50 protein-coding genes (1 of these 50 running past the window's edge) are annotated in these 57,671 nt (G+C 59.8%); 30 read left to right on the top strand and 20 right to left on the bottom strand.

Features of this window, described 5'->3' with window-relative positions; genetic code table 11:
* Positions 1-1,464, top strand: the 3' portion of a protein-coding gene (gene xylG / locus EJ576_RS22550; RefSeq protein ID WP_178083563.1) for a D-xylose ABC transporter ATP-binding protein. 84 nt of this gene lie to the left of the window's left edge; the window shows 1,464 of its 1,548 coding nt (coding positions 85-1,548); its start codon lies off the left edge, out of view; the stop codon is at positions 1,462-1,464.
* Positions 1,465-2,601 (top strand): sugar ABC transporter permease, encoded by a 1,137-nt coding sequence (locus tag EJ576_RS22545; protein ID WP_126571159.1) that lies wholly within the window; start codon positions 1,465-1,467, stop codon positions 2,599-2,601.
* Positions 2,602-2,606: 5 nt separating this feature from the next.
* On the opposite strand, the gene soxR is transcribed toward EJ576_RS22545, so the two are convergent.
* The gene (gene soxR / locus EJ576_RS22540) at positions 2,607-3,059 is read right to left on the bottom strand and encodes a redox-sensitive transcriptional activator SoxR (RefSeq protein WP_126571158.1); all 453 of its coding nucleotides are present in this window, start codon (positions 3,057-3,059) and stop codon (positions 2,607-2,609) included.
* Positions 3,060-3,147: 88 nt separating this feature from the next.
* Here soxR and EJ576_RS22535 point away from each other — a divergent pair, with 88 nt between their 5' ends.
* Positions 3,148-4,563 carry an MFS transporter gene (locus tag EJ576_RS22535; protein ID WP_126571157.1) on the top strand — a complete coding sequence of 472 codons (1,416 nt, stop codon included), beginning with the start codon at positions 3,148-3,150 and terminating at the stop codon, positions 4,561-4,563.
* Positions 4,564-4,587: 24 nt separating this feature from the next.
* On the opposite strand, the gene EJ576_RS22530 is transcribed toward EJ576_RS22535, so the two are convergent.
* The 3 genes from EJ576_RS22530 to EJ576_RS22515 all read right to left on the bottom strand — a co-directional run bounded on the left by EJ576_RS22530 (position 4,588) and on the right by EJ576_RS22515 (position 7,446).
* A complete protein-coding gene (locus EJ576_RS22530) occupies positions 4,588-4,920 on the bottom strand; it encodes a hypothetical protein (protein WP_256656637.1) in 333 nt (110 codons plus the stop codon).
* 52 nt (positions 4,921-4,972) lie between these two features.
* Positions 4,973-5,710, bottom strand: coding sequence for a hypothetical protein (locus EJ576_RS22525; RefSeq protein WP_158628957.1), 738 nt, complete (start codon positions 5,708-5,710; stop codon positions 4,973-4,975).
* Between the two features lie 236 nt (positions 5,711-5,946).
* The gene (locus tag EJ576_RS22515) at positions 5,947-7,446 is read right to left on the bottom strand and encodes a CoA-acylating methylmalonate-semialdehyde dehydrogenase (protein ID WP_122724419.1); all 1,500 of its coding nucleotides are present in this window, start codon (positions 7,444-7,446) and stop codon (positions 5,947-5,949) included.
* Positions 7,447-7,555: 109 nt separating this feature from the next.
* Between EJ576_RS22515 and EJ576_RS22510 the strand changes: the two genes are divergently transcribed.
* On the top strand, positions 7,556-8,494 hold the full coding sequence (locus tag EJ576_RS22510; RefSeq protein ID WP_126571153.1) for a LysR family transcriptional regulator: 939 nt from the start codon (positions 7,556-7,558) through the stop codon (positions 8,492-8,494).
* Position 8,495: 1 nt separating this feature from the next.
* On the opposite strand, the gene EJ576_RS22505 is transcribed toward EJ576_RS22510, so the two are convergent.
* Positions 8,496-9,161 carry a hypothetical protein gene (locus EJ576_RS22505; protein WP_122724415.1) on the bottom strand — a complete coding sequence of 222 codons (666 nt, stop codon included), beginning with the start codon at positions 9,159-9,161 and terminating at the stop codon, positions 8,496-8,498.
* Between the two features lie 187 nt (positions 9,162-9,348).
* Here EJ576_RS22505 and EJ576_RS22500 point away from each other — a divergent pair, with 187 nt between their 5' ends.
* Genes EJ576_RS22500 through EJ576_RS22490 form a run of 3 tightly spaced genes read left to right on the top strand, consistent with a single transcriptional unit; the run spans position 9,349 to position 12,049 of the window.
* Positions 9,349-10,293, top strand: coding sequence for an ornithine cyclodeaminase family protein (locus EJ576_RS22500; RefSeq protein ID WP_122724413.1), 945 nt, complete (start codon positions 9,349-9,351; stop codon positions 10,291-10,293).
* Positions 10,290-11,423 carry an FAD-binding oxidoreductase gene (locus EJ576_RS22495; RefSeq protein WP_126571152.1) on the top strand — a complete coding sequence of 378 codons (1,134 nt, stop codon included), beginning with the start codon at positions 10,290-10,292 and terminating at the stop codon, positions 11,421-11,423. Before EJ576_RS22500 ends, EJ576_RS22495 begins: the two co-directional genes overlap by 4 nt.
* On the top strand, positions 11,423-12,049 hold the full coding sequence (locus EJ576_RS22490) for a transcriptional regulator (RefSeq protein WP_010211240.1): 627 nt from the start codon (positions 11,423-11,425) through the stop codon (positions 12,047-12,049). Before EJ576_RS22495 ends, EJ576_RS22490 begins: the two co-directional genes overlap by 1 nt.
* A gap of 32 nt (positions 12,050-12,081) precedes the next feature.
* On the opposite strand, the gene EJ576_RS22485 is transcribed toward EJ576_RS22490, so the two are convergent.
* The gene (locus tag EJ576_RS22485; protein WP_126571151.1) at positions 12,082-12,858 is read right to left on the bottom strand and encodes an ABC transporter substrate-binding protein; all 777 of its coding nucleotides are present in this window, start codon (positions 12,856-12,858) and stop codon (positions 12,082-12,084) included.
* On the opposite strand from EJ576_RS22485, the gene EJ576_RS22480 reads away from it, so the two are divergent.
* The 5 genes from EJ576_RS22480 to EJ576_RS22460 all read left to right on the top strand — a co-directional run bounded on the left by EJ576_RS22480 (position 12,857) and on the right by EJ576_RS22460 (position 19,004).
* Positions 12,857-13,039, top strand: coding sequence for a hypothetical protein (locus EJ576_RS22480; protein WP_126571150.1), 183 nt, complete (start codon positions 12,857-12,859; stop codon positions 13,037-13,039). The two genes, EJ576_RS22485 and EJ576_RS22480, sit on opposite strands and share 2 nt — an antisense overlap.
* 79 nt (positions 13,040-13,118) lie before the next feature.
* On the top strand, positions 13,119-14,819 hold the full coding sequence (locus EJ576_RS22475; protein ID WP_126571149.1) for an AMP-binding protein: 1,701 nt from the start codon (positions 13,119-13,121) through the stop codon (positions 14,817-14,819).
* Between the two features lie 150 nt (positions 14,820-14,969).
* The gene (locus EJ576_RS22470) at positions 14,970-15,425 is read left to right on the top strand and encodes a (2Fe-2S)-binding protein (protein ID WP_122724401.1); all 456 of its coding nucleotides are present in this window, start codon (positions 14,970-14,972) and stop codon (positions 15,423-15,425) included.
* Positions 15,425-17,644 (top strand): xanthine dehydrogenase family protein molybdopterin-binding subunit, encoded by a 2,220-nt coding sequence (locus tag EJ576_RS22465; protein WP_123474136.1) that lies wholly within the window; start codon positions 15,425-15,427, stop codon positions 17,642-17,644. Before EJ576_RS22470 ends, EJ576_RS22465 begins: the two co-directional genes overlap by 1 nt.
* 16 nt (positions 17,645-17,660) lie before the next feature.
* The gene (locus EJ576_RS22460) at positions 17,661-19,004 is read left to right on the top strand and encodes a cytochrome c (protein WP_126571148.1); all 1,344 of its coding nucleotides are present in this window, start codon (positions 17,661-17,663) and stop codon (positions 19,002-19,004) included.
* Between the two features lie 2 nt (positions 19,005-19,006).
* Here the strand turns inward: EJ576_RS22460 and EJ576_RS22455 are convergent, their stop codons facing one another.
* Both EJ576_RS22455 and gabP read right to left on the bottom strand, forming a co-directional pair.
* Entirely contained in the window at positions 19,007-20,083 is a 1,077-nt protein-coding gene (locus EJ576_RS22455; RefSeq protein WP_126571147.1) for a GlxA family transcriptional regulator, read from the bottom strand.
* A complete protein-coding gene (gene gabP / locus EJ576_RS22450) occupies positions 20,080-21,489 on the bottom strand; it encodes a GABA permease (protein ID WP_122724392.1) in 1,410 nt (469 codons plus the stop codon). Before gabP ends, EJ576_RS22455 begins: the two co-directional genes overlap by 4 nt.
* Before the next feature lie 352 nt (positions 21,490-21,841).
* On the opposite strand from gabP, the gene EJ576_RS22445 reads away from it, so the two are divergent.
* From EJ576_RS22445 to EJ576_RS22405, 8 genes are all read left to right on the top strand, one after another.
* Positions 21,842-22,123: a BrnT family toxin gene (locus EJ576_RS22445; protein ID WP_126571146.1), complete on the top strand. Its 282-nt coding sequence runs from the start codon at positions 21,842-21,844 to the stop codon at positions 22,121-22,123.
* Between the two features lie 3 nt (positions 22,124-22,126).
* Positions 22,127-22,495, top strand: coding sequence for a BrnA antitoxin family protein (locus EJ576_RS22440; protein ID WP_122724390.1), 369 nt, complete (start codon positions 22,127-22,129; stop codon positions 22,493-22,495).
* A 10-nt stretch (positions 22,496-22,505) separates the two neighbouring features.
* Positions 22,506-22,952, top strand: a complete 447-nt coding sequence (locus EJ576_RS22435; protein ID WP_126571145.1) for a GNAT family N-acetyltransferase — start codon at positions 22,506-22,508, stop codon at positions 22,950-22,952.
* A gap of 110 nt (positions 22,953-23,062) precedes the next feature.
* Positions 23,063-24,220 carry a serine hydrolase gene (locus EJ576_RS22430; protein ID WP_126571144.1) on the top strand — a complete coding sequence of 386 codons (1,158 nt, stop codon included), beginning with the start codon at positions 23,063-23,065 and terminating at the stop codon, positions 24,218-24,220.
* Between the two features lie 70 nt (positions 24,221-24,290).
* Positions 24,291-25,076 carry a flagellar basal-body rod protein FlgG gene (flgG, locus tag EJ576_RS22425; RefSeq protein ID WP_126571143.1) on the top strand — a complete coding sequence of 262 codons (786 nt, stop codon included), beginning with the start codon at positions 24,291-24,293 and terminating at the stop codon, positions 25,074-25,076.
* Positions 25,077-25,140: 64 nt separating this feature from the next.
* The gene (locus EJ576_RS22420; protein ID WP_122724382.1) at positions 25,141-25,890 is read left to right on the top strand and encodes a response regulator; all 750 of its coding nucleotides are present in this window, start codon (positions 25,141-25,143) and stop codon (positions 25,888-25,890) included.
* A complete protein-coding gene (locus EJ576_RS22415; RefSeq protein WP_126571142.1) occupies positions 25,887-26,948 on the top strand; it encodes an ATP-binding protein in 1,062 nt (353 codons plus the stop codon). The genes EJ576_RS22420 and EJ576_RS22415 overlap by 4 nt, the downstream gene beginning before the upstream one ends.
* 220 nt (positions 26,949-27,168) lie before the next feature.
* On the top strand, positions 27,169-27,477 hold the full coding sequence (locus tag EJ576_RS22405) for a hypothetical protein (protein WP_126571140.1): 309 nt from the start codon (positions 27,169-27,171) through the stop codon (positions 27,475-27,477).
* 84 nt (positions 27,478-27,561) lie between these two features.
* Here EJ576_RS22405 and EJ576_RS22400 read toward each other — a convergent pair whose 3' ends face one another.
* Positions 27,562-28,455: a glycine betaine ABC transporter substrate-binding protein gene (locus EJ576_RS22400; RefSeq protein WP_123474142.1), complete on the bottom strand. Its 894-nt coding sequence runs from the start codon at positions 28,453-28,455 to the stop codon at positions 27,562-27,564.
* A gap of 156 nt (positions 28,456-28,611) precedes the next feature.
* Between EJ576_RS22400 and EJ576_RS22395 the strand changes: the two genes are divergently transcribed.
* Complete coding sequence (locus EJ576_RS22395; RefSeq protein WP_126571139.1) at positions 28,612-30,648, top strand: NADH:flavin oxidoreductase; 2,037 nt, start codon at positions 28,612-28,614, stop codon at positions 30,646-30,648.
* On the opposite strand, the gene EJ576_RS22390 is transcribed toward EJ576_RS22395, so the two are convergent.
* From EJ576_RS22390 to vasI, 11 genes are all read right to left on the bottom strand, one after another.
* Positions 30,645-31,316: a TetR/AcrR family transcriptional regulator gene (locus tag EJ576_RS22390; protein ID WP_068933995.1), complete on the bottom strand. Its 672-nt coding sequence runs from the start codon at positions 31,314-31,316 to the stop codon at positions 30,645-30,647. The genes EJ576_RS22395 and EJ576_RS22390 overlap by 4 nt on opposite strands.
* Positions 31,317-31,402: 86 nt before the next feature.
* Positions 31,403-32,452: a S9 family peptidase gene (locus EJ576_RS22385; protein ID WP_256656636.1), complete on the bottom strand. Its 1,050-nt coding sequence runs from the start codon at positions 32,450-32,452 to the stop codon at positions 31,403-31,405.
* 80 nt (positions 32,453-32,532) lie between these two features.
* Complete coding sequence (locus EJ576_RS22380; protein WP_126571138.1) at positions 32,533-33,303, bottom strand: APH(3') family aminoglycoside O-phosphotransferase; 771 nt, start codon at positions 33,301-33,303, stop codon at positions 32,533-32,535.
* Positions 33,304-33,683: 380 nt separating this feature from the next.
* Positions 33,684-34,094, bottom strand: a complete 411-nt coding sequence (locus EJ576_RS22375) for a cation:dicarboxylate symporter family transporter (RefSeq protein ID WP_371923952.1) — start codon at positions 34,092-34,094, stop codon at positions 33,684-33,686.
* Positions 34,095-34,246: 152 nt separating this feature from the next.
* Entirely contained in the window at positions 34,247-34,510 is a 264-nt protein-coding gene (locus EJ576_RS22370; protein ID WP_240037309.1) for a LysR substrate-binding domain-containing protein, read from the bottom strand.
* Between the two features lie 673 nt (positions 34,511-35,183).
* Entirely contained in the window at positions 35,184-40,001 is a 4,818-nt protein-coding gene (locus EJ576_RS22365) for a dermonecrotic toxin domain-containing protein (RefSeq protein ID WP_126571137.1), read from the bottom strand.
* Positions 40,002-40,237: 236 nt separating this feature from the next.
* Positions 40,238-40,537: a hypothetical protein gene (locus EJ576_RS22360; RefSeq protein ID WP_126571136.1), complete on the bottom strand. Its 300-nt coding sequence runs from the start codon at positions 40,535-40,537 to the stop codon at positions 40,238-40,240.
* Between the two features lie 67 nt (positions 40,538-40,604).
* Entirely contained in the window at positions 40,605-41,954 is a 1,350-nt protein-coding gene (locus EJ576_RS22355) for a hypothetical protein (protein WP_126571135.1), read from the bottom strand.
* A gap of 84 nt (positions 41,955-42,038) precedes the next feature.
* The gene (gene tssM / locus EJ576_RS22350) at positions 42,039-45,662 is read right to left on the bottom strand and encodes a type VI secretion system membrane subunit TssM (protein WP_126571134.1); all 3,624 of its coding nucleotides are present in this window, start codon (positions 45,660-45,662) and stop codon (positions 42,039-42,041) included.
* A 9-nt stretch (positions 45,663-45,671) separates the two neighbouring features.
* Entirely contained in the window at positions 45,672-47,108 is a 1,437-nt protein-coding gene (tssA, locus tag EJ576_RS22345; protein ID WP_126571133.1) for a type VI secretion system protein TssA, read from the bottom strand.
* Positions 47,096-47,758, bottom strand: coding sequence for a type VI secretion system-associated protein VasI (gene vasI, locus EJ576_RS22340; protein WP_256656635.1), 663 nt, complete (start codon positions 47,756-47,758; stop codon positions 47,096-47,098). Before vasI ends, tssA begins: the two co-directional genes overlap by 13 nt.
* Before the next feature lie 335 nt (positions 47,759-48,093).
* Here vasI and tssB point away from each other — a divergent pair, with 335 nt between their 5' ends.
* The 9 genes from tssB to EJ576_RS22295 all read left to right on the top strand — a co-directional run bounded on the left by tssB (position 48,094) and on the right by EJ576_RS22295 (position 57,470).
* The gene (gene tssB, locus EJ576_RS22335; protein ID WP_126571132.1) at positions 48,094-48,597 is read left to right on the top strand and encodes a type VI secretion system contractile sheath small subunit; all 504 of its coding nucleotides are present in this window, start codon (positions 48,094-48,096) and stop codon (positions 48,595-48,597) included.
* Positions 48,598-48,634: 37 nt separating this feature from the next.
* Positions 48,635-50,107 (top strand): type VI secretion system contractile sheath large subunit, encoded by a 1,473-nt coding sequence (gene tssC, locus EJ576_RS22330; RefSeq protein WP_126571204.1) that lies wholly within the window; start codon positions 48,635-48,637, stop codon positions 50,105-50,107.
* Positions 50,108-50,521 (top strand): type VI secretion system baseplate subunit TssE, encoded by a 414-nt coding sequence (gene tssE, locus EJ576_RS22325; RefSeq protein WP_126571131.1) that lies wholly within the window; start codon positions 50,108-50,110, stop codon positions 50,519-50,521. It abuts the gene before it with no gap.
* A gap of 7 nt (positions 50,522-50,528) precedes the next feature.
* Positions 50,529-52,295 carry a type VI secretion system baseplate subunit TssF gene (tssF, locus tag EJ576_RS22320; protein WP_126571130.1) on the top strand — a complete coding sequence of 589 codons (1,767 nt, stop codon included), beginning with the start codon at positions 50,529-50,531 and terminating at the stop codon, positions 52,293-52,295.
* A complete protein-coding gene (tssG, locus tag EJ576_RS22315; RefSeq protein ID WP_126571129.1) occupies positions 52,259-53,281 on the top strand; it encodes a type VI secretion system baseplate subunit TssG in 1,023 nt (340 codons plus the stop codon). Before tssF ends, tssG begins: the two co-directional genes overlap by 37 nt.
* On the top strand, positions 53,278-54,630 hold the full coding sequence (tssJ, locus tag EJ576_RS22310; protein ID WP_126571128.1) for a type VI secretion system lipoprotein TssJ: 1,353 nt from the start codon (positions 53,278-53,280) through the stop codon (positions 54,628-54,630). The genes tssG and tssJ overlap by 4 nt, the downstream gene beginning before the upstream one ends.
* 37 nt (positions 54,631-54,667) lie before the next feature.
* Positions 54,668-56,014, top strand: coding sequence for a type VI secretion system baseplate subunit TssK (tssK, locus tag EJ576_RS22305; protein WP_126571127.1), 1,347 nt, complete (start codon positions 54,668-54,670; stop codon positions 56,012-56,014).
* Entirely contained in the window at positions 56,007-56,852 is an 846-nt protein-coding gene (gene icmH / locus EJ576_RS22300; RefSeq protein WP_126571126.1) for a type IVB secretion system protein IcmH/DotU, read from the top strand. Before tssK ends, icmH begins: the two co-directional genes overlap by 8 nt.
* Before the next feature lie 105 nt (positions 56,853-56,957).
* On the top strand, positions 56,958-57,470 hold the full coding sequence (locus EJ576_RS22295) for an Hcp family type VI secretion system effector (protein WP_126571125.1): 513 nt from the start codon (positions 56,958-56,960) through the stop codon (positions 57,468-57,470).
* The last annotated feature ends 201 nt before the right edge of the window (positions 57,471-57,671 follow it).

Below are 57,671 nucleotides of genomic sequence, written 5' to 3'. Positions count from 1 at the left end.
CGACCGGGGGAATGTGTCGGCCTGTGCGGCGAAAACGGTGCCGGCAAGTCCACCTTGATGAAGGTGCTGTCGGCGGTTTACCCGCACGGCACCTGGGAGGGCGAAATCCTCTGGGACGGGCAGGCGCTCAAGGCCCACTCCATCAGCGAAACCGAGGCCGCCGGCATCGTGATCATCCACCAGGAGCTGACCCTGGTGCCCGACCTGTCGGTGGCCGAAAACATCTTCATGGGTCACGAACTGACCTTGCCGGGTGGGCGCATGAACTATCCAGCCATGCTCCACCGCGCCGAAGCGCTGATGCGTGAGCTCAAGGTGCCGGACATGAACGTGGCGCTGCCGGTGTCGCAGTACGGCGGCGGCTACCAGCAACTGGTGGAAATCGCCAAGGCCCTGAACAAGAAGGCGCGGCTGCTGATCCTTGACGAGCCCTCTTCGGCCCTGACCCGCTCGGAAATCGAGGTGCTGCTGGACATCATCCGTGGCCTCAAGGCCAAGGGCGTGGCCTGCGTGTACATCTCCCACAAGCTCGATGAAGTGGCGGCAGTGTGCGACACCATCGCAGTGATCCGCGATGGCAAGCACATCGCAACCACCGCCATGGCCGACATGGACATCGCGAAGATCATCACCCAGATGGTCGGCCGCGAGATGAGCAACCTCTACCCCACCGAACCGCACGAGGTGGGCGAGGTGATTTTCGAAGCGCGCAACGTCACCTGTCATGACGTGGACAACCCCAAGCGCAAGCGCGTGGACGACGTGTCGTTTGTGCTCAAGCGCGGGGAGATCCTCGGCATCGCCGGGCTGGTCGGCGCCGGGCGTACGGAACTGGTGTCGGCGCTGTTCGGCGCCTACCCTGGCCGCTACAACGCCGAGGTGTGGCTGGACGGCCAGGTGATCGACACGCGCACGCCGCTCAAATCGATCCGCGCCGGGCTGTGCATGGTGCCCGAGGATCGCAAGCGTCAGGGCATCATCCCCGACCTGGGCGTGGGCCAGAATATCACCCTGGCGGTGCTCGACACCTACGCGCACCTGACCCGCATCGACGCCGAGGCCGAACTGGGCAGCATCGACCAGCAGATCGCGCGCATGCACCTCAAGACCGCCAGCCCGTTCCTGCCGATCACCAGCCTGTCCGGCGGCAACCAGCAAAAGGCCGTGCTGGCGAAAATGCTGATGGCCAAGCCCAAGGTACTGATCCTCGACGAACCCACACGCGGCGTCGACGTGGGCGCCAAATACGAGATCTACAAGTTGATGGGCGCGCTGGCGGCCGAAGGCGTGGCGATCATCATGGTTTCATCGGAGCTGGCCGAAGTCCTCGGCGTTTCCGACCGCGTGCTGGTGATCGGCGACGGCCAGTTGCGCGGTGACTTCGTCAACAAGGGGCTCACCCAGGAACAGGTGCTCGCCGCCGCGCTCAGCCAACACAACAATAATGATCGGAAGACCGCGTAGATGAATCAGGTCAAACACCTTTTCACCCGCTACAAAATGCTCGCCCTGGTCATCGCCGTGGCGGTGATCTGGGTGTTTTTCAGCTGGCAGACCGAGGGTGGCTTCCTTACACCGCGCAACCTGTCCAACCTGCTCCGGCAGATGTCGATCACCGGGATTCTGGCGTGCGGCATGGTGCTGGTGATTATCAGCGGCGAGATCGACTTGTCGGTGGGGTCATTGCTGGGCTTGCTCGGCGGGTTGGCGGCGATTCTGGATGTGGTTTATCACATTCCATTGCTCGCCAACTTGAGCCTGGTGGCGCTGTGCGGCTTGATGATCGGGCTGGCCAACGGCTACATGACGGCGTACCTGCGGATCCCGTCGTTCATTGTCGGCTTGGGGGGGATGCTGGCGTTTCGCGGGATTCTGCTGGGGATTACCGGCGGCACCACCATTGCGCCGGTTTCACCGTCGCTGGTGTATGTGGGCCAGGGATATTTGCCGCATTCGGTAGGTATCGGCCTGGGTGCTCTATTGTTCGCGCTCACGCTTTTTTTGACCTGGAAGCAGCGGCGTAATCGAGCGCTGCATGGTCTGACTGCGCACTCGCTGACGCGTGACCTGGTGCGCGTGGCGGTGATCGGCGCCGTACTGGCTGGCTTCGTCACGACCCTCAACAGCTACGACGGGATTCCCGTGCCCGTCTTGCTGCTGCTGGTGTTATTGGGCGTGTTCAGCTACGTCACCAGCCAGACCGTATTTGGCCGTCGCGTGTACGCGGTGGGCAGCAATATGGAAGCTACACGTTTGTCCGGGATCAACGTGCAGGCGGTGAAGTTGTGGATCTTCGGCATCATGGGCGTGATGTGTGCCCTGGCCGGGTTGGTCAACACGGCTCGCCTGGCGGCCGGCTCGCCGTCGGCGGGGAGCATGGGCGAGCTGGATGCCATCGCCGCGTGTTTTATTGGCGGCACCTCCATGCGCGGCGGCTCGGGCACGGTGTACGGCGCGTTGCTCGGGGCATTGGTGATCACCAGTCTGGATAATGGGATGTCGATGCTGGATGTGGACAGTTACTGGCAGATGATTGTGAAGGGCAGCATTTTGGTGTTGGCGGTTTGGGTGGATGTGAGCACACGTACCGTCAGACGCTGACCGTCTCACTTGCCGAGCAACACCGCCCCGTCCCCCACCTGCCCCAACCGATCCGCCGGATTGCGCAGCGGGCAGTCATCCAGGGAGAGACACCCGCAGCCAATGCATCCGTCGAGTTGGTCGCGCAGTTGCGTGAGGCTGTTGATTCGCTCATTCAACATGTCTCGCCAATGTGTGGAAAGCTGCGTCCAATCCTTGGCCGTCAGCGGTCTCCCCGACGGCAGTTGCTCAAGCGCAGCCTTGATGGTTGCCAATGGAATTCCCGCGCGCTGCGCCACCTTGATCACAGCAATGCGACGAAGGACATCACGATGATAGCGGCGCTGATTGCCCGGGCTGCGTTGCCCGTGGATCAAGCCCTTGGCTTCGTAAAAATGCACAGTCGCCACGGTCACCCCGCTACGCCGCGCCAACTCGCCTACCCCGAGGGGGATGTGCACATCGATTTTCGGTTCCATCGGCGGCTTGACCTCATCTATACATGAGGTCTTATAAAGAGTGTCGGCCTGTCCTGGCAAGCCTTCATTCCTTTGACATGGAGTCTCCATGAATACCACACAAACCTCTCCCTCCAACTGGTCCGCCTTGCTGTCGGGTGCAAACGGCGTAAGGTCACTGGCCCTGGCAGGCGGCGTGGTGCTGCATGCGATCAACGTCTACATCGCCACCACGATTCTGCCGTCAGTGGTCCAAGACATCGGCGGCATCGACTATTACGCTTGGAATACCACGCTGTTTGTCGCCGCCTCGATCCTCGGTTCGGCGTTGTCTGCGCGCTTGCTTGGCCGCCTGGGGCCGCGCGGGGCTTACCTGTTTGCCAGCCTGGTGTTCGCCGGCGGGGCATTGGCCTGCGCATTTGCACCTTCCATGCCCGTGATGCTGGTCGGACGGCTGGTACAGGGCCTGGGCGGTGGGTTCTTGTTCGCTCTGTCTTACGCGATGATTCGAATGGTGTTCGATGAACACTTGTGGCCACGCGCAATGGCGTTGGTCTCGGGGATGTGGGGGGTCGCGACGCTGGTTGGGCCAGCGGTGGGCGGCGTGTTTGCCGAGCTGGGCATCTGGCGGGCGGCATTCTGGTCGTTGATTCCCGTGGCCGGGTTGTTCGCAATGCTGGCCGCGGCAGTGCTGCCTAGGCGCAGCCCTGATAGCGCTGAACCCACACCGTTGCCGCTCGCTCAGTTGTGGTTACTGACGGCAGCGGTACTGGCGGTGTCGGCCGGCAGTGTCTCTTCCACCCTGCCCCTGAACCTTCTGGGGCTCGCCGCGGCAGCGATGCTCACTGTGCTGCTGATCATCACAGAAAGCCGGGCCCGCCATCGACTGTTGCCCGCTGGAGCCTTTCGACTCACCACTGCGCTTGGCGCGCTGTACGCCACGATGTCGTTGTTGGCGGTCGCCGTGACCAGTGGCGAAATCTTTGTGCCGTTGTTTCTTCAAGTTCTGCACCACCAAACGCCGCTGGTAGCCGGTTATCTTGCAGCACTGATGGCGGCCGGTTGGACGCTGGGGTCAATCGCCAGCGCGGGAATGACGGGCAGGAATGTTCGCCTGGCGATCCTGGCTGGGCCGATCCTGGGTGTTGTGGGCATGCTGGCGCTGGCGCTTTTAATGCCTCGCGAAAGCGATGGCGGTGCGCAGACGCTTACGCCAATTTGCCTGGCCCTTGCCCTGATCGGCCTGGGGGTAGGTCTGGCGTGGCCGCACTTGCTGACCCGAGTGTTCCAGGTGGCACCCGCAGGCGAACAGGACCTGGCTTCTGCGTCGATTACCACGGTGCAACTGTTCGCCACTGCGTTTGGCGCAGCACTGGCGGGCATGGTAGCGAACATCGCGGGCCTCACTGAACCCGGCGGCATTGAAGGCACAGCAAGCGCCGCGGTTTGGTTGTTTGGGGTGTTTGCGCTGGCGCCGGTGATGGGTATTCTGATTGCCAGGCGGGTCGTTCAACCGATCGGTTAGCGGCCGCTGATTCTTGACAGCCGACTAAAAAACGTAACAGCTGCTACGGTCTTCATTCTCATAGCGCCACGACTGGATAATGCCCTCACCCGAGACGAGCACGGAGTATCGACAGTCGCGGATCCAGGTCACGAAGTAGCGCTGGCTGTCGCCCTCCTTCACAACCTGGTCATAGACTTTTTTCTTGTTGACCGGGGACCAATAGGAATCGCCACAGCCGCGACTGCAATCGTCATAGAGGTGGGCATCGAAGCGCGTGCCGACAAACGCATTCATGCCGTCCGTCCATACCGAATAAGACGGCGCACAACCGGCCAGCAACGTGCCCAACAAGGCGATACCCATGGTTGCTTTCAAAGCGTTCTCCAATGGACGGTGGCAGGGAGCCATTCCATGCCTGAAAAGTCATTTATCGTGACGCAGGGCTGGTTTCATCTTCTTTGTAAGCCGAAATCAGCATGTAGATGGCGACCAGCAACAAGTAAACCAGCGTCAGGACAGCCAACCAGAAAACGCCGTATCGGGCCATATACGCGTCAAGGCCAATGACATCCTCAGATACTCGAACCTGTGCCACGCCATCGCTGTAGCCGATGTGTACGTCTTTCTCCCTGAGCGTTTCCAGATCACCTTGAAAATAAACCCAGATCCTGTAGACGCCGTTTTGCACAATCGCCGGAATCTCCACGCTGCTCATCAAATCCGGTTTGAGGGTATCTATGCGTGAATCGTCCCTGATCTGAACGACGCCTTTCGCTGGCAGTTTGACGTGGACCTCCTTGATCACCTTGCTGCCGGTATTCCTGAGCGTGATCACCAGCCTGACAGGGTAATGGTCGGGCCCGCGTTCGAACGGCGCCTCGAATAAAGCCAGATAGGGTGCCTGGCTGAGGTCAACGATCTTATTGATCTGTTCGTGGCTGAGCGCACCGTTGCCGGCATTCTTGATGTCGTCATACAGACGTGTGTACTTGAGGTGTTCAGAAATCGTACCCAAGCGCTCGGTGAATAGACGTGGCGCACTGTCGTATTGGTAGGAAAGATCGGCCTCGAGTTTGTTGTCGTCCTTGAAAACCATATACATGCTCAGGATTGACAGCAGTGCCCCCGGCAAGGCCAGCAGTGTTCCGAATTTTACCCAGCTCAACGTAGCATTTCCCTATTGATTGACTTGACTGTGTCGCTCGCTGGGTGAGCGTGCCAAGTTCCTCTGAGTAGAGCAAGCACCCCGCTCCTGGCGCTGGAGCATCTGCTGGAGACGGGTTAAAAAAATGTGGGAGCGGGCTTGCCCGCGATAGCGGTGTATCAGTACCCGATGTGCTGACTGATACCACGCTATCGCGGGCAAGCCCGCTCCCACAGTTGACCGCGTACTGGCTTTAGTTATTTGGAGACTGGCATGGCGAATTCCGCGCCCTGCTCAATACTTTCCGACCAGCGTTGCATGATCGACTTCTGCTTGGTGTAGAACCGCACACCCTCCGTACCGTATGCATGCATGTCGCCAAACAAGCTCTTCTTCCAACCACCGAAGCCATGCCACGCCATCGGCACCGGGATCGGCACGTTGATGCCGACCATGCCCACTTCGATGCGCCGCGCAAATTCACGGGCGATGTTGCCGTCGCGGGTGAAGCAGCTCACGCCGTTGCCGAACTCGTGATCATTGACCAGTTTGATGGCCTCGGCGAAGTCATTCACACGCACGCAGGCCAGCACCGGGCCGAAGATTTCTTCGCGGTAGATGCTCATTTCTTTGGTCACATGGTCGAACAGCGTCGCGCCCAGCCAGAAGCCGTTTTCCAGGCCTGCTTCAGTGGGCACATAGTCACGCCCATCCAACAGCAATTGTGCGCCAGCCTGCACGCCTTGTTCGATATAGCCGCTGATGCGTTCCAGCGCCGCACGGGACACGATCGGACCCATCTCGGCTTTCAAATCGCGACCGTCGGTGATGCGCAGTTGCTTGGCGCGTTCGGTCAGGGCGGCGATGACTTTGTCGCCCACATCGCCTACCAGCACCGCTACGGAGATGGCCATGCAGCGCTCGCCGGCACTGCCGTAGGCGGCGCCCATCAGGGCATCGACAGTTTTTTCGATATCGGCGTCAGGCATCACCACCATGTGGTTTTTCGCACCACCCAGGCCTTGTACGCGCTTGCCGTTACGGGCGCCGGTTTCGTAGATGTATTGGGCGATCGGGGTAGAGCCAACGAAACTCAGGGCCTTGACGTCCGGGTGTTCGATCAGCGCGTCCACTGACTCCTTATCGCCTTGAACCACGTTGAACACACCTTTTGGCAAGCCGGCTTCACGCAGCAGTTCGGCCATGAACAGCGAGGCGCTTGGGTCGGTCGGGCTTGGCTTGAGGATGAAGGTGTTGCCTGCCGCGATGGCGATCGGGTACATCCACATGGGCACCATCACCGGGAAGTTGAACGGCGTGACACCGGCCACTACGCCCAGGGGCTGGCGCAGGGTCCAGTTGTCCATGCCACGGGAAACCTGATCAGAGTGTTCGCCCTTGAGCAGGTTCGGAATGCCGCAGGCAAATTCGAGGATGTCGATGCCACGGTCAACTTCGCCCTGGGCGTCGGTGAAGACCTTGCCGTGTTCAGCGACGATGATGCGCGCCAGGTCGTCCTTGCGTTCACGCAGCAGATGCAGGTATTCGAACAGCACACGGGCGCGGCGGATCGGCGGCGTGTCGGCCCAACCGGCGAACGCGGCCTGGGCGGCGGCGACGGCTTCGGACACGGTCTGGCGGCTGGCCAGGGCGACGCGTCCGGTCTTTTCGCCGGTGGCCGGGTTGAAGACGTCCTGATAGCGATCATCGCGGGATACGCGCTGGTCGTTGATGTAGTGCTCGATGGTGGTGGTCATGGCAGCAGATCCCAGGTGAGTAGCGATGGGCATCACGATAGGCTTTAGATTTGTTCCAAACCAGAGCATAATCCAGAACTTATTGTCCATACTGGCGAACAATACAATCATGGAAAAGGCTGAGATCGAGGGGCTGTGGACCCATATCCACTGGCTGTCAGTACTGGAGGAGCAAGGCACGTACACCGCCGCCGCCGCACGCCTGGGTGTCAGTAAGTCCGCCGTGAGCCAGCGTATTTCCGACCTGGAAAAGGCCACCGGCACGCGGCTGGTGACGCGCACCACGCGCAGCGTCCGGTTGACCGATGCAGGACTGTCGTTGACTCGCGAAGTGCGCAGCGCTTATGAACAGATCGCCCGCAGCTTCTCGTCAGTGCGCGATTCGGTCGGGGAGATTCGCGGGCTGGTGCGGCTGACAGCGCCTGTCGCGTTTGCCCGTCAGCAACTGGTGCCGCATCTGTCGGAATTTTTGCAGCAGTACCCGCAGGTGCGTATCCAATTGGATGTGTCGGATGCCCTGAGTTCACTGGCCGCCGAGGGCTACGACTTGGCCGTGCGCCACGGTTTCCAAGTGCCGGAAACCCATGTGGCCTGGAAGCTGTGCGACACCGGCTCGGTGCTGGTGGCCACCCAGGATTACCTGCAACGCCACGGCGAACCGCGCGAGCCCGGCGACCTGTCCGCGCATAACTGCCTGTTCTACCCGCGCGGCACCGACCAGCCCGCCTGGACCTTCGAGCGCGGCACTAAAAACGTCGAACGCCTCACCGTGCCGATCTCCGGCAGCTTCGCCACCAATAACAGCGAAGCCTTGCGCGATTCGGCGCTCAACCACCTGGGCATCGCCCTGCTGCCGGATTTCAGCGCCCATGCCGCCCTTTCCAGCGGCAAGTTGGTGCAGGTGCTCAAGGGCTGGATGCTCAAGGGCGCGTTTGCCGATGAGATCTACCTGATCCGGCCGTATTCGCCGCATGTGCCGAAGGCGGTGAGTGTGTTGGTGGAGTTTCTTAAGGGAAAATTGTCGGGTGGGTTCAAGTTCTTTGGGTGACTTAATAAGGCATCGTCATTAAGTTCTTGGATTGGAAGCCATAACCTTGCAGGAAGCTTGCAATGGCTGAAATTTGTTGGCTGGTCAGTGTGGGATTCAAAGAGATGACATTGACTACCTGAACGTCTCCTTCAAAACAGTGCCACTCGACAAGTGCTAAAGAATCAGCCCAGATGTAGCGTGACGGAATGACCTCACCTCCAAATCCAAAAGGTGCCGCTCCCGGGCTGGGGTTAACAATACTGACGAGTAGGTCTGTAGCGATGAAATTTACTGGAATGGCGCGTACCTCATACCACTTGCCAGTTGGAAAAGGTCCATACACATCAACTAACCCTACCGCCAACGAAAGGATCGCAAGCAAGTCGGGGAATCGAACTCTAGGCTGGGTTAATAAAATGTCAGCCTCGTTTGTCGCAGGATTACCACCGTTTACCTTTTGGTAAACCCACCGAAAGTACGCCTTATTTCCATACGGTAAATAAACTCTGAAACCCAGCCCAAGCCCCTTGAGCGTGTTAACAATGTGAGTGGGAAATGCGATAGGTGGAGGATAGGTGCATGACCCATCGCTGATATCCGGGTCATTCCATCCGAGGGATTGAGCCGATGACAATGAAGACAAAGCAGCAAAGACGAGGCCAGCGAATACGGTTTGAAGTTTCATTTTTCTCTCCCTGAGTCTTCCTGAACCTACGGTATCGCCGGAATGCCGTAACCTGTCACATTTGACAGGTCGCTAGACTTTTTCGCGATCATAGGTATGGCTGGCCTGACAGTTGTTGCCCAAGGGATATTGCCAGACGGAACAAAAAGTCCATAATGGACAAATAAGTTCAAAATCTGAGATCCCCATGCCTAGCACACCTCACGTGATCCACCAGGCCCAGGCCCGCGAACTGCTCGCCAAAATCGATGTGCCGCAGATCCTGCGCAAGCTGTTCCATGACCTGGCGGCCGGGCAAGCAGTACAGCCTGCGCAGCAACTGGTGGAGTTCCCGCAAGCGGCTGGCGACTTCATCAATTACCTGGGCGTGCTGGCCGAGGATGGGGTGTACGGGGTCAAGACCTCGCCGTATATCATGCGTGAGCAAGGGCCACTGGTGACCGCATGGACCTTGTTGATGTCAATGCAGACCGGCCAGCCACTGCTGCTGTGCGATGCCGCCGAGTTGACCACGGCACGTACGGCCGCTACGACTGCACTGGCGGTGGATGCGTTGGCGCCTTTAGCCGCGCGGCGTTTGGCGGTTATTGGCAGTGGCAAGGTGGCGCAAGCGCATTTGCACTATGCGAAGGATTTCAGGGATTGGCAGAACATCAGTGTGTATTCGCCAAGCCTGGCCAAGGCGCCCGCCGAGACCATCGAGCAGCTCAAAAGCCTGGACCCACGTGTGGTCATCGCCAAGAGCTGTGATGAGGCGGTAGAAGACGCCGACGTGATCCTGCTGTGCACCTCGTCAGCCGGGCCGGTGCTCGACCCGACGCGCCTGAGCAAACCGGCGTTGATCACTTCCATCAGCACCAACGCCCCGCGCGCCCATGAAGTACCGCCGCAGTCCCTCAACGGCATGCAGGTTTTCTGCGATTATCGCCAGACCACCCCAGGCTCAGCCGGTGAAATGCTGATCGCCGCTGAACAACACGATTGGGACCCGCGCGCTGTGGTCGGCGACCTGCCCGAACTGCTCAGCGACCACGTCCAGCGCCCGTCCTACGACCGCCACGTATTTTTCCGCTCCATCGGCCTGGGCCTGGAAGACATCGCACTGGCCAATGCCCTCTGGAGACAACTATGAGCCACGCAGACTTCATCATCATCGGCGGCGGCATTGCCGGTGCTTCCACGGGGTTCTGGCTGTCGCAGCACGGCAAGGTGATTGTGCTGGAACGCGAAAGCCACCCGGCGTATCACTCCACCGGGCGTTCTGCTGCCCTGTATACCGCCGCTTATGGCACGCCGCAGGTACGCGCGCTGACCCTGGCCAGCCGCGAGTTCTTCGACAACCCGCCGCCAGGCTTTTGCGAACATCCATTGCTCACGCCACGCGGCGAGATGACGGTGGATTTCATTGGCGATGCAGCCGAGTTGAACGCCCAGTACCTGAGTGCCAAGGCCACCGTGGCTCAGGTGGAACTGCTCAGCGCCGACGAAGCCTGTGCGAAACTGCCGATCCTTCGCCGCGAAAAAGTCCACGGGGCGCTGTATGACCCCACCGCCAGCGACATCGATACCGACGCCCTGCACCAGGGCTATCTGCGTGGCATCCGCCGCAACGGCGGCGAAGTGCGCATCGACAGTCATGTGCTCGGTTTGAGCCGCGACGCTGACGGCATCTGGCACGTGCAAACCCAAGACACAACCCATACCGCGCACGTCATCATCAACGCTGCCGGGGCCTGGGCCGACCATATCGGCGGGCTCGCCGGCGCCGCATCTATCGGCTTGCAGCCCAAGCGGCGCTCGGCGTTCATCTTCGCCGGTCCCGAAGGCATCGACAGCCACCATTGGCCAATGCTGGTGGCACTGGACGAATCCTTCTACATGAAACCCGACGCCGGCATGTTCCTCGGCTCACCGGCCAATGCCGATCCAGTGGAACCCCAGGATATCCAGCCCGAAGAACTGGACATCGCCATGGGCATCTACCAGATCGAAGAAGCCACCACCCTGACCATCCGCCGCCCGACCCGTACCTGGGCCGGCCTGCGCAGCTTTGTGCACGACGGTGATCTGCTATCGGGTTTCGACCCGATGATACCGGGCCTGTTTTGGGTTGCGGCACAAGGCGGCTATGGCATCCAGACCTCGCCGGCCATGGGCCAGGCCAGTGCTGCATTGGTGCGTGGCGCGCCGCTGCCGGAGGCTCTGACGCAGTTCGGCCTCGACGCTGGTATGCTCTCCCCTGCCCGCCTGGAGCCCCATTGATGAACACCGCTGAACAAGACAAGGTCATGCAGAACTTCCGTGCGATGGCCGACGCCATCGCCACGCTGTTCTTCCCCCACGCCGAAGCGGTGTTGCATGATCTGCGCTCGCAAAAAGTCGATTACATCGCCAACAATCTGTCCAAGCGCAGCATCGGTGATGACTCGGCGCTGGAGGACATGCTCAGTGATGACGTCAGCGATGTGAACATAGGCCCGTACGAAAAGCTCAACTGGGACGGTCAGAAAATCCGCAGCCTGAGTACCGTGCTGCATGACCACAAAGGTCGTCGGCTGGCGGTGCTGTGCATCAACCTGAATATCTCACTGTTTGAAAATGCCAAGGCGGCGCTGGACCTGTTCCTGTCGCCGAGCAAACTGATCCCGCAACCGGACTCGCTGTTTCGCGATGACTGGCAGGAGCGCATCAATACCTTCCTGCATGCGTGGATGCGCGAGCGCCAGTTGAGCCTGAACCTGCTGACTCGTGACCACAAGCGCGAGCTGGTGCTGGCGCTGCATGCTGAAGGGGCGTTCAAGGGCAAGAGCGCGTCGAACTATGTGGCCAATGTGCTGGGCATGGGGCGGGCGACGGTCTACAAGCATTTGAAGGAATTGAAGGGCTGATCAAGTGGAGGATCAGCCCTTGAGATTAAGCATCAATCGCCGTAGATGTCGGATTTGAAGTATTGCTGCGAGATCTTCTGGTACTCACCACTCGCACGAATGCCATCGATGGCCGCATTCAACTCGCCTACCAACTCGGTATTACCCTTGCGCACCGCAATCCCTGCACCTTCGCCGACGTATTTCGGGTCCTTGAGTTCCGGGCCGACAAACGCATAGCCCTTGCCGCGCGGCATCTGCAAGAAGTCATTCAGGGGAATGGTGTCGGCAAAGATCGCATCCAGCCGTCCGGCCGCCAGGTCCATGTAGATCTCTTCGTTATTGCTGTAGCGCTTGACGTTGATGCCCTTGGGCTCGAACACCTCGGTGGCATACCGGTCGGTGGTGGTGGCGCGCTGTACGCCGATGGTCTTGCCTTTAAGGCTGGCGTATTGGTCATCTACCACGGCGCCTTCCTTCATCACCAGCCGCGATGAGGTGAAGTAATACTTGTGGGTGAAATCCACCGACTTCTTGCGGTCTTCGTTGATGGTCATGGACGACAGGGCCATATCGATTTTCTTCACCTTGAGGGAAGGAATCAGACCGTCGAACTCACCTTCTACCCACACACACTTGACCTTCATCTGCGCGCACAGCGCATTGCCGATGTCGTAGTCGAAGCCGACGATCTTGCCTTCTTCCGTCTTGGACGCGAACGGCGGGTAAGCCGCCTCGATGCCGATGCGCAGGGTTTTCTCGGCGGCCATCAAATGGCTGGAGGCAAGTAGGCCTAGGGTCAGTGCGGTGATAAGGGAGCGCTTCTTCATGGGGGTGTTCTCGCAAGTTGTTGTTGGTTTGGCAAGCCTGAAGAAAGAGATGAAGCCAGTTTTTGTACTTATAATTCCATATTGGACTTTTATGTCTTTATCGTCAATCACCCCGCTTGGCGGTTCAACACCCATGACTTTTTTGCACAACGCAACGGTGTTTTTGAGCGTTCTGCTCTGATTTCTGCGTGCCTATACTCGGTCCAGCCTCTCGGTTCAGCCGAGGGAAAGTCCCACAACAATAATTAAGGACAGCCACCATGACCCAGCCCTTCCTGGCCGCTCGGGATTTTCTGCTCGCTCACCGCACCGACTACGCCACCGCCGTACGGGATTTCCGTTGGCCGCAACTGGGCGAATTCAACTGGGCCCTGGACTATTTCGACGCCATGGCCGAGGGCAATGCGGCGGATGCGCTGTGGATCGTCGAGGAAGACGGCAGCGAGCAGCGCTACAGCTTCCAGCAACTGGCTACGCGCTCCAACCAGGTGGCCAACCACCTGCGCGCCCTCGGCGTGCGCCGGGGTGATCGTGTGTTGTTGATGCTCGGCAATGATGTGGCGTTGTGGGACACCATGCTCGCGGCCTTCAAGATCGGCGCGGTGGTCATCCCTGCCACAGCGTTGTTGAACCCCGATGACCTGCGCGACCGCATCGAGCGCGGGCAAGTTAGTCACCTGGTGGTGGGTGAAGCGCATGTGCACAAGTTCGCCGGGCTGGCGGACGGTTGCAGCCGCGTCTGTGTGGGGTCTGCCCCTGCCGGCTGGGTCGCGCACAATGCAGCCTTTGAACACCCCGAGCAGTTTGAGGCCGAAGGCCGCACCCTGGCCACCGACCCGATGCTGCTGTATTTCACGTCCGGCACCACGTCCAAACCGAAGATGGTGCTGCACAGCCACCAGAGCTACCCCGTCGGCCACCTGTCGACCATGTACTGGATCGGCCTGCAACCGGGCGACCTGCACCTGAATATCTCATCACCGGGTTGGGCCAAACACGCCTGGAGTTGCCTGTTCGCCCCGTGGAATGCCGGCGCGTGCATCTTTATCCATAACGTCGCGCGGTTCAGCGCGCCGGCCTTGCTCAGTGCGTTGGAACGCTACGGCGTGACCAGCCTGTGTGCGCCGCCCACGGTATGGCGCATGCTGATCCAAGAGGATCTCGCCAGCTACAAATCACGCTTGAGCCTGCGCGAACTGGTAGGCGCCGGTGAGCCGCTGAACCCGGAAATCATCGAACAGATCCAGCACGCCTGGGGCTTGCCGCTGCGTGATGGTTTCGGCCAATCGGAAACCACTGCCCTGGTGGGCAACACGCCCGGCCAGGTGCTCAAGCCCGGTTCCATGGGCCGCCCGTTGCCGGGCTATCAGGTTGCGCTGCTCGACCCGGATGGCAATCCTGGTAATGAAGGCGAAGTCGCCCTGCCCCTGGACGTTCGTCCGCTCGGCCTGATGCTCTGTTATGAGGACAGCCCGGAGAAAACCGCCGAGGTCATGCGTGATGGCTACTACCGCACCGGCGACACCGCGCAGATCGACGCCGACGGCTACATCACCTTCGTCGGTCGCGCCGACGATGTGTTCAAGGCCTCCGACTACCGCATCAGCCCATTCGAACTGGAAAGCGCCTTGATCGAACACCCGGCGGTCATGGAAGTGGCCGTGGTGCCGAGCCCCGACCCGGTGCGCCTGGCGGTGCCCAAGGCGTTCCTGATCCTGGCCCACGACGAACCGGGCAGTGCCGAGCTTGCCCGGCACATCCTCGCCTTCGCCCGTGAGCATTTGGCGCCCTACAAACGTGTGCGACGTATCGAATTCGTCACCGAACTGCCCAAGACCATTTCCGGGAAAATTCGTCGGGTAGAACTGCGCCAGATGGAAGTGTTGCGGCGTCAAAGTGACGCTCGGGGTGAGCATGAACACTTCGAGGAGGACTTCGTGCGGCCGACGGCCGAATCCTAGTCGCACAATCCTGTTGAATACTTGCCTGATCCTCCGACTTATCGACTAACGGATAGATAGCCCTTGTGCACTGGTCTAGAGTTCGTCGATAAGCGGCCAGTGCATTGACTATTAAAAAGGCCGCACCTACCGTTGATCAGCAGGTGAGCCATGGAATTACGAATCAACCAAAAGGCCTATCAGGTCGATGCCGACGCGGACACGCCATTGCTGTGGGTGATCCGCGATGACCTGGGCCTGACCGGCACCAAGTACGGCTGCGGCCTGGCCCAGTGCGGCGCCTGTTCGGTGCTGGTGGATGGCAATGTGGTGCGCTCCTGTGTCACGCCGGTTGCCGGGGTGGTCGGGCGGGAAATCACCACCATCGAAGCAATTGAAACCCATGAAGTGGGCAAGCGCGTGGTCGCGACCTGGGTCGAGCATCAGGTGGCGCAATGCGGGTATTGCCAGTCCGGTCAGGTGATGGCGGCCACTGCGCTGCTCAAGCACACCCCCGCGCCCAGCAAGGCGCAGATCGACGCAGCGATGATCAACCTGTGCCGCTGCGGCACCTATAACGCCATACACGCGGCCGTCGACGCCCTGGCCAAACAGGAGGGCGCTTGATGAGCATCCTCAACGAACTGCTGGATGCACCGGTCAACCTATCGCGCCGCCGTTTTCTGGCGAGCACGGCCGTGGGTGCACTGGTCATTGGTTTTGGCCTGCCACTGGGCTCGGGTCGAGTGCAAGCCGCCACCGCCGCTGAACGCGGCACCCAGGTGCCGGCGTTCCTGGAGATTCGCCCCGACGGCACAGTGCGCCTGCTCAGCCCGTTCATGGAAGGCGGACAAGGCACCCACACCGCCATGGCGCAGATCGTCGGCGAAGAACTGGATGCCGACCCCGCCACTTTCATCGTCGAAGCCGCCCCGCCCGGCGAGGCCTATGTGGTGATGGAGAACGGTATGCGCATCACCGGCGGCAGCATGTCGGTGCGCATGAGCTACCCGACCATGCGTCGCCTTGGTGCCCTGGCCCGCGCGATGCTGCTGCAGGCTGGCGCTAAACAATTGGGCGTGCCGGTTGGCGAACTGACCACCCAGCCCGGCCGAGTGGTGCATGCGGCGTCCGGACGTTCGCTGGGTTACGGCGAACTGGCCAGCAGCGCCCTCGACATGCCCGTGCCAGATCCAGCCAGCATCACCCTGCGCGACCCGAGCCAGTTCCGCTGGATCGGCAAGCCGGTCAAGCGCCTGGATGCTTACGACAAATCCACCGGCAAGGCGCTCTACAGCATCGACCTGAAAGTCGACAACATGCTCCACGCGGCGGTACAACATGCGCCACGCCTGGGCATGACCGTCGGCAGCCTGCGCAACCAGCCTCAGGTCGAAGGCATGAAAGGCGTACATTCGGTGCACGTGCTGCCTGGCGCGGTGGCGGTGGTGGCTGAACGTTGGTGGCACGCCAAGCGTGCGGTTGAAGCGATCCAGGTTGACTGGCAGGAAGCGGCCGCCGACTCGACATTGCGCGTCATGCCAGCGGACTTTTCCAGCGACAAGCACTTCGACTTTCTTGCTGCCCAGCAAGGCCCGGTCCGCGACGACGAGAACGAAGGAGACGTCGCCGCCGCGCTGAAAGGTGGCAAGACCCAGCTCGAGGCGACGTATCACAACCAATACCTCAACCACGGCCAACTGGAGCCGCCATCAGCCCTGGCGCGCTTCAATCCGGATGGCAGCCTGGACATCTGGCTGCCCAACCAGGCGCCGGACATGTTCCGCGCCGACATCGCCAAGCGCACCGGCCTCGACCCTGCGCAAATCAACCTGCACTCGCCGCTACTCGGTGGCTTTTTCGGCCGACACTTCCTGTATGACTCGGCCAACCCCTACCCACAGGCCATTGCATTGGCCAAGGCGGTGGGCCGTCCGGTCAAGCTGATCTGGAGTCGCGAAGAAGAGTTCTTGCGCGATGTGCTGCGCCCAGTGGCAGTGGTCAAGTTCCGCGCCGCGCTGGATGACAAAGGCTTGCCGGTCGCCATCGAAGCCGTCAGTGCGACCGAAGGCCCGACCGAAGCCCTCGCTGGCAAACAGGGCGATAAAATCGACCCCACAGCGGTTGAAGGGTTATCGGGCAAGTCCTACGCCATCCCCAACAAACGCATCGCGCAGATCTACGTCAAAGGCGCGCCGATGCTCGGTTACTGGCGCTCGGTGGGCAATTCGCTCAACGACTTTTTCTACGAGTCGTTCCTGGATGAGCTGGCGGACAAGGGCGGGCATGATCCCTATGAGCTGCGCCTGCACCTGCTGCGCGACAACCCACGGCTGACCACCTTGCTGCAAGCGGCGGGTGAACTGTCCGGTGGCTGGAAGCGCGGCCCCTTCACTGCCGAGGATGGCACTCGACGCGCACGTGGCGTGGCCATGGCCTCGCCATTCGGTTCCCACACGGCGGCGATCGCTGAGGTGTCCATCGAGAACGGCAAGGTCAAGGTGCACGATATCTGGCAAGCCATCGACCCCGGCAGCATCGTCAACCCGGCGATTGTCGAGGCCCAGGTCAATGGCGCCGTGGCGTTGGGCTTGTCCCAGACCTTGCTGGAGGAAGCGGTGTACGTGGACGGCAAGCCACGGGCGCGCAACTACGACTTGTATCCGATCCTGGGGCCCGCGCAGATGGCACGGGTGCATGTACGGATAGTCGAGAGTGGCGAAAAGATGGGCGGTATCGGCGAGCCGCCGTTGCCCGCCGTGGCTCCGGCCGTGGCCAACGCGGTGGCGCAATTGACAGGCCAGCGCGTGCGCAGCCTGCCCTTGAGCCGACACACTTTTAGCTGACCTTCAGGAAACGCCCATGAACAACCGTCGATTCGCAAGAACCGCAGGCTGGCTGGTGCTGCCCTGCCTGGTCGCCGCAGGCCTGCTGGCCTGGTACGTTACCCGTGAACCGGCTACGCCGTTCGAACAGGAACAGGCCGCAGCCCACTTCGAGCCCGCCTTGGTCAGCCGTGGCGAGTATGTCGCCCGCCTCAGCGATTGCGTGGCCTGCCACAGTCTGGCGGGCAAGGCGCCGTTCGCGGGGGGCCTGGAAATGGCTACACCGCTGGGGGCGATCCACGCCACCAACATCACACCGGACAAACAGACAGGCATCGGCACTTACAGCCTGGCCGATTTCGACCGTGCGGTGCGCCATGGTGTGGCACCGGGTGGCCGCCGGTTGTACCCGGCCATGCCCTACCCGTCCTACGTGAAACTCAGCGATGACGACATCAAAGCGCTGTACGCGTTCTTCATGCAGGGCATAAAACCGGCCAACCAACCGAATATTCCCAGTGATATTCCCTGGCCGCTGAACATGCGCTGGCCCATCGCCCTGTGGAACGGCGTGTTCGCGCCCACCGCGAATTACGCGGCCAAGCCCAATCAGGACGCCCTGTGGAACCGTGGTGCCTACATCGTCCAAGGCCCCGGCCACTGCGGCAGTTGCCACACGCCCCGCGGCCTGGCCTTCAATGAAAAAGCCCTGGATGAATCTGGCGCGCCGTTCCTTGCCGGCGCCCTGCTCGACGGCTGGTATGCGCCGAGTCTGCGCCAGGACCCTAACACCGGCTTGGGCCGCTGGACCGAGCCGCAGATCGTGCAGTTCCTCAAGACCGGGCGCAACGCCCATGCGGTGGTCTACGGATCGATGACCGAGGCTTTCAACAACTCCACGCAATTCATGCAGGACGAGGACCTGGCGGCCATCGCCCGCTATCTCAAGTCATTGCCCGGCGACCCGCAGCGCGACGGCGCACCCTGGCAGTATCAGGCGGTGGCGGCGGTTCAAGACGCTCCCGGCGCCCACACCTACGCCACTCGCTGCGCCTCTTGCCATGGTCTCGACGGCAAGGGCCAGCCCGAGTGGATGCCGCCCCTGGCCGGCGCCACGTCAGCACTGGCGAAAGAAAGCGCCTCGGCGATCAACATCACCCTCAACGGCTCGCAACGCGTGGTAGCGGCCGGCGTGCCGGATGCCTACCGTATGCCGGCCTTCCGTGAGCAATTGTCCGACGCGGAAATCGCCGATGTACTGAGTTACGTGCGCAGCACCTGGGGCAATAACGGTGGCACGGTGGATGCCAAAGCGGTGGGCAAGTTGCGCGGGCACACTGACCCGGCGAGCAGCAGCCCGATCATCCTGCACATGCGCTGAGTTCAGGGCTTCAGGTTTTTCACGCTGGCAAACGTTGCCTCTCCCCGCGCCTGCTCCAATACGTTCATGGGCGCGGGCGTGGGCAACGCATGCATCACCGGCTTGAGCGCGATGGATCGCTCGCTGTCGGTGACGGAACGCTCGTCGCTGGGCGGCACACCGAAGTACTCGCGGTAGCACTTGGAGAAGTGCGGCGTGGACACAAAGCCGCAGAGCACGGCCAGTTCCACGATGGAAATGGGCGTCTGCTTGAGCAACTGCCGCGCCCGGATCAGCCGCAGCCTGAGGTAGTAGCGCGACGGCGAACAGTGCAGGTATTTCTGGAACATGCGCTCAAGCTGACGACGCGACAACGCGACATACGCAGCCAGCTCATCCAGGTTGATCGGTTCCTCCAGGTTGGCCTCCATCAACGCGACGATTTCCTGCAGCTTGGGCTGCTGGGTGCCGAGCATGTGCTTGAGCGGCACGCGCTGATGGTCCTGCTCGTTGCGGATGCGCTCGTACACAAACATGTCGGAGATGGCCGCCGACAGCTCATGCCCGTGATCACGGCCGATCAGGTGCAGCATCATGTCCAGGGGCGCCGTGCCGCCCGAACTGGTGAGACGGTCGCGGTCGAGGGTAAACAGGCTGGAACTGACCGTCACCCGTGGAAACGCCTCCTGCATGGCCGCCAACCATTCCCAGTGCACGCTGCATTCATAGCCATCCAGCAAACCGGCCCGCGCCAACACAAAGCTACCGGTACAGATACCGCCCAGTCGCTTGGCGTAACGTGCCTGGCTGCGCAACCACTTGACCAGCTCACCCGTCACGGTGCCCTGGATGCCGATGCCACCGCAGACAATCACAATGTCGGCGGACGGCACGCTGAGAATCGAACCGTCCGGCGTGATGGGCACGCCGTCACTGGCCCACACGGGATTGCCGTCCGGGCTCGCGGTGTGCCATTTGTACAGTTCCTGGCCCGAGAGCTGGTTGGCCATGCGCAAGGGCTCGACCGCTGAGGCCAGTGACATCAGGGTGAACTGGTCCAGCAGCAAGAACACGATGCTGCTTACAGGGCGGCCACTCATGGCGGTGAGGCTGCGGCCACTGGTTTTTGCGTGCGTTCGGGCTGCCGCGCGGTGAGCAAGCCGACCAGGGAAATCAGCAGGGCCAGGCCGATGGTCGATGACACTTCAAAACGGTGTTCAGGCGTGACCAGCATCACCGTCAATGCGGCACAGATGAACGCAATGACCAGCCAGGTCAGCCAGGGAAACAGCCACATCTGGAAGGTGAGCGTGACGTTGCGCTGTCGCAGGATCTTGCGCATGCGCAACTGCGACACGGCGATCACCAGGTACACCAGCAAGGCAATGGCGCCCGAACTGGCCAGCAGAAACTGGAACAACCCAGCCGGCGCGAAGTAACTGAACAGGGTCACGCCCGCGCCCAGGATGGTGCTGGCAATCACCGCGGCCCTAGGCACGCTGGCCGCCGAGGTCTTCTTCATCAACGTGGGGGCATCCCCGCGCTTGCCCAGGGAAAACAGCATGCGCGAGGCAATGTAGATGGAGGAATTCATGCAACTGGCCACAGCGATCAACACCACCCCATCAACCAGCAGCTTGGCGTGGGGAATGTTCATCAGCTCCAGGGCGCGCTGATAAGAGCCTACCGAGGCAAGTAACGGGTCATTCCACGGCACTACGGAAATCACCACGAAGATCGACAACAGGTAAAACACACCAATGCGCCACATCACCGAGCGCGTGGCCCGGGCGATATTCTGCGCCGGGTTACTGGACTCGGCCGCCGCGATGGTGACCGCCTCAGTGCCGATAAAACTGAACATGATGGTGATAAAGGCCCCAACCACCGCCGACAGTCCGTTGGGCGCGAAACCGCCGTGTTCCTCCATCAACCGGCTCAACCCACTGACCTCGCGCTCGGGAATCCAGCCCATCAGCACCGCAAAGCCCAAGCCGATGAAGCCGATGATCGCGATCACCTTGGCCATGGCGAACCAGAACTCGAACTCGCCGTACTTGGACACGCTGAACAGATTGGTGACCACCAACAAAAAGATCGACAACAAGGCAAACAGCCAAGCGTCGATCTGCGGGAACCACTGGTTGAGGATATGCCCGGCGGCCAGGGCCTCGATGGGGATCACCAGCACCCAGAACCACCAGTACAACCAACCGATGGTGAAGCCGGCCCAGCGCCCGATGGCCTGGTCGGCATAGGTCGAGAAAGACCCGGTATCGGGGTTGGCCACCGCCATCTCCCCGAGCATGCGCATGACCAGCACCACCAGCGTGCCAGAGAACAGATAAGCCAGCAGCACCGCCGGCCCCGCCGCCGCAATCGCATGCCCGGAACCGACAAACAACCCCGCGCCGATAATGCCTGCAATGGAAAGCATGGTCACATGACGCGGCTTGAAGCCTTGCGCCAACTGGCCGTTGGAATCGTTGGAATTCAGGCTATTCATTGTTTTTGTTGTTCTCGGTGATCGACGTCAAGGTGTACTGACTGAAGAGTCAGGCGATCATCATTTCTTAATGATGGGTCACCTTACGCGGCCTGAGTTCATCAAAAATAGCCTGGGAGCGGCGGGAGTTGGTCTGATATCGACATGGGACCTCATCTGACGGCGGAATCAGAACCTGGCTACTTAACAGATCACCGGTTACGCACGGACATACCTGCGAAGCCTCAGCACAATCGAACCCCCACGGATAGATGAGGGCACTGTGCATCCAAATAAGAACCCTTATGAGTTAAACCTCCGCCCTGACTGTCACTTTCGCCAATCGCTTTTATATACATATAAAGTATGCATAATGAGGACTTTCAGGATTCAATATGACAAGGCAAAAAGCATTGCAAATCAGCAGAAGCACAAAGGCGTCAGCCTTGCCGACGCGGAATCGGTGTTCTACGACGAAGCGGCTCTGACCATTCAAGACAATGATCACGACGAGGAGCGATGGGTAATCATGGGTACTGGTACAAAAGGAAGGGTCTTAGTGGTGGCCTACACCTATGGTGACCCAAACTTCGTACGCATTATCAGTGCCAGGCTCGCATCCAAAAATGAAAGACACCAGTATCTGGAGGCTTGAACCATGCAAGACGAATACAATTTCAGTACTGGCAAACGCGGCGCGGTTGCCAGTACCAAGGGCAAGACCCGCATCACGATCATGTTAGATGATGCAGTAATTGAAGCCGCCCGCGAGCGTGCGGAAAATGCCGGTACGGGCTATCAAACAGTGATCAATAATCTGTTGCGCCAGGCGCTGCTCCCCCAAGGCACGCATAACCTCACGCCTGCATCGACGAAAAAGACCAAAACCCTACAAATAATTAACGATGGCATTGGGCCTGGCGAGGTCGAAGCACTGGAACAGCAGTTGATAGCGCTCGCTGGCGAGTTGAATCGAGTGCTTGGCACACCCAAACTGACCAAGTCAAAAGCCAAACCCAATCAGTGAAGGTATTCCTGTGCCTACATGCTCGATAAACATTATCCGCCAAGCCACACCCGACGACGTGCGTGCCCTGATCGAACTGGACGCCTACGCAACCGCCCACACCCCTCGCCGCGTGTTCATCCATGACGCCGTGGTTCGCCAACAATGCCTGGTTGCCGTCGACACCGCTGGCCGATGCGCCGGTTACCTGGTGCTGACCCATGACTTTTTCGATCATGGCTTTGTGGCGCTGGTCGTCGTGTCGCCGGCGCATCAGCGTCAAGGTGTGGCGCTGCGGTTGCTGGCGGCGGCGCAGGCGGCATGCAAGACGCCCAAGCTGTTTGCTTCGACCAATGCGTCAAACACCGCAGCCCAGGCGCTGTTTGCAAAGGCTGGATTCGTGCCGAGCGGGCAGATCGACAACCTGGACGACCACGACGCTGAGCAGGTGTATGTGAAATTCATCCAACCCCTGTGATTGTGTTTCCCATCGGCTCCACGCCCCCTCCATCGAACCTCCCGTAAAACTCCACCCCCCTTGTGCACACTGGCGCCTCCCAAAACAGCGACAACGCTTTAGAGGTCTCCATGCTCCGAACTCTTGCGACTAGCCTCCTGCTGATGTCGGCGCCCCCGGCGATTGCAACGCCGCTCACGGCCGAACAGCTTTCGGCCATCGACCGTTATGTAACCTCGCAAATGGCCCGACAGCAGTTGCCGGGGCTTGCCCTCGGTGTGTATCGAAACGGCCACACCGTATTCGCCAAAGGCTATGGACTGGCGAATGTGGAACTCAACGTGCCCATGAGCGCGGACAGCGTTTTGCAATCCGGCTCGGTGGGCAAGTCCTTTACCGCAACGGCCGTCATGATGCTGGTGGAACAAGGCAGGGTTGGCCTGGATGACAGCATCCGGCAGTATTTTCCCGAAGCGCCGGCCAGTTGGGCGCCAATTACAGTAGCCAACCTTCTGTCCCACACGTCCGGGCTGTCGGCCTATGACACGCCTGAGCTGCAAAAGCCCGGCGCACCGCTGGATATCCGCCAGGACTTTACCGACGCACAACTGACGGCGGCCATTGCCAAACTGCCGGTCAACTTCAAGGCGGGCGAAGGCTGGACGTACGAAAACACCAACTTCGTGTTGCTCGGTATCCTGATCCATCGCGCCAGCGGGCAGCCCTATGGCGAGTTTCTCCAGCAACGTATTTTCACACCGTTGGGCATGACCTCGTCGCGCGTCATCTCAGACCTAGACCTTGTGCCCAACCGTGTCTCGGGCTACGAAAAGGTGGACGGTGTGTTGAGGAACCAGGAATGGGTCTCGCCGACGTTCAACGCTACCGCAGACGGCACGCTCTACTTCACCGTGCGCGACCTGGAGCGCTGGGACCGTGCCCTTTACGATGAAACTCTGCTGAAAAAAGCCTCACTGAGAAAAATGTGGACGCCCTACCCCTACGCCGGCAAACAGCGTGCGCAAGGCTATGGTTTCGGATGGGAAATTCGCACGATCAACGGGCACCCCGTGGTCGAGCACGGCGGCTCCTGGCAAGGCTTTACCTCGTCTATCTCGCGCTACCTCGACGACAGGCTGACGGTGGTGGTGCTGACCAACCTGGATGCCGAGCACAGCTACCCGGAAGTCATCGGGCGTGGCGTGGCGGGCTTGATCGAGCCTGGCTTAAATGAGCATGGCCGGAAAAAAACTGCCCTCTCCATCATTCCTCCACAAAACCTCCCATGAATGCGCACGTTGGCTGTGCACAATCAGGTTCATCACAGTGCCCCATCGAGCGGGTCACGCGGAGAGCCCAATGATTCCAGCCCTGTACGTCGCAAAAACCGGCTTGTCGGCCCAGGACACCCAGCTGACGACCATTTCCAATAACCTGGCGAACGTCTCGACCACCGGTTTCAAACGCGATCGTGCCGAGTTCCAGGATTTGCTCTATCAAATCAAGCGCCAGCCGGGCGCGCAATCGACGCAAGACAGTGCGTTGCCGTCGGGCCTGCAACTCGGCACCGGCGTGCAGATCGTCGGTACCCAGAAGAACTTCAGCGCCGGCAGCCTGCAGACCACCGGGCAACCGCTGGACCTGGCCGTGAATGGCCGGGGGTTTTTCCAGGTGCTGCAGCCGGACGGCACCATCGGCTATACCCGTGACGGCACCTTTCATCTGAACGCCAATGGCCAGGTGGTCACCGCCAGCGGATTCGCCCTGGAGCCGGCCGTTGTGGTGCCGGACAACGCCAAGACCTTCACCGTCGGCCAGGACGGCACGGTGTCCATCACTGTGGCCGGCAACCCCGCGACGCAAGTCATCGGCAACCTGCAGACCGCCGACTTCATCAACCCGGCTGGTTTGCAGGCAATCGGCGGCAACCTGTTCCTGGAAACCGCGTCCAGTGGAGCGCCCCAAGTCGGCACGCCGGGGCTCAACGGCTTTGGCAGCACGTTGCAGCGCTCCCTGGAGACTTCGAACGTGAGCACGGTAGAAGAGATGGTCAACATGATCACCACGCAACGGGCCTATGAGATGAATTCCAAAGTGATTTCCACCGCCAACCAGATGTTGGGCGCCCTCACCCAGAAGCTATGATCAACACATAACAGCGTGGACCATGGAACGGCAATCACGACAAGGCCTATTCACCGAGCAGACTATGAACGATTACCCCGCCGCATCGACACCCCGGCCCAACAGCATCCGAGAGAACCAGGCTTTGGTGCTGATCGCGGAAGACGAGCCCGAGATTGCGGATATCCTGATCGCCTATCTCAAGCGCAGCGGCTTTCGCACCGCCCACGCCCTTGATGGCCGGCGTGCGCTGGAGCTGCACCTGAGCCTCAAGCCAGACCTGATGCTGCTGGATGTGCTGATGCCCCATGTCGATGGCTGGCAAGTCCTGGCCGAAGTGCGCCATCGCGGCAACACGCCGGTGATCATGCTGACCGCACAGGACCAGGACATGGACAAGTTGATGGGTTTGCGTATCGGTGCCGATGATTACATCGTCAAGCCGTTCAACCCGGCCGAGGTGGTGGCACGTACCCAGGCGGTTCTGCGGCGCTCCGTCAACTACAAATCCGGCGTCAGCGCCAGCGTGTTGCGAGTGGATGGGTTTGAAATCGATATCGAAAGCCATCAGGTCACGGTGAACATCGAAGGCAACACGTTGCCGCTGCTGCTGACCGTCACCGAGTTCAGATTGCTGGCGCAGTTGGCCCGAGCGCCGAAACGCGTGTTCAGCCGCGCAGAATTGTTGTCACTGTGCTCGCCGGAGAGCGACAGCCTGGAACGCACGGTCGACAGCCATATCAGTAAGTTGCGCCGCAAGATCGAAGACCTCGGGCTGCAAGGCGTGCCGGCGAGCATTCGCGGGGTGGGTTATCGGTTCGGGAGTGGCGCGTGAAACTATTCAATGGCTTGAGCCGCCAGATCATCTTGTCCATGTCGGTCGTGGTGCTGTGCGTGATCGCCTTGGCGGTGATCGGCTCCTATGTGTTCTACGCCCTGCTCTGGACCTACTGGCCGCTTACGGACGAGCAGGTCGACGAGTGGATGCCGGCCAATGCCGAATGGGCGTGGATGGGCTTGACCACCTGCGTCAGCCTGGCGGTAGGCGCACTCGTGGCCACCAAGTTATCCCGTCGCATCCTGATGCCCTTGAATTCTGTGGCCGAAAACCTGCGCAAACTGGCGGACGGCGACCTCGATGTGCAGGCCGTGGCCAGCGACGAGTCCATCGGTGAGGCGGCTATTTTGGTGAATGACTTCAACAGCATGGCCCAACGTTTGAAACGCATGGCGCAGGAGCAGGCGTTCTGGAACGCGGCGATTGCCCACGAACTGCGCACGCCGCTGACCATCTTGCGGGGTCGCCTGCAAGGTTTGGCCGAGGGCGTATTCGAGCCGGACACGGCGCAGTTCTACAGCCTGCTCGGGCAGGTCGAAGGGCTGGCGCGGATGATCGAGGACCTGCGCGTGGTGGGTCTGGGTGACAGCGGCTACCTCGACATCAACGTGCAAGAGGCCGACCTCGCCGCAGGGGTTGAGGACGATGTGCGGCTGTTCGAACCGAGCCTGGCCGCTGCTGGTTTTACCCTGCAACTGGACCTGCAACGCCGCATTCTGCGCTGCGATCCCGCGCGTATCCGCCAGGCCTTGCTGGCCCTGCTGGACAACGTGCGTCGGCACGCGACACCGGGCAACGTCAACGTGCACCTGAGCACGCGTGATGGCGTTCATTACCTGAGGGTACGCGACGACGGCCCTGGCATTGATGAGGACTTTGCGACGCACCTTTTCGAAGCCTTTCAGCGCGGCGAAAACTCTCGCTCACGCGCCCAGGGTGGCAGTGGCTTGGGCCTGGCGGTGGTGCGTGCGATTGCCATTGCCCATGGCGGCGCGGTGACGTGTCGAAAAATGGAAAACGGCGGAACGCTGTTTGAACTCAGCTGGAACCTTTGAGTAAACCAGGCCCCGCCATGTGCATCTTTTCCATGATGTTCAAAAAAAACCAACGCTATCGATGCTTTGTCTTATTGAACGCCGAGCATGTTTGCATTGCGTTCAAAAGCTGCGTTGCAACGCCTCAAAACGGGCATTGGATAGAAGTTGAACGCATCAACCTGTCGTGGCTGGGGCATCCCGTCCCCAGCCGTGCCCGGATAACTTAACGAGTGTGAACATGAGCCCTTCCCTATCACTCCTCGAAGAGTCGCTGCGACTGCACACGGCCCGCCTGAAACGGCTGCAACGGTTCTGGGTGCCGCTGCAACAGCGCGCGCCCAAGTGGGTGCTGGCGCTGTGGATCATCGGCGTTTTCGGGTCACTGGCGACGCAATGCTGGTGCCACTGGTTCGTGACCGCGCCGCTGATCTGCGTGTTGATCGTCGCAGAAATCGTGATCGACGAGGCGCAGATGACACTTCAGTTGCGCACCGATGCCGTTCGCGATTCGCTGCGAGCAGCGCGTGGCGGCTATTCATATGCCTGATATCGTGGTGAGCGGGCTTGCCCCGCTCACCACAATAAGCCCGCTCACCAAAATCGCTCGGAAACCTTGAGCAGAAGGCTATGCCTACCGGGCAACCAATCCCGGATTGAACATCCCCTCAAAACGCACCTTGTTCGCCGCGTAATACGCCGCCACCGCCTTGTCTGCCGTACTCTCCCGCGCCTGCATCATCAGCGCTTCGAGGTCGGCCTGAGGGATCGAGAAATGCGCAAAGAAGTACGCCACCTCGGGGTGTTCCTGGCTGAAGCCTTTACGGGCCATGGCGTGGATCTGCTCCGCGCCGCCGAAAACCTGCTTGGGATCATCCAGATAGCGCAGCGACCATTTGGAGAACATCCAGTGCGGGCTCCAGGCGTTGACCAATGACCACTTGTCGCGCTTGAGATTGCGGTCCAGCTCGTTGAGCATGCCGCTTTCCGAAGACCCCACCAGTTTGTAGCCCGTCAGCTTGTAATCCTCAATCGCCTTGACGGTGAGCTTGTACTGGCCGTTGCCGACTTCGGAGGTAAAGATCTTGCCGTCGAACTTCTCGCGGATCCCGGGTTTGTTCAGGTCTTCCACGCTGGAGACTTCCGCGACCGGCACCGAAGTGGGTACAGCCATGCCGATTCGCCCTTCATACAGCACGCCAAGATCTTCAAGCCGGTCCTTGTACTTGTCGTAGAACGCCTTGTGAGTGCTGGGCAGCCAGACCATCGGGATCAGGTCGATATTGCCGTTGGCCAGCGCCTGGAACTGGATGCCGATGTCGGCCATCACCAGCTTGACCGGTTGCTTGAGATGTTCCTGCAAGGCCGTACTGGCGAGCTTGACGGTGATTTCCGTGTCGGACCAGTTCACCCAACCGATGCGGACCGGTGGTTTCTCCTCTGCGTGGGTCACCGCCGCACTGGCGCCCAGCGCAAGGCCGAACAGGTAGGCACAGGCTTTTTTCCGACAGTGCACATGAGCATTCATCAGACGTCCTCCTAAGGGATGACGCCGATCTTAGCGACGACTTCAGCGCATCGCAATAAAAATGTACATGCATGTAGAGCATTATTGACACACATGTACATTTATCCTAATTTCAGATCGCCGAGCCTGATGATGCCCACTACGGAGCACAGAATAATGTCCAGCGATCCCCTGCTGCAGCCCTACAAAATCAAGCACCTGACCCTGCGCAATCGGATCATGACCACGGCCCACGAACCGGCCTATCCGGTGGACGGCATGCCGCAGGCGTTGTACCGCGCCTACCACGTCGAACGCGCCAAGGCCGGCGTGGCCTTGACCATGACTGCAGGCTCCGCCGCCGTATCGCGGGACAGCCCGCCGGTGTTCAATAATGTGCTGGCGTACAAAGATGAAGTGGTTGGCTGGTTGAAAGACCTGACCGATGAGTGCCACGAACACGGTGCGGCGGTGATGATCCAGCTGACGCACCTGGGCCGGCGCACACGCTGGGACAAGGCCGACTGGCTGCCGGTGGTCTCGCCGTCACACCGTCGTGAAGCGTCACACCGCTCCTTCCCGAAGAAGATGGAAGACTGGGACATCGAGCGGATCATCAAGGACTACGTCGACGCCGCCGAGCGCATGAAAGCCGCCGGGTTGGATGGCCTGGAACTGCAAGCCTACGGCCATTTGATGGACCAGTTCTGGTCACCGCTGACCAACGAACTGGACGGCCCTTACGGTGGTTCGTTGGAAAACCGCATGCGCTTTACCTTCGACGTCCTGCGCGGCATTCGCCAGCGCGTCGGTGAAGAATTCCTGCTAGGCGTGCGCTACACCGGCGACGAAACCGTGCCGGGTGGATTCACCGCCAGCGAAGGCCTGCAGGTTTCGCACATGCTCAAGGACAGTGGGCTGGTGGACTTTCTCAACGTGGTACGTGGGCATATCGATACCGACGCAGGGCTGACCGACGTGATTCCGATCCAGGGCATGCGCAACTCGCCGCACCTGGATTTTGCCGGCGAAATCCGTGCGGCCACCGGCTTCCCCACCTTCCATGCGGCGAAAATCCCGGACGTCGCCACCGCGCGCTACGCCATTGCGTCGGGCAAGGTGGACATGGTCGGCATGACCCGCGCCCATATGACCGACCCGCATATCGTGCGCAAGATCATCGAGCGCCGTGAAGAAGACATCCGCCCCTGCGTCGGCGCCAACTACTGCCTGGACCGCATCTACCAGGGCGGCGCCGCCTACTGTATCCACAACGCGGCCACCGGCCGTGAAACCAGCATGCCCCATGACATTCCCAAGGCAGCGGTGAAGCGCAAAGTGCTGATCATCGGCACGGGTCCGGCCGGGCTGGAAGCGGCCAGGGTTGCCGGCGAGCGCGGGCATGATGTGACAGTAATGGAAGCGGCGGACCAGCCCGGCGGGCAAATCCGCCTGACCGCCCTGAGTGAGCGGCGCCGCGAGATGATCGGCATCATCGACTGGCGCATGGCCCAGTGCGAACGCCTTGGTGTGAAATTCCACTTCAACACCTGGGCCGAGGCCGAGACGGTGCTGGCCCATGAGCCGGACGTGGTGATCGTCGCTACCGGCGGCATGCCGCACACAGAGGTGCTGGCTCAGGGCAATGAATGGGTGGTGTCGACCTGGGACATTATTTCCGGCGACGTCAAACCGGAGCGCCATGTGTTGATCTTCGACGATGCCGGCGACCATGCCGCGCTGCAAGCCGCCGAGGTGATTGCGCAAAGTGGCGCCAGCGTCGAAATCGTCACCCCGGACCGTGCGTTCGCCCCTGAAGTCATGGCCATGAACCTGGTGCCCTACATGCGCAGCCTGCAGGACCTGGATGTGACCTTTACCGTGACCTATCGGGTCGAGTCGGTGGAGAAACGCGACGGTCGCTTGCTCGCCCGCTTTGGCAGTGACTACGGCGCGGTGCACAAGCAACGGGTGGTCGACCAGGTGGTGGTCAACCATGGCACGATTCCCCTGGATGACCTGTACTTCGACTTGCGCAAGCATTCCAGTAATGGCGGCGCGGTTGAGCAGCAGGACTTGATTGCAGGGAACGCGCAGAACATCGTGACCAACCCTGAAGGTTGCTTCCAACTGTTCCGGATCGGCGATGCAGTGGCCGCACGCAATACCCATGCGGCGATCTACGATGCGTTGCGGTTGGTCAAGGACCTTTAAAAACGCTCAAACACCCCCGGTGTGGTTTCGGCATAGCCAAACGCCCCATAGAAGCGGTCCAGTTCGCGCCGCTTCAAGGCCTTGCCGGTGAACACGCTGACATACTGGGGAATACGCCGGAACCGCACCACCACCTCTTCGGTGGTGTTCATCGAGATATAGCCGATCTGCGTCAGGTAGATGGTCCGCGCACGCACATCAGCCGCCTCTTCATCGTAGCCAAAACGTCGGAACATCCCGGTCAGGGCATTGATGCGGGTGTCATCAGCCTGCGCGATTTCTGCCGCGACTTCCGCCGATTGCATCGCCCAACTGCGTACGGCAAATTCGAATTGTGAGTCGAACAGCTCCGGGTTCAACCAGCACTCGAAGACGTTGAGAATAGCCTCGGAAATACTCTCGGCATAGCGGTCGCACTGGTGCACCAGGTTGCCGGTGTTCTTGTCGCGCCATCGGGTCAACAACGCAGCAAGCAGTTGCTCCCGATCTTCGAAAAACCAATAGAAACTGGTGCGTGACAAGCCAAGCTGCTTGGCCAGGGGCATCACGCGCACGGCGTCGATACCGGACTCTTTCAGGGCCGCGTAGGCGGCGTCCAGCCACACATCGACCGAGCCGCGCCAGCCTGTGTCCTGGTTCTTGCCTCGCGGTTTTGCGGGTTGCGACATCCTTGGGTCACCTTTACCTGGGAATTGCCGGTCACTCTACACGCCCAAGCAGGACAGCGCACAGAGAGTGTACAGCGACGTACATTTCACCCTTGGCCACCGCGCTCAACGCCACTCAACTCGGCTGCGGATGAAGACTTGATCCAGCGGGTGATCAATGCCAGGGAGCCGGGCGCATAAGCATGACGCCCCAGCCCTGCGAACAGATACTCTTTCCATACGGGCCACTGCGTTACCAATTGATAATTGAACAGGCTAGCCCTTAACAAGCTGTGAGTGGCGTCGGGGATCACTACCGTTTGTCTTTGCCTGACGCCTGCAAATAGATCCCGGTAGAGACGCGAGTCCTCGGCAGTATCGACGTTCAAGTCCAGCGCACCCCAGATCGCCAATACCGGCCCCCTCGTGGTCTTCAATGCCGCCGTCACATCTTCGTTGTAGTTTTTCTGGACGAAGTTGAAATGGGCCGCGTCCATGCGGGGAAAAAGGTCAGGGTTGTAGGTTTGATCCGACGCGCCGAAAACCCGGTCGTTCTTCGCATATTCGGCCTTCACGGCTGCGTCGATTTCATCCTGGGTCCGCCCTTCATCTGCCATTCGTACCCGCGTGTAGTACATGCCTTGTCGGCGCCAGTTCACGGCTGCGCCGACAATCACCGAAAAGCCGGGATCTCCTTCACTGGCGGCGCGTGGAATCACCCAGCCGCCTTGGGAAAAACCCAGAAACCCGACCTTATCGGCTACAACGCCCTTTTGCTCGCGCACCAGGGCAAGTGCAGCCAGGGCTTCCGTGGCTCGATCTGACATCGACTGGTTGAGCCAATTCCCCGTGCTCTGTCCGACCCCCTGTTTGTCCCACGTGAAAACGCCTATTCCGGCGTCGAGCAAACTGTTGATGAGCGGGAAATAGCCGTCGGACGCAAAACGGTCCATGGGCCCATCCCCATGAATGATCAGGACGATGGGCCCCGCTTGCACATCGGGAGGCAATGCCAGCGTCCCAACCAACTGCGCCCCTCCTGAGCGAAACGTCAGCGTCGAAACCCGGGCATTGCTGAACGCCATATCGGACAGATTCTGCAGAATGAAAACAGTCAAGCCCAGCAGCACTGCGCAGATTCCCGCGACGACAAACATCACAAACTTCTTATGCATCCTGATCGCTACCCTGTCTATCGGCCGAGCCTCAGGGGCATGCGACCCAGCTGTTCATGCGGTCAATAAAACTCATCCAGCAAACAGTAGAACGCTATGCGTCGATGATCCGGCTCCACGCCATAGGCCCTGAAAAACGGAGCGACCCAGGCGGCTCCACAGTTACGTTCAATACTTCGGGCTGCCAGCGCAAGATCCTGATAGATGTCACTGATACCGAGCCGACCGCAGTCGATGTAGCCGGTAAAACGGCTGCCTTCCATCATGAAGTTGGGCAGGCAGGCATCGCCGTGGGTGACCGCAAGATCTTGGACCTTGGGACGTGACGCCAACAATTCTGCAAAGGCATCGGCGGCAGTCCGGCCTGTTCGATCATCGTCAAAATCGTCCTCGTCAACGAGGCCAGCAAGCATTCGGCTCCTGGCGATGTCTATGCGCTGCTCCAACGAGTGATCAAAGGGACATAGCTCAACAGGCACCTGATGCAGCGCGCGCAAGGCCGTTGCGAGGATGCTGATGAGTTCGGTTGGAGATACGCTGGCGCAATCGGACAGATCCTTTCCGGGAACAGCCGTCATCAGCAACCAATGCCGATCACTTTCCGTCGTGGCATCAAGCACTGTCGGCCCAGGCAAGTTCAGCCCGTTCATCCAACCCAGTCGCTCAATCTCTTGCGGCAGCTCGCTGTGTACGCCAATAGGCTCGGCCTTCACGAACAGGTCCTGCGCATCGGCACCGCGGACGCGAAAAACCTCGGCCCCGGATTCGCCAACCATTTGGCGCTCGATCGTCGCCCCATCGAACTGCCGGGACCACTGGGAAGGAAATTTCATCAGCGCTTTACTCTCTTATCAACAAAAGCAGCCATCGTCATTACCAGCCCCCCTTCCTTGCGAGGCAACATTCTTCACCAGCATCGATAAGACAGGAATTCAGGTATCGGCTCATGGGCCGACTCCAGGTGGTGAGTGATGGGGTTGAAGAAAAGCGTACCCGGTATGAGGCAGACGGCAGCACCCGGTTTGCTGTTCTAAAGAAAACGCAAATTAGCACTTTGTTTTTTGGATAATCCACACGCTAAAGGTAAAGAGTTGTGAAAGAGTTCCCCTCGGTTTCACATCCCGCGTGGAGCCTCACGCGTATCGGGAGCAAGCAGGCTCACTGCCCAATCATGCTACTGACCTTCAATTGTCCTTTAGCGTCGCTGCACGCCCTACCCCAACTCACGCTTGAGCTGCTCTCGATCCAACGCCCCATCCCAGCGTGCAATAAACAGCGTGGCAACGCCGTTGCCGATCACGTTGATCAGCGCGCCGCCTTCCGAGATAAATCGGTAAACGCCCAACACCAGCACCAACCCCGCCGCAGGAATTACATCGATCGAACCGAGGGTAGCGGCCAGGGTAATGAACGCGCCGCCGGTCACACTCGCCGCGCCTTTGGAGGTCAGCAGCAGGATCAACAGCAAGGTCACTTGGTGATACAGCGACACATCGAGGTCCAGTGCCTGGGCAATGAAGATCGCCAGCACTGTCATGTTGATGCAGCTGCCGTCCAGGTTGAAGCAATAACCTGCCGACGATCCAGCGCTCGACGTTGCTGGCTGAACAGTCCAACTACCCAAGTGAGCAAGCCCTGAAACTGGCCACCAGGGACCTCACCAACCCGGCGCTGCAAGTACGTGAGAGCGCGGTACAGGCTGCATTAAACTGGGCGATTCAGATGGCGTGCGGAAGCGGCCTCGACAGGTAAGTCGATGTCCACTCCTAACGAGTGTCATAGACGATTGTTCTCGAACGACTTCGCAAGAAAATCAATCAGTGCGCGTACCGAGGGAAGCAGCCCTCTGCGTGAAGGAAATACCGCAGTGATAACACCTTCAGCGGGCTCCCACGGCTCTAATAGTCGGAGCAAACGCCCATCGGCCAACTCCTGGCTGATCGTCGCGTGTGGCAACACGGCTATGCCGACGCCTTCAAGGATTGCGCTTTTTAATACGGCAATGTCGTCGCTGACAAGGCGTGGGAAATGGCTGATCAAAACCGTTTCACTGCTCGGACCAGTGAGTTGCCAACTGTAGTTAGCCCCCAGCAATAGCCTGGCTTATCTAGTCCGGGCATGCCGGATGGCGAATTCTGAGAGAGGCATGGTGAGCTCCTGTAAGAGAATCAGCACCTGATGCTCACCTGAAGGCCTGAGAGGACCCAGCAACAATACGAATTCGGGTCTGTCCGTAATGTTGTTCTTAATCCTGTACTTGTTCGTACTGGATTACCCTGGCCTTCAGTAGCTTTTCGCAGAAACGAAAAAAGACGCCTAAGTCTGTATTCCGTAAATCATAGGCAAAAAAAGCCACTCGATTGAGTGGCTTTTTTTTTGTATTTTGAGCGGGAAACGAGACTGACATTCCCGCGCTATCTCCCTGAAACAATTGATGTTTTTTTGCACATTCGTCGTTTCGATGTGCGCAACTATGTACTCATTTGTGGAGGCTGGCAAGCCGCTGAGCAGCCACTTCTGCTTCGAGTGTCAGCCGTGTCCGAGATCCCCGTGTGGCATCGCCGACAGCGGCTTCTGAAAAACACGCGAGAGGCAACAAAGCCCAGGCCTGGGCAGACCAAATGCGCTATCTAGGAGGAGTCTCCGTGCTCGGCCAAAGCCTACGCGCACGCATGTTGCCTGCCCCCACAAGGCCACTCCCCCATCACTGCGCTCACCCAAGCAAGCTGAGAAACAGCTTGTGATCCAGCGGTGGCGTCACCGAAGCATAGATCACCTTCACCACTGCTTCGTCGCTGGCGCCGGCTTCGCGCACCAGATCTTTTTGCAGCAGGAAGCGTTGGCTGGCCAGTTTCAGATGGGCGACGCGGTAGGCGCTGTCCAGCGCATCCATATCGGCATAGTGAAAGTGCGCATACCAAAGCACAGTCGGTGAGTTCTTCTCGCGAACAGCAAACTCAGCAACGTAATCGCCGCTGGCAGTGAGCTCTCGTCGGTGAACCAGGTTGATATCGACCTTTCGGTGGGTCCACAGGTAGTCGACGTTTTCCTGGGTCGGACGCTGTGCCTTGTAGCCTTTGCTGCAATAGTCGTGCGCCGCTTCGAGCATGTCAGCAACCTTGGTTCGATAGTCGTCCAGCAACGACACCACACCAGGCTTGGCAGCATGGGCGACCTCGATTTCGTCAATAATGCCGCTCAGTTTTCCGGCCTGCTGTGTCAGCATAATGTCCCAATCCATCGGGTTGACGTGCTCGCGACGTGTCGGGTCTTGCAGCTTTTTCATCTGGAAGTGGATGGAGCGTTCGATGTGTGTTCTTTGCTCCATCAGTTGATTGGCAGCGATCTTCAAATTGGCCAAGGAGCGCCTGACAGGTGCAGGTGCTGGCCTTACAGGGCCGGCAACGACCAGCTCCTTCCAGCCCCCTTCAGTGGGGTGCTCGATAAAACTGGCGACCCGCTGCTGGGTGAAGGGATCACGAATATCCATGATGGCTTCCGGTTCGTCGGGTTGCGCCGCCCGAACATCACCGATCAATGTGCCACGTTTCTGGGTCCTGAACACACGATGAGTGGAACGCTTAGGCTCTCGAAGTGTGAGCGCACGCGTGGGCAGTGCCACCCCTTCCTCCTCACGAATCATTTGCGCCAGGTCTGACTCGGCACTACTACGGGCTTGGTCCAGCCGTTCCAGAAAGCGTGCCTGATATAGAGGACGGCTCAGCCCAGGATCAAGCTCATGCAGTGAGCCAGAGGCACGCGCAAGGGCGCCATACTGGTTGATCAACGTCGTCAGCACCGCCTTGCGCTCGCTGACAGAAAAATGTGAATACGTCCTCAACGCAATGTGAGAAGAGGTCGCCAATCGCAGGTTCTGTTCGTTGAGCAACTGGCAAAAATGATGGACATAGGGTGCGTCCGTCAGCTTGAGCCGATCGATACTCAGCGTCCTGAGGAGGTAGAGGTTGTTGAGGACAACGTTAAACGGGTCGGCCATTTCCTGGGTGGGCAGTGATTTCACGAACGCCCGGCTCTCGCCCAGGCCCCGCGCAGAGTCCCGCGCGTGTTCATTCAGCGTGGCATCCAGCGCATAGGTGTCTTGTAGCAGTTGCTCGTCCCATTCACTTATATCCGCCAGGCGGGTGATCAAATCCTGATAGGCCTCGGGAGTACGTGCCACTACCTGCTTGTCGATACGCCGGGTGATTTCCCCCAGAGACTCACCTCGGAGTGAGAACTCACTGTCCATGGCCAACGCCAAGTGCTGGTTATGGATGAGCAATTGGGTGGCACTGATGGCGCCATATTCGGTGGACCGTTCTTTCTCAAACTCACTGGTTTCGAGTGCGGCCTCTACCGGCTTGATGGCCTTGATCACCGCGCGGCGCGCATCCATCAAGAGAGTGGCCTGTGAAACAAACACCTCCAGTGCGCTGTTGAGTGATTGACGCAGTGCCTGGCAGTTGGCTTGTTCGTCTTCGTGCTGTTTTTTCAGGAAAGCGACTTTTCGTTCATCGGTATTTTGCTCAAGCAGAGTCCACCAATTTCTGAGCTTCTTTCTGGCCGAAAGATAAAGGCCCCGTTGAACTTTGAGGTTATCAAAACGCGCAGTCATAACATCTGCTACCCGTGCGGTTTCCAGATCAAGCCGGTTCTGTTCGGCTTTCATTTTCCTCTTTGCAGCGCGGTTTTTCTGTTGTTGTTCCTTGATTTTGTCACCCGGAGCACCACCCCGAAGCTTCGGTGCAAGGTCCAAAGTCCAGCGGCCGCTGCTATTGCTCTTCAACCATGGCCCGGTGCGTGATGGGTCGAGAGCATCAACGATAAACACACGACTCGACTCTCGGCTTACGCGGTACAGGTCATTGCCGACCAAGGCGTGCAAACCGCCCTCAAGGCGGTAAAGACCTTGGAGCGGCCCGGTCATAATCGGCATCGGCAGAGCGGCGGGACGAGGGACCTTGAAGCTCTCGACATGAGCGCGCTGGCTGGTACTGAGGTGGTTCAAAGCGTTAGAAAAGGCAAAATCGAGGGCCGTTCGACCGTCAGCAATCGGCACATCAGGCAACGCGACGGTGGCGGCCCCACGCCTGACACTGACGGGTAGCGTCCCCATAGGACGACGCAAGGGGGCCAACGCCAATGCAGTATTGCGTGGATTGGCGGCGATTAAGGATTGCCTTGGTACCGCGCTGGAGTTGGCATGCATCAGTGCCAGGCTGAGACTGCTCAACAAGTCGATCCAGGCCAGCTCTCGGGCAAGCGGATCGTTACTTTCCAGGGCGGGAATGTCCTGGTTCAGGCTTTGAGTCAGCATCAGCAACCAGGCGATCGACATCGCAGAGCCCTGCAGCAAGGGCAGTAGCAAGGTATTGAGCAATATCCCTCCGCCCTCCAGCAGCAGCGCCCAGCGGCTTTCGGCATTGGACACCGAGTCGCGGTCAGCCAGGTCGACCAGCGCCCGTGCATGCTCGCCAAATAGATAAGGCAGCAGTTGGTTATTGCGCAGGTTCTGCAACAACGCCTCGCTGCCCTCGTCTGCCGCCAAGGTCGCGGGGTCGGGAGTCTCCAGGCTGTCGAACTCCGAGCCTAGGCCGAAACGGAGGATATGCGGTTCAGTAAAACCACCGTTGGCGTAGACCGGCCGGGCTGTTTCGTTGAGCCACATCAGCACGCTATCCTGCAACGCGCCGGGCTGTGCGATCGCTGTAAGCAATGCCTCTCGACTCGAGTACTGAATCAACAGTTGGGGGTACAACGGACGATAAAGAATGACCGGACCTGGCTGAAAATCCTGCGCTTCGATCAAGAACATGTTGTGGACCTTATCCGGCTGAGCGCCAGGCTGGCGCAGCAGGGCCAGTGAACGAATGACAATGCGCTGGCCCTCTACAATTCGCTCAGCGTCACTCAGTCGCATCAGTGCCGCGACATACCGATAGCCCTGCACCGTGAAGCCCTGCTGACCACGGATAGATAACTCTAATGCCTGCAACGGTAGTTGAGCGCGCAACTGCTCGCCGAACAGCCGTTGGCGCTGCAGGGGCTCGGCGCCCTCGGACAGCAGCAAGCCCTTCAGGTACTCCGGGTAAGACTTGCCGATATCTACCCGCTGGACCAGGCCGATCAAATATTCAGGTGTAGTCCAGTCCTGAATCAACTGCCCGCCTGTGTGCCGAACGGTCATCGTGCCTTTGGGCTTGCCGACAAGATTGCTCAAAGCAAGGTCCGTCAGCGACATCGTCCTGCGCTGGATAATCCCTAAACCGCCTGGATACCCAGCGGCCACGTCGAATGCCAGTTCAAGTTCGTCAGGGTTGTAGCCGGGTGCTATCGGCTGATCGATCAGCATCTGCCTATGCAGTGCACTCGCGGCGTAGGTTCGGATGTCATCAACACCGTCCAGAAACGACTTTCCTTGGGCTTGATGCTTTGCGCTGGCAAGCTCCAGAAGATGCGTGCGGTACGCCTGGCGCTGAGCATCCGAGGCGCCTTGCAACCAGTCGGGCAGATGGGCAGCCATGCGGGCAGGAAGAACGGTTGTGGGCGGTGTCGGGGCGACAAACAAGGGTGCGGGGTCGCTTACAGCCTCATACTGCAGCTCCAGTTCATGAAGCCCCTGTTGGGACAGCAACGCGATGGCGGCCAGGTCCTCCAACTGCTGATTGAGCACGGCAGCCGCCTGAACCTCGAACACATTGCCATTGGGTTCGTAGCGTTTGCAGGTGATCTGGTCGACGAGAAATGCGCTTTGGATCTTCTGTTCCCAGTAGTGATCAAACGCATCTTGGGTAGTGAACGACTCAACGTCACCCGATAGTTGGCAGAGCAGGATCGACGAGGCGTTAACCACTAGTAAATAAGGCGATAACAATGTGAACGAGGCACCCGCACGGGTCAGCGTCGTTTCAATGACGTAGACGCGCACAGCCTCAGACTTCATCGCAACCATGCGGTCGAGTCGATCCGGATAGTCCGCCACCTGCTGGAGAATACAACGTGCCGCCTCATTGAATGATGGCGTCAGTGCCGTGTTTATCAGGTTGCTGCGCAGCAGTTCACTGAGCCAGCGCCAATGGCTCGCCCCGCCCCCCACACCTTCGTCCCAGTAGGAGATCAGCGCCTGTTGAAAAGCAGTCGGGACAATCGCAGGAAGCTCGCGGATAACTTGCTCAATCACCTCCATGTCTACTGGCGGCGCATCTACTCCTGTGGGGACCAACTGCTCCGGTGCACGGTTGGTCAGGAAGTGATCCCGTGTGTATCGCGTTGAAAAATCCAGTGAAGTGCCGTTACCAATGTGGTCGAGGGCTACCGTAAGCAGAAAACGTAAATCCCATCCACCCAGTGCATTGGGAGTGGCAAGCTTGGTGGTGACGAGGTTGAAGTCCAAGGTTGGATAGGCTTCTTTGATACCCTTTTCCAACCATTGGGCTGTGACGGATATCAAGGTGGGATGGTGGATAAACTGTGCGCCGACAGTCTTGGCGATCAGGTTATCGGGCGCAGTGATGGGTGGGCTGCTGGGCATGGAAATCGTCCTTTTTGTCCGTGAATGCTCCGAAACCCGATGTGGGGGAGCTGGGCAAAAAGAAGTACCACGCAGGTAGAGAAGACGGCTGTAACGCACTACCACAATACAGCATCCAATGCGCCACAGCCTCTGACAACTGTCACAGGCCAACCTCGGCGTCAGGTCAAGCAGTTGCATCGGTGGCAGGGAGACAGAGCTTACCTCAGCTCACCAATCCCATCACCCACATTGGACTAACGGGGTAAAGCCACGTCTTCGGCTTGAGCTCGTGCTTCAATAATTTCAATCAACTCACGATGCTTCGAAAACTCTCGTTTGAGCCAGCCACTGGGCACAAAATAATGATTGAGATACACCGCAATAGGCTGGTTTTCAGTCGTTGCCAAGACTACAACCCACTGCTCTGAGGTGTCTGCGGCCATAGCCGCCGGCACGAATACGCCCCCTTCTTCATTAACGCCGAAGGACCGACGCCATTCGGGATACCGCGTTGTCTCAAGGTTGGACACAGAAAACCAGTAAATATCGCTCATCGATTTCAACTCGCAAGTCAGTAATGACTTATGGCCCATTCGGACCATAAGGTGTTCACCATGATCATCAGTTAGCAGCCCCAGCCTCCGGCGTCCATGTTTTAAGGGAGCCACCGACTTCCTTGACTGCAACACCCACGTCATGACCGGCAAGTATCAGTTCCGCGAAGCGAAGCATGACGGAAGGCCCGACATCAAGCGCCAACGCATTAGTCATCAACTCTCGTACTGGTGTGCAAAGCTCGGCTTCGACACTTAATGCACACTCTTGACCCGTCAATTTGGCGATACGAGAGATCGCGGTTAATCCGCTGGTGTCTTCATCCACTCCAAATACATCGTCAAACAACATCCCCAAGGTGCCCGCAGGGTGCTGCTCCGGACGACTCCAGGATTTGAGTTCAAGCGATTCGCGTCGAACCTTCTCCAAGTACCGCCTGATCTTTCCGGGAATAGTCGCTGCTGCTTTCGCGCGGTTGTAGTATTGATGGTTAGCTAAGCTGGCGGCGTCTTTCACGACCTTCCATGCTACGAACCAGAGCTGAGAAACACTGAAGGTTTCCATTGCTGAGCGCAGGGTGCTTTTGATCTCATCCCACTCTTGCTCATCGAGTTCATGGTTGTACCGGTGGCACTGGTCACTCATATAACACATGACATCAGCTACAGAATAATCAAGCCATAGACTGAAGACCCCCTCTGCATCGGTGTACACCCTCTGCGACAGAGTACGGACTACCTCTTTCCCATCCCCCACTGTAGTACCTGGCGCCAAAAGATAGACCACCTGCGCAGTCTTGGACCAAATTTCATCCCCCTTCCAATAGTAGGTGCCAGGCTTTGCTTTATTGGGATCTTCAAGAATCAGACCTGTGTCTCGCAGTTGACTCACAAAATCACTGACATACCAAGGCGCCAGCCCCCTACAATCACCTACCGTAAAACCACCATTGGTCAGCCTCGGTGTAACCGCCCTATCCAACGCCAATAAAAGCAGCACCTGACTATCCGAAATCTCAGCATAATCCGCGACGTTCGAGGCCTGCCTGCGGGCATACTCTGCGAGACGCTTTTCAAGCTCTACCGCTTTCACTTTTTCAGCCTCCCGTGCTATCGCATCCAGATCCTCCTGACAGCTAATGCAAACTTTAGTAGAGCGCAGTGGCGCCTTCTTCACTTCGGACCGGCTTCGAATTTCAACCCGCTCTTCACACTGAGGACAGATCTGGTTTTCATCAAACGCCCTGCAACGTTGACGTATGAAGCCAGCAAGCGTGACGCCCTGAGGCATTTCCAGTACATCACTCAGTGCACTCACTTTCTCAAGGAATCCCCCAGAGTCATCCATTGCCCAGTAACGCTCGATCAACTCAATTTCTTTTGGGTCTTCGGTCAATATTTGTAGCTTGATTGCCATCTAGTGGGTCCTAATTTTACTCGTGATTTTTTACTCAGCATTGGCTGAATAATTCAGATCTTGCCTTGTGTCCCTAACGCTTTCTCAGCGTTGAGTCACTCTGTCCGCGGCCCTTTTTCCCCGCCGTTCCTCCAGCAATGTCCTCGGCAACACAAACCCTTCAAAGCTGCGCTGAGTAATCGGGTTGTTGGCCTTCTCCGCCCCAATCCGATAACGCATCAACCCATCGGCAACGGCAAAGGTCAGGTCCACGCTGGTGTCGGTTCTTCCATTGAGGTGCCCGCGACTGAGCAGCCGGAACAACGACCACGGCCCGCGATAGCTCATGCTGGCGGTGTTGCCGGTGCTGTGCACCAGCGTGAGCTGGCTGCCATTGGTGTTGCCCAGGCTGTTGGGCCACACCAGTCCCGTGCGTTGCGGCGCTCCATGCTGGTAGGGGATCAGTTGGCCGTCGACGCTGAGCATGCTGCTCAGGCGGGTGGCGCTCAGGGCCAGGGGTTCGATGGTGAGTTGCACGGCCAGGTGGCCGCGATGGTTGAAGAAGGTGTCCCGGATGCGCTCGACCTTTTTCAGCTGTTCCAGCACGTCGCTGCGCACCAGGTAGCCGCCGAGGCTGTCGGAGTACAGGGCGTCGAGGTTGTCCTTGAGGAACACGTTCAGGTATTGATCGTGGAACTGTTGCAGACGCCCTTGTGGGCCGAAGAAGGCTTCGAAGTCTTCCAGCGAGGCGTCCTCGCCGCTGGCCTTGAAAGGGTAACGGCCTGCCAGGCGGTCGCGGTAGAAGCTGTAGATTTCACTGTCCCAGCGTTTTTCCAGTTCGCGCAAGGCGGCGATCACCAGTACCTGTGAGGTCTGGTCGGCTAGCTTTTTGACCTGCTGGTTCAGCGGTTCGGGCAGGCCCACAGCAACGCGTTGCAGGTTGGCGATCGGGTCGGCACCCTCCAGGGAGAAGCGGTTGAGTACGGTTTTCAGCGCTGCCTTGCCGGGGTCGGGGTTGTCGTGCACGGCTTTGGCGTAGTCGTAGACGGCGCTGACCGAGCGCAGGGTTTCTTCGTAATAGGAAGGCTGCTCGCCTCGCGCAGTGATCAGTTCCGCCAGGCTGGAGAACGCGCGCCGGATGCCGGCGGCTTGTTGTTGGCCGTCCGAGACCTTGTCCAGCGAGAGCGGCGCTTGCCCTTCGGCCAAGGGCACCGACGGGTAGATCACGCTGTTGTCGCGCAGGGTTTCCAGCAGGCGCCGCAAGGGGGCGGCCGGGCCGGTGACTTGTTCCAGCACCGCCACGCCGTGGCTGAGGTCATCGAAGTCGGTGACCGCGAACTGATTCAGTGCACGTCGCCAGCTGTCCACGTAGTCGGCGCTGTACAGGGCGCGGATCCGTTGGGTCAGCACTTTGCGGTCTTCGTCGGAATAGTCCAGGCGTTGGCGTTCGCCGAGCACCCACTGGTCGATCATGGCCAGTTCGATGATGCCCTCGGTGCCGGGCTCGAAGTAGTCCTTGAAACCCTTGGCGGTAAGCAGCGGCGCCAACAGCAAGCCGCTGCCCTCTTGGTCGGTGTTCAGCGGACGGTAGACGATATCGAACGCCGGACCGACCTCATTGCGCAGATCCAGCGGGCGATGCAAGCGCTCCAGGGCATCCTGTTGCAGGCTCATATAGACCCGTTCGGCCATGGGCAACTGCCGCAGTTGCTGCTGCACCTGGGCAATGCGCTCACGGTAGTGCGGCAAATCGGCGTCGGCGTATTTCAGCGCGTAGCCCAGGTGCCCCATCAAATCAGCCTGCAGTTGGCCCTGGCCTGGATAGGCGCGCTGCCATTGCTTGGCAACCCATTCTTCGACGATGGCCGGGCGGCGGTTTTGCCGTTCTTCGAGCATGCGGTACACGCGCAGGGCCGCCAGTTGCTGATTGCTACCGGCGGGCGCGGCGTTGATTGCATCCAATACACCGCTGGCAATCGCCGGCAGGAAGCGTTTGGACAATAGATTTAGATAGGCCTCATCCACGGTAGGGCCAATCGCCCTCCCCTGGTACAACCCCATATCCGACAGCAACGGCCACGCCTCACGGTAGTCGCCGTACACCAGCACCGCATCACGGATCTGGTCCAGGGGCAGCAACAGGTTGCGCCCGGTGGGGTCGACCTTGGCGTCGATGTCCCGCTCGCTGAACTCCTGACTCTTGGCCAACACGCTGGCCGCCTTGTCGCGGTTGATATTGAAGTAAAACTGCCAGGTGCCGATGACCACCAGACAGCCCAAGGAGGCGACGCTGAACCCGGCGATCAGCAATCGGCGCTTGCTGCGGGCCACCTTGATGTTGTCACCCGCCAGGCCCGCTTCGGGGTAGATCACGCGCTGGAACAGTTGCTGGGCAAAGTAGATGGCCGTGCCACCAGTGGGTTTGACTTCGGGTGGTGGTGGCGGCAGTTGATAGGCTTGCCCTGCTTCTTTGACGAAGGCATTGCTCAGGGTGCCTTGCTGCAAGACCGAGGAGAAATACAGCCCACGCACCAACGCCGGGGTAGTGAAACGATCGCTGCCGAGCATTTCGCTGAGGAAGCCGAACAGGGCCGGGCGCAAGCCCGCCATCTGATGCATCAGCGCCTGCAAGCGATCACACTCTTCCAATGCGCGCGACTCCCTGGTGCTGTTGAAAACCTGCTCGGTCAGGCAGGCGACAAAGGTTTGGTATTGGCGCGTCAGTTCCGCCAGCCAGGCATCAAAATCATCCACGGCGTCCAGGCTGAAAGTGAAGCCCAGCAGGTCTTCGCGTCCACTGCGCGATAACCGGGCGAAGAATTCTTCAAAACCTTCCAGCAGGTCGAACTTGCTCAGCGTCACGTATACCGGCAAGCGCGTACCCGACTGTCGCGTCAGCTCAAACAACCGGGTGCGCAGCAGGTTGGCGTGGGCTTTGCGCTGTTCGGGACGTTGCGCCAGCAAGGCCTGTACATCAATCACCAGCACCACGCCGTTCAATGCTCGACGGCTGCGGTTGCGCGTCAGCCAGTCGAGCAGGTGCGACCAAAGGCGCGGGTGAGTGCCGGCGGGCAGTACCGGTTTGACCTTGCCCTGCACGGCCCCCGGCTGCGCAGCATCGTCACTGGTTGGCTCCGGATGGCTGAGAAACTCGCCCGGCGGATCAATCAATACCGCCTCGTCACCGATCCACCAGTCCACCGGATAAGCAAGTTGCTCTTCCTGATGGGCCCTGACCCCGGCCCTGGTCACATGGGACAAGGCAAAACTCTGGTTGGAGCGCGTGATCAGGCTGGTCTTGCCGGCATTTTCCTCACCGAGTACCAGGTACCACGGCAGTTGATACAGCGAACGGCGGCGCTCCATATTGTTCAGCAAATTACCCAGGCTACGGTCCAGTGCCCGTTCCTGTGCCTCGATATAGGGCAGACAAGGGTCGGCTTGCACCGCGGCCTCATGCTGACGTTCAACCTGCAGACGCTGGTAACGATTGCGCACTCGCCACGCCCAGATCAGCAGCGGCACCACCAGCACCACGACACTGGCCGAGATGCGCATCGCCAGTTCACTCAGCGGCTGATGCTCGCGCCAGGTCCACTGCGGGCCCAGCCACCAGATGGCGATCAACAAAAACACCACGCCCAGCAGCACCAGTACCGGCACCGCTTGATTGAACTGACGCAGCACCGGCAGGCCCCAGCGTTTGAGGTAACCCCAGACCATCCCCATAAATCGCTCCTACTCCTTAACCGCTTTGATCAAATGACTGTCGTCGATGGGTTGCGCCACTTTCCGGTACAACTCCGGCTCCCACCCCTGCGCCGTGGTCTCGCGCATCAGCCGCGCGACGCTGGCGTACAGGTCGTCCGCCAGCCACGACAGGCCACGCGATGCCAGCAGGTCGGCGGCAATCACCGTGGCGTAGCTGCGCTGGCGCGGGGCGTCATGGGTAGCGTGCAGGTCCTGCAGGCGCAGCAGCACCACTTCGACGCCTTCGGTGTTGAGCTGGGTGGCCAATTCGTCACGCAAGCCGGCGTATTCCTGCACCGGGCTGCCGGTGGTTTGCGCCTGATCGGCGCCGGTGATCCATGCCTGGGTTTGTGCATCCACGAACGGCGTGCCGTCGCTGAAACACAGCTCCAGCAGCGCGGGCAGGCGGCAGACGAACCGTTCGCAGGTCTGGCGGATGGCGCCGGCCACTTCCTCCATCGCCAGGCGCGAGGCGACCTGGGCAGCCAGGTAACTGCCGCGCAGCCAGTACGGCGAGGCGCAGACGCTTTTTTCGAGCCGCAGCAGCAGGTTCGGCTCAATGGCGTTGTGGTTCAGCGCGTCCTGATAGCCGTCGACGATATCCTTGGGCACGGCGGTCAATTCGGTGCGACGGTCGCGGGTGATGGGAGGCGCGGTGCGCAAATGCGACCACAGGCCGAAACGTCGCAGCTGGTAGCCGGTGGGGTCGTAGGGGTCTTGCTGATTGATCTGCTCGGCCATGTTCAACACGGCGCGGCGCTGTTCACGCTCATTGCTCGGCGCTTGCGGTTTGGGACTGCTGAAAAAGGCTGACTCCAGCACGCTGCCGGAGGTGGCCGCACGGGCTGGCTCGGTGGCAACGACGGGCTCGCTGTATTTGTCCAACTGGCGTTGCAACGCGTCCAACGGGGCAGGGTCAAGCTTGGCGCTTTCGGCACAACGTTGCAGATTGGCCAGGGCCAGTTCCGCCGCAGCTTGATAGGCCGGTTCAAAACTGCTGCGTTCCAGGGTCGGCAACACCTGCCCAAGCTCGCCCAGCAGGCGCTGCACTTGCTTGCGTTTGTTGAGGTAGCCGGTGGGACCGGGCTTGGGGTAGGCACTGTCCCAATACAGTTCGACCATGCCGGCCAGCAAACTCAGGGCATCGGCCCAGCGCGCCCATTGGCGGGTGCGCAGCCATACCACCTGCAGGTGAGCGACGACGCGCCAGTGCTTGCACTGGGTCGCCAGGTATTGGCGGGAGGCTTCGTCGATATACGGCCAGTCGATGTCACTTTCACGCAGGCCGCCGAGCTTGACCATTTCCTGGTCGATGGCCTGATAGGTTTCGTCCTCCACATCGAAATGGCCAGCGGGTTGCTCGGGGTCGATGGGGGTCAGCAGCAGCTTGACGGTGTCCGCCGGCACGTCAATTACCAGCGACATGCTTGGCGCTCCTGCTCGATCAGTTCACCCAGCCCTTCGGCGTCAAAGACCAAGCCGTCCAACCGGGGATAATCACTCTCCAGCCTTAGGCGCTGGCCGCCGCCCATATTGCGCAACAAGGCAATCGCTTGCAGCCCGCGCCCGGCATCCACCACCAGACCAGCGTCGTCCAAGACCTGCCACTGGTAGGCCTTGGAAACCGGTCGCTCGTCCTTGAACAGCTGGATGCGAATCTTGTTGGGCTTGGCTGGTTCATCCAGCACCAGTTGCAGGCGGGAGATTTTCGATTCACAACTGATGGCCAGGTAAGGTCGAGGCGGCAACGCGCCCAGGGCTGGGGCGGAGATCACCAGACGGTGTTGCTGCTCGTTGTCCGGCTCCGGGAATGACGACAACAGGAAACGCTGATCCTCGGGCGGACGCTTGGCCTCATTGCGCTGGACTAAATCGACAATCGGCAATACCCGGCCAAGTGCACGTGGCGGCGCCGGTGTGTGATGGACAGGTGTACCGGCGGCTAAATCAAAACATTCCAGGCGCTTCAAGGGCGAGACGATGGCAGGGCAATTCTGAGTTGCTGCCTGCGCGTCCATTACCGCCACAACCGTCAAGCAGAACGCCCATTTCCATCCTCGCCATCCGTCGCGCATCAACGCCTCCTGATATGCCTCACCGAAATCCGAACCGGATATTTTTCAACTTTCAAACTAACGTTGCTCAGCCAGAAAGTTGCATTCACAACTTCACGAGCGTCACCTGAACTCAATGAATCAGGCAAGTAAAAAATGAACAACACACCGCCAAAAAATGAATAAAAAGAAGCATCTCTCAGATGCATCTATAAAACTCGTAGGAAAAATAGAAACACCCTCCTAGCGGTAATTTCCTACATCCAATACCCACGAATCGCGTCCATATCGTCCTACAAGACAAACCTTGCAACAGCTGGTTCTAATACGCCGACCTTACGAAAAGGATTTTTCCCATGTCGAAAACTCATGGTTCTGTCGCCCCCAAAGAACGCGTCAACATCAAGTACGTACCGGCCACAGGTGATCAACAAGCAGAAGTAGAGCTGCCCTTAAAGCTGTTGATTACCGGTGACTTCAAAGGCCACGGCGAACTAACCGCCCTTGAAGACCGGCAATCCGTTCGAATAGATAAAGACACTTTCAACGAAATACTGACCAAAGCAGAAGTTGCTCTGGACATGGCGGTACCGTCTGTTCTGAACAACGACCAAGACACCGACTTGAACGTGCAACTTCAATTCAAAAATATCAATGACTTCGGCCCCGATGCGGTCGCCCGCCAAGTACCGGAGTTGAACAAGTTGCTGGAACTGCGCGAAGCCTTAGTTGCGCTCAAGGGTCCGATGGGCAATGTCCCGGCCTTTCGTAAACACCTGCAAAACCTGCTGACTGATGAAACCGCCCGTCAACGCCTGGCCAGTGAGCTGAACCTGGTGCTCGACGCGCCCAACAACTGACTTGAACGCCCTTCTCAACGGAGTACTCCCCATGCCTATGGAAAGCGCCGCCGCCCAAGTATTGGTGGCTGACGAACCGCCGTCGTTGCTCGATCAACTGCTGGCCAACACCACCATCCGCCCCTCCCAGGAAGGCTATGCCGTCGCCCGCCAGGGCGTGGCCGCGTTCATCAGCGAAATCCTGCAAAGCGGCGATCACCAGCAGCCGGTCAACAAGCACCGCGTCGACCAGATGATTGCTGAAATCGACCGAGCCCTGGGTAAGCAGATGGACGTGATCCTGCATCAGCCGCAGTTCCAGCAACTGGAATCGGCCTGGCGCGGGCTGAAGCTGCTGGTGGATCGCACGGATTTTCGCGAGAACATCAAGCTGGAAATGCTGCACGTCACCAAGGAAGAACTGCTGGACGACTTCGACAACGCCGGCGACATCACCCGCAGCGGCTTGTACAAGCACGTCTACACCGCCGGCTATGGCCAGTTTGGCGGCGAACCGGTGGGCGCCATCGTCGGCAACTACACCTTTGGCCCCAGCTCGCCGGACATCAAATTGCTCAGCTATGTCGCCTCCATCGGCGCCATGTCCCATGCGCCGTTTGTGTCGGCGGCCGGGCCTGAACTGTTCAACCTCGAAGGCTTCCAGGGTCTGCCCGACCTCAAGGAGGTCAGCGACATTTTCGAAGGCCCACGCCACACCAAATGGCGCAGCCTGCGCGAATCCGAAGACGCCCGCCACCTGGCCCTGACCCTACCGCGTTTCTTGCTGCGCCCGCCCTATAGCACCGACGACAATTCAACGCGCAGCTTCGGCTACGACGAAACCGTCGACGGCAACCACGACAATTACCTGTGGGGCAACACGGCATTCCTGATGGCTTCGCGCATCACCGACAGCTTCGCCCGCTACCGCTGGTGCCCGAACATCATCGGCCCGCAATCCGGAGGCGCGGTGGATGATTTACCGGTGCACCTGTATGAATCCCTCGGCCAATTGCAGGCCAAGATTCCTACCGAAGTGCTGATTTCCGACCGCAAGGAATTCGAGCTGGCCGAAGCCGGGTTCATCCCGCTGACCATGCGCAAGGACAGCGACAACGCGGCGTTCTTCTCCGCCAATTCAGTGCAGAAACCAAAAAACTTCCCCAAGACCCGCGAAGGCCAGGAAGCCCAGACCAACTACAAGCTCGGCACCCAGTTGCCGTACCTGTTTATCGTCAATCGCCTGGCCCACTACATCAAGGTACTGCAACGCGAACAGATCGGCAGTTGGAAGGAACGCCAGGACCTGGAGCGCGAGCTGAACGACTGGCTCAAGCAGTACATCGCCGACCAGGAAAACCCTTCGTCCGACGTGCGCAGCCGTCGCCCCTTGCGCGCCGCAAAAGTCGTGGTGCAGGACGTGGAAGGCAATCCAGGCTGGTACCAGGTGTCGCTGGCGGTGCGCCCGCACTTCAAGTACATGGGCGCCAACTTCGAGATCTCACTGGTCGGTCGGCTGGATACTCAATAAGTGGGCGCCAGCCTGTTTGAACGCCTGGAGCCCGACGCACCGCGCTACCGCCCCGGCAGCGCGGATGAACAGGCGCGCCAGCGTGTCGAGGCGATCAAACGCCACCTGGAACAGGTGCTCAACTCACGCCAGGGCTGCTCGCAAAGCAGCCCTGAACTGGGCCTGCGCGATTTCAACGGCGTCACCCAGGCCAGCAGTGACTTGGTGGTGGCCATCAGCGCCGATATCCGGCGCTCGGTGGAGGCGTTTGAACCGCGCATCAAGGTCACGGGCGTGCGCTTTCAGCCCGACCCGGACCTGCCGCTGGAGCTGAACTTTCGCCTGGATTGCCAGGTGCAGGTCAATCACAAGGAAGAACAGGTGCAGATCGAGGTGGCCATGCATGGCCGCGACGGCTACACCCGCGTGAGATGAGGATGCGATGGACTTGAAACAACGCTTTGCCGAGGAGTTGCGCTACCTGCGCGAACTCGGCCGCGAGTTTGCCGAGGACAACCCGCAACTGGCGCAGTTTCTCGGCGATCAGGCCGGCGACCCGGACGTGGAGCGCCTGCTGGAGGGCTTTGCCTTCCTCACCGCCAAGCTCGGGATGAAGATCGACGACGACTTGCCGGAGCTGACCCATCCGCTGTTGCAGATGCTCTGGCCCAACTACCTGCGGCCGTTGCCCAGCGCGACCATCATTCGCTTTACACCGCTGCCCGATGCGATCAGCCAGCGCCAGGTGATTCCCAAGGGCACGCCACTGTTTGCCAAACCGGTGAATGCCGTGTCCTGCCAGTTTCGCACCTGCACCGACGTCAACCTGTACCCGTTGGCCTTACAGGAAGTCAGCGACGCTCACAGTCGTGAGGCCTCGACACTGCGCATCGACCTCAAGGTGCTGACGGAGCAGCCACTGACCAGCATGGCCTGCGACCAGCTGGATTTTCATCTGGGCGGGGATAACGCCACGGCGCTGACCTTGTACCTGTGGCTTGCCCATTACCTGGACAGCGTTACGCTGCACATCAACGGTCAAAGCTATCGCCTGTCGGCCAAGGACATTGGCTTCCCCGGCTTTACCGCCGAAGAAGCACTGCTGCCCTACCCACGCAATGTGTTCGATGGCTACCGGATCCTGCAGGAATACTTTGTGTTCCCGCAGCGTTTCCACTTTTTCAGCCTGACCCGTCTGGCGCGTATTTGGCCGGATGTCAGCACCCCCACCCTGCGTTTTGAATTTCAGTTCACCCGGCCCATGCCGCCCGACATCCGCCTGCGCACCAGCGACCTGCACCTGTACTGTGCGCCGGCCGTCAACCTGTTCCGTCACGATGCCAACCCTATCGCGCTGGACGGGCGCAGCCTGGAACGGCGTATCAGCCCCAGCGGCAGCCAGCCCGAGGCTTACGAGATTTTCAGTGTCGATAACGTGGCCGGTTGGGATGCCGCCGACAAGGAGCGCAAGGGCGATCCTCTGCGACGTTTTACCCCGTTCGAATCGTTCCAGCATGAGATTGAGCACGCACGGGGCCGCACGGCACTGTATTTCCGCACGCATATCGAGGAATCCCACGGCCGCGAGGGCCTGCGTCATCGCATCGCCTTCGTGCGTGGCGATGAGAGCTTGTACATCGGCGAGCATGAAGCAGCGTCCATCGAACTGACCTGCACCAATCGCGATCTGCCGCAGTTGCTGGGTGTGGGCGATGTGTCGCTGTCTACCGAAGTCACGCCGTCGTTTGCCACCTACACCAACCTGATTGCACCGACGCGCAGCTATCGGCCGGTACTGGACAGCAGCCTGCACTGGACGCTGATTTCCAACCTATCACTGAACTACCTGTCGTTGCTGTCGGCCGAGCCGCTCAAGGCGGTGATCCGCGCCTATGACTTCGCCGCCTTGCACGACCTGCAACAGGCTCGCGCCACGCGCAAGCGCCTCAACGGTATCCAGGATGCCGTGACCACCCCCATCGATTGGCTGATGAAGGGGCTGCCGGTACGTGGCGTGCAGACCCATCTGCAACTGGACCAGAACGCCTTTCTCTGCGAGGGCGAGTTGTACCTGTTTGCCAGTGTGCTTTCGCACTTCTTCGCGCTGTACGCGAGCATCAACTCCTTCCATCGCCTGGAAGTGATCAATACCACTAACAACGAGCGCTACGAATGGCCACTGTTGACCGGCAGACAACCCGTGATCTAGCCGATGTGCTGCTGGCCGACGCGCGAAACTACTCGTTTCACCGTCTGCTGGAGCATCTGCACGCCTTGCACGGCGATGACCTGGAAGCGCAGCCCTTGAATACGGCGGCGCGCCGCCGTGTGCGCCTGCAAAGCCACGCGGGGTTGGGCTTTCCGGCCTCCGACGTGGTCGAGGCGGCACGACTTGAGGAGGATTGTGAAGAAGTGCGCTATCGCTTGCAGACCAGTTTCTTTGGTTTGCACGGCACCGACTCGCCGCTGCCCGGCTATTACCTGGACCGCCTGGCTTACGAGCAGGCCCAGGAGCGCGGGATTCGTCCGGCGTTCATGGATTTTTTCAACCATCGCTTGCTGACCCTGCTGCACACCAGTTGGCGCAAGTACCGCTACTACGTTCGCTTCCAGGCCGAGGCCAACGACCGCTTTTCGCGTTACGTATTCTCCATGGTCGGCCTGAACGACAACGACCTTCGCGGTGCGACGCCGCTGCCATGGGGTCGATTGCTGAGTTTTGCTGGCTTGATCGCCAGCCGCAGCCGCTCGCCCTCGGTGGTGTCCGGCATTGTGGAGCATTGCTTCGACCTGCAAGGCGTGCATATCCGTGAATTCGAGGCGCGCTCGGTGAGTTTGGACCAACGCCAGCGCCTGTTACTTGGCAAAATCAACGGTGTTCTCGGAAGCGATTTCGTGGTGGGTGACCGCAGCAAGACCCGCGCCAGCAAGTTCACCCTCGTCATTCCCAACCTGACCCAGGCGCGCTTTCGGCAGTTTTTGCCCAGCGGCGATCAGTTCGGGCGGCTGCGCCAGTTGATGGATTTTCTGCTGCGCGATACCACCGCCTACGACCTGGAACTGGGGCTACGCGAAGAAGATGTACCGCCGTTCAACCTGCAACGCGCCAGCGGCACCCACCTGGGCTGGACCAGCTTTATCGAACATCAAGAACAACGTCATCCCGCCGTGGTGCGGATTCGGGGGCGCGCATGAAGCTGACCTTGGTCATCAATAACCCTGCGCAGTTGCTGCACGGGTATTTGCCCCTTCACCGGTTTGGCCCCCAGGGCGGCAGCATCGGCAGTGCTGCGGTGGACTGGCGCCTGGAAGATCGCCACAACAGCGTACGCCCCAACCACTGCGACATCCGCGTCGTCGAAGGGCGTTTCTGCTTGATCGACCGCAGCGGTAGAACCTACGTCAACGGTCACGATCTGCCACTTGAGCGCCATGTTGCGATAAGCCTCAACGACGGTGATCGATTGCAGATTGGTGCCTATCAGGTCGCGGTGCAGTTGGGCGAGCACGCCCCAGGGCAGCGTTCGCTCGATGAGCTGCTCGGCGACCACCCTGAAGGCATGCACGTGTGGCACCAGGAAGACCTACAGAGTAGGCCACCGGCGGATAGACGACCAGTCGCTTGCCCGGAGTTCGAGCGCCTTTGCCAACCCGTGGAGTTAGCGGAGCAAGGCGATCCGCTGCGAGCACTGGAAGCAGCGCCGTCTTCAAAAAAGCAGCCGTCTGAAGTTCGCCCAATGGTTCCAAAACGTCCCAGCACTCTATTCAGCAACCTGCGCCTGGGCACCTTATTGCTCGCCTGCCTCACCCTCGGCGGCTGCACCATGCTCGGCAAGATCGGCCAGGTGATCTGGACCCCATCGATCCCGGTCGGCGGCCCCGACGACCAGCCCAGCAGCTACTCCCTGAGCCTGTACGCCAGCGACGACGTCAACCCACGCCTGGCCAGCACCGGCACGGCACTGGATGAAGACGCGGGCCGCGCGCCCTACACCCTCAACGTTCAGGCGAGCAACCCGCAGGCACTGACCGACAAAGTGCAAACCCTGCTCAACCACCTTTACGAAAACGTACCGGCCCAGTCGTTGCTGACCTTGGAGCCGGCGCCCGTGGTGCCGATGTCGCCCCTCGAAGACACGCTGCTGGGCGACTACGACGCCCAGGGTGTCAGCCTGACTACGCCATGGGGCAACCCGGCGCTGCAGCACGTTGCCACGCCGATCGCCTTCAAAGTTTTGCAGTTGACCGACGACTCGCTGCTGGTCAACGCCAGCCCACAAGCCATGGCCGACGACCTGAAAAAGACCCTGGGCAGCACCTACATCCGCGCCGACGACTACCTGCTCAACCCCGGCCAATTCAAGTTCGTCGACCTGCGCGCCCTGGATGAAGATACCCGCTTTATCGCGGTGATTGCCAACTACCACAACACCGATGTCGGCCAGTGGAAACAGCGCCTTCGCGTCGAGCCCAAGGGCCGCCAGTACGCAGTGCTGGTGCAGTTGGACGCCGCCCAGGTCAGCCTCAAAGGAGAAACCCGATGACGCCTTTTTCAGCCGCTTTTGCCCCGAGTAATCACCGATGAGTTCACGCAACCCCGTCATCTGGCATGAAGGTTTGTTCGTCAAACCCCAGCACTTTCAGCAACAGGCCCGCGCCGCCGAAGCGTCTGTGCATCAGCGCGTGCACAGCCTGAACGACGCGCTCTATGGCTTCAGCGAGCTGGCGTTGAACGACGAATACCTGAGCTTCGGCAAAATCGCCATTACCCGGGCACGCGGGATCATGCCCGACGGCAGCGTCTTTGATATTCCCCACGACCTGGCACCGCCCTCCCCGCTGGAGATCGCTGACAGCAGCGCGGTCGGCCAGATCGTCTACCTGACCCTGCCGCTGCGCTCCAACGGCGCCCTCGAAGTGCGCTGGCCCGACCAGTACGGCAACAGCCGCTACATCGCCCGCCGCGAAGAAATCCGCGATACCCACAGCGATGACGGCGATCAGGTGGGCATGGACCTGGCCGTGCCCAACCTGCAATTGATGCTTGAACGTAGCGACCGCAGCGCCTTTACCGGCATCGCCCTGGGCAGAATCAAAGACAAACGCCCGGATGGCAGCCTGGTGATGGACGAACACTTCTACCCCACCAGCCTGTCCCTGCAAGCGGTGCCAGCGTTGCATCGCTACCTGGGTGAAGTCGCCGGGCTGATGCGCGAGCGCGCCAAGAACCTGGCTCAACGCATCGGCTCACCGGGGCAGTCGGGGGTGGCTGACGTCACCGACTTCAACCTGCTGCAAACCCTCAACCGCTTGTTCCCGCTGTTCCAGCACCTGGCCCGCCAACGTCAGGTTCACCCCGAGCGGCTGTACATCGCGCTGGCGCAAGCCTGCGGTGAACTGGTGACCTTTACCGACGAAGGCCACCTGCCCCAGGAATACCCGGCCTACCAGCACGACAACCTGAGCGAGTCGTTCCAGATGCTGGAGCACACCCTGCGCCGCGCCTTGGGCACGGTACTGCAACCGCGTGCGGTGTCGTTGCCGATCGTCGTTCAGCAATACGGGGTACGTACCGCCGCATTGAACGACAAGCGCCTGCTGGACAACGCCGAATTCATCCTCGCCGTGCGCGCCGAACTGCCCGCCGAGACCCTGCGTCAGCAACTGCCCCGGCAGATCAAGATCAGCTCCACCGAAGGACTGGAGCAACTGGTCAGCCTGCAACTGCCGGGCATTCCACTGCGGCCGCTGCCGGTGGCGCCACGACACCTGCCGTTCCATGCCGGCTTCAGCTACTTCGAACTCGACCGCCATCACCCTGCCTGGCAAACCCTGAGCAGTGGCAGCGGGTTCGGTTTCCATATTGCCGGCGAATTCCCGGAGCTGGAGTTGCAGTTCTGGGCGATCAGGAGTGAGAGAGATGAATGAAGCAACGCCCACCGATACCACGCCACCTGCGGACAACAATCGGCTCTTGAGTTATTTGCAACAGGCGACCGGCAGCAAAGAACCGGACCCCGTTGAGGAGCAGGCCAAGCCACAGCCGCCCGTGCTGCTCGCCGACCCTGAGTTCGACATGCGCGGCGTGGCCTGGAACCCGCTATGCGATGCCGCCACGCCGCTGATCGGCCTGGTCATTCGTCTACGCCGTCTGGACAGCCACGACGACGTGCCCGCCCTGTACAAAAGCGTCAGCAACCAGATCACCACGATCATGGAAGAAGTCAGTCAGCTCGATTACGACGCCGGCATGCTCAAGGCCTACTCCTACAGCCTGTGCCTGTTGATTGACGAGGTGGTCATGCGCACCACCTGGGGCCGGCTTTCCAGTTGGAACGAACGCTCGTTGCTCAGCCAGTTCCACGGGGAAACCCAAGGCGGCGAAAAGTTCTTCACCGTAATGAACAACATGATCCCCGAAGCCGCCAGGTATCAGCATGTGCTGGAGTTCATGTACCAGTGCCTAATCTCCGGCCTCAAGGGCAAATACGGCACTCATGTTAAGGGCGATGACGAAATACAAAAGATCATCGACCAACTGCACGGCCTGTTGCGCCCGCTGCGCGGCGAGACGCCCAAGCGCCTGACCGACCCGCTGAAAAACGTCGCGCCGCGCAATTACCGGATCAAACGCGCCTGGCCGCTGTGGACGCCTTGGGCCCTGGCCGCCGTCGTGCTGACGGTCGCCTACACGATCTACACGATCCGCCTGAACGCCATCTCTCAGGAAGTGCTGGCGTCCCTGGAGAGGGTTCTTCACCTGTAACCGTTTTTCAGCGCGCTCATCCGAGCGCCTGCAAAGCCATGGCTGTATCGGCCATAACCCGCGACCCCAAGAGGTCGTTCATTTAATCGCGACAAGGAGCTTGTCATGCCAACACCCGCGTATATCAGCATCCACGGCAAAAACCAGGGCCATATCACCAAGGGCGCGTTCACCGCTGAGTCGGTGGGCAACGTCTTTGTGGAAGGTCACGAGGACGAAATCCTTGCACAGGAAATCGACCATCAGATCACTACGCCTACCGATCCGCAAAGCGGTCAACCCGCAGGTCAGCGCGTACATAAACCGCTGGTCTTCACCAGCGCCCTGAGCAAAGCCTCACCCATGCTCTACCAGGCCCTGGCCACCGGCGAAATGCTGCCGACCGTCGAAGTCAAATGGTTCCGCACTTCGGGGGATGGCAAACAGGAGCACTTCTTCACCACCAAGCTCGAAGACGCCACTGTCGTCGAGATCCACACCGTGCTGCCCCACGCTCAGGACACCGACAACGCCAACTACACCCAGTTGATCAAGACCAGCCTGGCTTATCGCAAGGTCAGTTGGAGCCATGTGGTGGCCGGTACCGAAGCTTCGGACGACTGGCGTAAACCGGCTTAGTCGCCAACCGGAACGTTCCGCCGCACAGGCGGCGGAATGTTCAGTGCCCACTGATTGATCAACTGACCCTCATTCACCACAAGGAGGTTTCATGCCCCGTCAAAGCGACCTGCGTTACACATTCGAACCGCTGCGGGGCGATCCCTTCGAAGTGGTCTCGTTCACCCTCGAAGAAGGCCTCTCGCAGCCCTTCAAACTTGA

This window comes from Pseudomonas sp. C 49-2, from assembly GCF_003970195.1.
GTDB lineage: Bacteria > Pseudomonadota > Gammaproteobacteria > Pseudomonadales > Pseudomonadaceae > Aquipseudomonas > Aquipseudomonas canadensis.
The sequence above is the reverse complement of the archived record's forward strand: the minus strand, read 5'-3'. Positions and strand labels throughout refer to the sequence as shown.

What these genes read in the sequence shown, in the direction of transcription:
- EJ576_RS22545 (WP_126571159.1), top strand. Translation starts at nt 1,465, where the DNA reads ATGAATCAGGTCAAACACCTTTTCACCCGCTACAAAATGCTCGCCCTG.
- soxR (WP_126571158.1), bottom strand. Translation starts at nt 3,059, where the DNA reads ATGGAACCGAAAATCGATGTGCACATCCCCCTCGGGGTAGGCGAGTTG.
- EJ576_RS22535 (WP_126571157.1), top strand. Translation starts at nt 3,148, where the DNA reads ATGAATACCACACAAACCTCTCCCTCCAACTGGTCCGCCTTGCTGTCG.
- EJ576_RS22515 (WP_122724419.1), bottom strand. Translation starts at nt 7,446, where the DNA reads ATGACCACCACCATCGAGCACTACATCAACGACCAGCGCGTATCCCGC.
- EJ576_RS22510 (WP_126571153.1), top strand. Translation starts at nt 7,556, where the DNA reads ATGGAAAAGGCTGAGATCGAGGGGCTGTGGACCCATATCCACTGGCTG.
- EJ576_RS22505 (WP_122724415.1), bottom strand. Translation starts at nt 9,161, where the DNA reads ATGAAACTTCAAACCGTATTCGCTGGCCTCGTCTTTGCTGCTTTGTCT.
- EJ576_RS22500 (WP_122724413.1), top strand. Translation starts at nt 9,349, where the DNA reads ATGCCTAGCACACCTCACGTGATCCACCAGGCCCAGGCCCGCGAACTG.
- EJ576_RS22495 (WP_126571152.1), top strand. Translation starts at nt 10,290, where the DNA reads ATGAGCCACGCAGACTTCATCATCATCGGCGGCGGCATTGCCGGTGCT.
- EJ576_RS22490 (WP_010211240.1), top strand. Translation starts at nt 11,423, where the DNA reads ATGAACACCGCTGAACAAGACAAGGTCATGCAGAACTTCCGTGCGATG.
- EJ576_RS22480 (WP_126571150.1), top strand. Translation starts at nt 12,857, where the DNA reads ATGGGGGTGTTCTCGCAAGTTGTTGTTGGTTTGGCAAGCCTGAAGAAA.
- EJ576_RS22485 (WP_126571151.1), bottom strand. Translation starts at nt 12,858, where the DNA reads ATGAAGAAGCGCTCCCTTATCACCGCACTGACCCTAGGCCTACTTGCC.
- EJ576_RS22475 (WP_126571149.1), top strand. Translation starts at nt 13,119, where the DNA reads ATGACCCAGCCCTTCCTGGCCGCTCGGGATTTTCTGCTCGCTCACCGC.
- EJ576_RS22470 (WP_122724401.1), top strand. Translation starts at nt 14,970, where the DNA reads ATGGAATTACGAATCAACCAAAAGGCCTATCAGGTCGATGCCGACGCG.
- EJ576_RS22465 (WP_123474136.1), top strand. Translation starts at nt 15,425, where the DNA reads ATGAGCATCCTCAACGAACTGCTGGATGCACCGGTCAACCTATCGCGC.
- EJ576_RS22460 (WP_126571148.1), top strand. Translation starts at nt 17,661, where the DNA reads ATGAACAACCGTCGATTCGCAAGAACCGCAGGCTGGCTGGTGCTGCCC.
- EJ576_RS22455 (WP_126571147.1), bottom strand. Translation starts at nt 20,083, where the DNA reads ATGAGTGGCCGCCCTGTAAGCAGCATCGTGTTCTTGCTGCTGGACCAG.
- gabP (WP_122724392.1), bottom strand. Translation starts at nt 21,489, where the DNA reads ATGAATAGCCTGAATTCCAACGATTCCAACGGCCAGTTGGCGCAAGGC.
- EJ576_RS22445 (WP_126571146.1), top strand. Translation starts at nt 21,842, where the DNA reads ATGAGGACTTTCAGGATTCAATATGACAAGGCAAAAAGCATTGCAAAT.
- EJ576_RS22440 (WP_122724390.1), top strand. Translation starts at nt 22,127, where the DNA reads ATGCAAGACGAATACAATTTCAGTACTGGCAAACGCGGCGCGGTTGCC.
- EJ576_RS22430 (WP_126571144.1), top strand. Translation starts at nt 23,063, where the DNA reads ATGCTCCGAACTCTTGCGACTAGCCTCCTGCTGATGTCGGCGCCCCCG.
- flgG (WP_126571143.1), top strand. Translation starts at nt 24,291, where the DNA reads ATGATTCCAGCCCTGTACGTCGCAAAAACCGGCTTGTCGGCCCAGGAC.
- EJ576_RS22420 (WP_122724382.1), top strand. Translation starts at nt 25,141, where the DNA reads ATGAACGATTACCCCGCCGCATCGACACCCCGGCCCAACAGCATCCGA.
- EJ576_RS22405 (WP_126571140.1), top strand. Translation starts at nt 27,169, where the DNA reads ATGAGCCCTTCCCTATCACTCCTCGAAGAGTCGCTGCGACTGCACACG.
- EJ576_RS22400 (WP_123474142.1), bottom strand. Translation starts at nt 28,455, where the DNA reads ATGAATGCTCATGTGCACTGTCGGAAAAAAGCCTGTGCCTACCTGTTC.
- EJ576_RS22395 (WP_126571139.1), top strand. Translation starts at nt 28,612, where the DNA reads ATGTCCAGCGATCCCCTGCTGCAGCCCTACAAAATCAAGCACCTGACC.
- EJ576_RS22390 (WP_068933995.1), bottom strand. Translation starts at nt 31,316, where the DNA reads ATGTCGCAACCCGCAAAACCGCGAGGCAAGAACCAGGACACAGGCTGG.
- EJ576_RS22385 (WP_256656636.1), bottom strand. Translation starts at nt 32,452, where the DNA reads ATGTTTGTCGTCGCGGGAATCTGCGCAGTGCTGCTGGGCTTGACTGTT.
- EJ576_RS22380 (WP_126571138.1), bottom strand. Translation starts at nt 33,303, where the DNA reads ATGAAATTTCCTTCCCAGTGGTCCCGGCAGTTCGATGGGGCGACGATC.
- EJ576_RS22365 (WP_126571137.1), bottom strand. Translation starts at nt 40,001, where the DNA reads ATGCCCAGCAGCCCACCCATCACTGCGCCCGATAACCTGATCGCCAAG.
- EJ576_RS22360 (WP_126571136.1), bottom strand. Translation starts at nt 40,537, where the DNA reads ATGAGCGATATTTACTGGTTTTCTGTGTCCAACCTTGAGACAACGCGG.
- EJ576_RS22355 (WP_126571135.1), bottom strand. Translation starts at nt 41,954, where the DNA reads ATGGCAATCAAGCTACAAATATTGACCGAAGACCCAAAAGAAATTGAG.
- tssM (WP_126571134.1), bottom strand. Translation starts at nt 45,662, where the DNA reads ATGGGGATGGTCTGGGGTTACCTCAAACGCTGGGGCCTGCCGGTGCTG.
- tssA (WP_126571133.1), bottom strand. Translation starts at nt 47,108, where the DNA reads ATGTCGCTGGTAATTGACGTGCCGGCGGACACCGTCAAGCTGCTGCTG.
- vasI (WP_256656635.1), bottom strand. Translation starts at nt 47,758, where the DNA reads ATGCGCGACGGATGGCGAGGATGGAAATGGGCGTTCTGCTTGACGGTT.
- tssB (WP_126571132.1), top strand. Translation starts at nt 48,094, where the DNA reads ATGTCGAAAACTCATGGTTCTGTCGCCCCCAAAGAACGCGTCAACATC.
- tssC (WP_126571204.1), top strand. Translation starts at nt 48,635, where the DNA reads ATGGAAAGCGCCGCCGCCCAAGTATTGGTGGCTGACGAACCGCCGTCG.
- tssF (WP_126571130.1), top strand. Translation starts at nt 50,529, where the DNA reads ATGGACTTGAAACAACGCTTTGCCGAGGAGTTGCGCTACCTGCGCGAA.
- tssG (WP_126571129.1), top strand. Translation starts at nt 52,259, where the DNA reads ATGGCCACTGTTGACCGGCAGACAACCCGTGATCTAGCCGATGTGCTG.
- tssJ (WP_126571128.1), top strand. Translation starts at nt 53,278, where the DNA reads ATGAAGCTGACCTTGGTCATCAATAACCCTGCGCAGTTGCTGCACGGG.
- tssK (WP_126571127.1), top strand. Translation starts at nt 54,668, where the DNA reads ATGAGTTCACGCAACCCCGTCATCTGGCATGAAGGTTTGTTCGTCAAA.
- icmH (WP_126571126.1), top strand. Translation starts at nt 56,007, where the DNA reads ATGAATGAAGCAACGCCCACCGATACCACGCCACCTGCGGACAACAAT.
- EJ576_RS22295 (WP_126571125.1), top strand. Translation starts at nt 56,958, where the DNA reads ATGCCAACACCCGCGTATATCAGCATCCACGGCAAAAACCAGGGCCAT.